General features: G+C 62.6%; 59 protein-coding genes and 1 tRNA gene (2 of these 60 cut by a window edge). 27 read left to right on the forward strand and 33 right to left on the reverse strand.

The features are described from left to right. Together glnA and ACPPVP_RS25740 are read left to right on the forward strand one after the other, a co-directional pair. On the forward strand, positions 1–1,252 hold the 3' portion of the coding sequence (glnA, locus tag ACPPVP_RS25735) for a type I glutamate--ammonia ligase (protein WP_426525680.1). Its footprint begins 158 nt before the window's first position; only the last 1,252 of its 1,410 coding nucleotides appear in the window; its start codon lies beyond the left edge, outside the window; it ends in the stop codon at positions 1,250–1,252. Positions 1,253–1,579: 327 nt separating this feature from the next. After that, positions 1,580–2,368, forward strand: coding sequence for a hypothetical protein (locus ACPPVP_RS25740; RefSeq protein ID WP_426525682.1), 789 nt, complete (start codon positions 1,580–1,582; stop codon positions 2,366–2,368). 74 nt (positions 2,369–2,442) lie between these two features. Here the strand turns inward: ACPPVP_RS25740 and ACPPVP_RS25745 are convergent, their stop codons facing one another. Together ACPPVP_RS25745 and ACPPVP_RS25750 are read right to left on the reverse strand one after the other, a co-directional pair. After that, positions 2,443–2,847 (reverse strand): RidA family protein, encoded by a 405-nt coding sequence (locus ACPPVP_RS25745; protein WP_426525684.1) that lies wholly within the window; start codon positions 2,845–2,847, stop codon positions 2,443–2,445. Positions 2,848–2,967: 120 nt separating this feature from the next. Further along, positions 2,968–3,225: a tautomerase family protein gene (locus tag ACPPVP_RS25750; RefSeq protein WP_426525686.1), complete on the reverse strand. Its 258-nt coding sequence runs from the start codon at positions 3,223–3,225 to the stop codon at positions 2,968–2,970. 136 nt (positions 3,226–3,361) lie between these two features. On the opposite strand from ACPPVP_RS25750, the gene ACPPVP_RS25755 reads away from it, so the two are divergent. Continuing rightward, positions 3,362–4,339, forward strand: a complete 978-nt coding sequence (locus ACPPVP_RS25755) for a GlxA family transcriptional regulator (RefSeq protein ID WP_426525688.1) — start codon at positions 3,362–3,364, stop codon at positions 4,337–4,339. Between the two features lie 27 nt (positions 4,340–4,366). Here the strand turns inward: ACPPVP_RS25755 and ACPPVP_RS25760 are convergent, their stop codons facing one another. From ACPPVP_RS25760 to ACPPVP_RS25775, 4 genes are all read right to left on the reverse strand, one after another. Then, positions 4,367–6,274 carry an ATP-binding protein gene (locus ACPPVP_RS25760; protein ID WP_426525690.1) on the reverse strand — a complete coding sequence of 636 codons (1,908 nt, stop codon included), beginning with the start codon at positions 6,272–6,274 and terminating at the stop codon, positions 4,367–4,369. A 267-nt stretch (positions 6,275–6,541) separates the two neighbouring features. Next, positions 6,542–7,609, reverse strand: a complete 1,068-nt coding sequence (locus ACPPVP_RS25765) for an extracellular solute-binding protein (protein ID WP_426525692.1) — start codon at positions 7,607–7,609, stop codon at positions 6,542–6,544. 40 nt (positions 7,610–7,649) lie between these two features. After that, complete coding sequence (locus ACPPVP_RS25770; RefSeq protein WP_426525694.1) at positions 7,650–8,420, reverse strand: gamma-glutamyl-gamma-aminobutyrate hydrolase family protein; 771 nt, start codon at positions 8,418–8,420, stop codon at positions 7,650–7,652. Positions 8,421–8,543: 123 nt separating this feature from the next. Beyond that, complete coding sequence (locus ACPPVP_RS25775) at positions 8,544–9,245, reverse strand: hypothetical protein (RefSeq protein ID WP_426525696.1); 702 nt, start codon at positions 9,243–9,245, stop codon at positions 8,544–8,546. Between the two features lie 146 nt (positions 9,246–9,391). Between ACPPVP_RS25775 and ACPPVP_RS25780 the strand changes: the two genes are divergently transcribed. After that, the gene (locus ACPPVP_RS25780; protein ID WP_426525698.1) at positions 9,392–10,513 is read left to right on the forward strand and encodes an AI-2E family transporter; all 1,122 of its coding nucleotides are present in this window, start codon (positions 9,392–9,394) and stop codon (positions 10,511–10,513) included. A 7-nt stretch (positions 10,514–10,520) separates the two neighbouring features. Here ACPPVP_RS25780 and ACPPVP_RS25785 read toward each other — a convergent pair whose 3' ends face one another. Next, on the reverse strand, positions 10,521–10,823 hold the full coding sequence (locus ACPPVP_RS25785) for an antibiotic biosynthesis monooxygenase family protein (protein ID WP_426525700.1): 303 nt from the start codon (positions 10,821–10,823) through the stop codon (positions 10,521–10,523). Positions 10,824–11,031: 208 nt separating this feature from the next. On the opposite strand from ACPPVP_RS25785, the gene ACPPVP_RS25790 reads away from it, so the two are divergent. Next, the gene (locus ACPPVP_RS25790) at positions 11,032–13,182 is read left to right on the forward strand and encodes a carboxypeptidase-like regulatory domain-containing protein (protein ID WP_426525702.1); all 2,151 of its coding nucleotides are present in this window, start codon (positions 11,032–11,034) and stop codon (positions 13,180–13,182) included. Positions 13,183–13,189: 7 nt separating this feature from the next. Here the strand turns inward: ACPPVP_RS25790 and ACPPVP_RS25795 are convergent, their stop codons facing one another. From ACPPVP_RS25795 to ACPPVP_RS25820, 6 genes are all read right to left on the reverse strand, one after another. Further along, the gene (locus tag ACPPVP_RS25795) at positions 13,190–13,426 is read right to left on the reverse strand and encodes a hypothetical protein (RefSeq protein WP_426525704.1); all 237 of its coding nucleotides are present in this window, start codon (positions 13,424–13,426) and stop codon (positions 13,190–13,192) included. A 115-nt stretch (positions 13,427–13,541) separates the two neighbouring features. After that, positions 13,542–14,756, reverse strand: a complete 1,215-nt coding sequence (locus tag ACPPVP_RS25800) for a diguanylate cyclase (protein ID WP_426525705.1) — start codon at positions 14,754–14,756, stop codon at positions 13,542–13,544. Positions 14,757–14,991: 235 nt separating this feature from the next. Then, positions 14,992–15,468 carry a 30S ribosomal protein S9 gene (gene rpsI, locus ACPPVP_RS25805; RefSeq protein WP_108513524.1) on the reverse strand — a complete coding sequence of 159 codons (477 nt, stop codon included), beginning with the start codon at positions 15,466–15,468 and terminating at the stop codon, positions 14,992–14,994. 1 nt (position 15,469) lies between these two features. Beyond that, positions 15,470–15,934 (reverse strand): 50S ribosomal protein L13, encoded by a 465-nt coding sequence (rplM, locus tag ACPPVP_RS25810; RefSeq protein ID WP_426525708.1) that lies wholly within the window; start codon positions 15,932–15,934, stop codon positions 15,470–15,472. A gap of 155 nt (positions 15,935–16,089) precedes the next feature. Continuing rightward, positions 16,090–16,518 (reverse strand): PaaI family thioesterase, encoded by a 429-nt coding sequence (locus ACPPVP_RS25815; protein ID WP_426525710.1) that lies wholly within the window; start codon positions 16,516–16,518, stop codon positions 16,090–16,092. Positions 16,519–16,554: 36 nt separating this feature from the next. Next, a complete protein-coding gene (locus ACPPVP_RS25820; RefSeq protein ID WP_426525712.1) occupies positions 16,555–17,367 on the reverse strand; it encodes a crotonase/enoyl-CoA hydratase family protein in 813 nt (270 codons plus the stop codon). Between the two features lie 106 nt (positions 17,368–17,473). Here ACPPVP_RS25820 and ACPPVP_RS25825 point away from each other — a divergent pair, with 106 nt between their 5' ends. The 9 genes from ACPPVP_RS25825 to nadC all read left to right on the forward strand — a co-directional run bounded on the left by ACPPVP_RS25825 (position 17,474) and on the right by nadC (position 26,427). Next, entirely contained in the window at positions 17,474–18,094 is a 621-nt protein-coding gene (locus tag ACPPVP_RS25825; protein WP_426525714.1) for a TetR/AcrR family transcriptional regulator, read from the forward strand. Positions 18,095–18,205: 111 nt separating this feature from the next. After that, positions 18,206–19,030 carry an enoyl-CoA hydratase gene (locus tag ACPPVP_RS25830; RefSeq protein WP_426525716.1) on the forward strand — a complete coding sequence of 275 codons (825 nt, stop codon included), beginning with the start codon at positions 18,206–18,208 and terminating at the stop codon, positions 19,028–19,030. A 93-nt stretch (positions 19,031–19,123) separates the two neighbouring features. Then, entirely contained in the window at positions 19,124–19,708 is a 585-nt protein-coding gene (locus ACPPVP_RS25835) for a CoA-binding protein (protein ID WP_426525718.1), read from the forward strand. Between the two features lie 152 nt (positions 19,709–19,860). Then, the gene (locus tag ACPPVP_RS25840) at positions 19,861–21,141 is read left to right on the forward strand and encodes an O-acetylhomoserine aminocarboxypropyltransferase (RefSeq protein ID WP_426525720.1); all 1,281 of its coding nucleotides are present in this window, start codon (positions 19,861–19,863) and stop codon (positions 21,139–21,141) included. 259 nt (positions 21,142–21,400) lie between these two features. Beyond that, positions 21,401–21,976, forward strand: a complete 576-nt coding sequence (locus ACPPVP_RS25845; RefSeq protein ID WP_426525721.1) for a hypothetical protein — start codon at positions 21,401–21,403, stop codon at positions 21,974–21,976. Between the two features lie 37 nt (positions 21,977–22,013). Next, positions 22,014–22,970, forward strand: a complete 957-nt coding sequence (locus ACPPVP_RS25850) for an NUDIX hydrolase (RefSeq protein WP_426525723.1) — start codon at positions 22,014–22,016, stop codon at positions 22,968–22,970. A 54-nt stretch (positions 22,971–23,024) separates the two neighbouring features. After that, positions 23,025–24,011 carry a quinolinate synthase NadA gene (gene nadA / locus ACPPVP_RS25855; protein WP_426525725.1) on the forward strand — a complete coding sequence of 329 codons (987 nt, stop codon included), beginning with the start codon at positions 23,025–23,027 and terminating at the stop codon, positions 24,009–24,011. Next, positions 24,008–25,561, forward strand: coding sequence for an L-aspartate oxidase (locus ACPPVP_RS25860; protein WP_426525727.1), 1,554 nt, complete (start codon positions 24,008–24,010; stop codon positions 25,559–25,561). The genes nadA and ACPPVP_RS25860 overlap by 4 nt, the downstream gene beginning before the upstream one ends. After that, a complete protein-coding gene (nadC, locus tag ACPPVP_RS25865; RefSeq protein WP_426525729.1) occupies positions 25,558–26,427 on the forward strand; it encodes a carboxylating nicotinate-nucleotide diphosphorylase in 870 nt (289 codons plus the stop codon). Before ACPPVP_RS25860 ends, nadC begins: the two co-directional genes overlap by 4 nt. Before the next feature lie 9 nt (positions 26,428–26,436). Here the strand turns inward: nadC and ACPPVP_RS25870 are convergent, their stop codons facing one another. Together ACPPVP_RS25870 and ACPPVP_RS25875 are read right to left on the reverse strand one after the other, a co-directional pair. Then, entirely contained in the window at positions 26,437–27,246 is an 810-nt protein-coding gene (locus ACPPVP_RS25870; protein WP_426525731.1) for an FTR1 family iron permease, read from the reverse strand. A gap of 150 nt (positions 27,247–27,396) precedes the next feature. After that, complete coding sequence (locus tag ACPPVP_RS25875; protein ID WP_426525733.1) at positions 27,397–28,488, reverse strand: COX15/CtaA family protein; 1,092 nt, start codon at positions 28,486–28,488, stop codon at positions 27,397–27,399. Between the two features lie 130 nt (positions 28,489–28,618). On the opposite strand from ACPPVP_RS25875, the gene ACPPVP_RS25880 reads away from it, so the two are divergent. Then, on the forward strand, positions 28,619–28,831 hold the full coding sequence (locus ACPPVP_RS25880; protein ID WP_334481234.1) for a DUF2842 domain-containing protein: 213 nt from the start codon (positions 28,619–28,621) through the stop codon (positions 28,829–28,831). Positions 28,832–29,052: 221 nt separating this feature from the next. Continuing rightward, positions 29,053–29,409: a hypothetical protein gene (locus tag ACPPVP_RS25885; RefSeq protein ID WP_426525735.1), complete on the forward strand. Its 357-nt coding sequence runs from the start codon at positions 29,053–29,055 to the stop codon at positions 29,407–29,409. Between the two features lie 141 nt (positions 29,410–29,550). Here the strand turns inward: ACPPVP_RS25885 and ACPPVP_RS25890 are convergent, their stop codons facing one another. Then, positions 29,551–30,603, reverse strand: a complete 1,053-nt coding sequence (locus ACPPVP_RS25890; RefSeq protein WP_426525737.1) for a polysaccharide deacetylase family protein — start codon at positions 30,601–30,603, stop codon at positions 29,551–29,553. 129 nt (positions 30,604–30,732) lie between these two features. Here ACPPVP_RS25890 and ACPPVP_RS25895 point away from each other — a divergent pair, with 129 nt between their 5' ends. Next, complete coding sequence (locus ACPPVP_RS25895) at positions 30,733–31,923, forward strand: GNAT family N-acetyltransferase (RefSeq protein WP_426525739.1); 1,191 nt, start codon at positions 30,733–30,735, stop codon at positions 31,921–31,923. 21 nt (positions 31,924–31,944) lie between these two features. Here ACPPVP_RS25895 and ACPPVP_RS25900 read toward each other — a convergent pair whose 3' ends face one another. After that, entirely contained in the window at positions 31,945–32,907 is a 963-nt protein-coding gene (locus ACPPVP_RS25900; protein WP_426525741.1) for a LysR family transcriptional regulator, read from the reverse strand. A 117-nt stretch (positions 32,908–33,024) separates the two neighbouring features. Between ACPPVP_RS25900 and ACPPVP_RS25905 the strand changes: the two genes are divergently transcribed. Beyond that, positions 33,025–34,005, forward strand: a complete 981-nt coding sequence (locus tag ACPPVP_RS25905; protein ID WP_426525743.1) for a Bug family tripartite tricarboxylate transporter substrate binding protein — start codon at positions 33,025–33,027, stop codon at positions 34,003–34,005. A gap of 30 nt (positions 34,006–34,035) precedes the next feature. Here ACPPVP_RS25905 and ACPPVP_RS25910 read toward each other — a convergent pair whose 3' ends face one another. Beyond that, on the reverse strand, positions 34,036–36,336 hold the full coding sequence (locus ACPPVP_RS25910; protein ID WP_426525745.1) for a GumC family protein: 2,301 nt from the start codon (positions 36,334–36,336) through the stop codon (positions 34,036–34,038). 255 nt (positions 36,337–36,591) lie between these two features. On the opposite strand from ACPPVP_RS25910, the gene ACPPVP_RS25915 reads away from it, so the two are divergent. From ACPPVP_RS25915 to ACPPVP_RS25925, 3 genes are all read left to right on the forward strand, one after another. Next, positions 36,592–37,725 (forward strand): glycosyltransferase family 4 protein, encoded by a 1,134-nt coding sequence (locus tag ACPPVP_RS25915; RefSeq protein ID WP_426525747.1) that lies wholly within the window; start codon positions 36,592–36,594, stop codon positions 37,723–37,725. 139 nt (positions 37,726–37,864) lie between these two features. Continuing rightward, positions 37,865–39,388, forward strand: a complete 1,524-nt coding sequence (locus ACPPVP_RS25920) for an undecaprenyl-phosphate glucose phosphotransferase (RefSeq protein WP_426538052.1) — start codon at positions 37,865–37,867, stop codon at positions 39,386–39,388. A gap of 131 nt (positions 39,389–39,519) precedes the next feature. Continuing rightward, positions 39,520–40,788, forward strand: a complete 1,269-nt coding sequence (locus ACPPVP_RS25925; protein WP_426525749.1) for an O-antigen ligase family protein — start codon at positions 39,520–39,522, stop codon at positions 40,786–40,788. On the opposite strand, the gene ACPPVP_RS25930 is transcribed toward ACPPVP_RS25925, so the two are convergent. Then, a complete protein-coding gene (locus tag ACPPVP_RS25930; protein WP_426538054.1) occupies positions 40,785–41,291 on the reverse strand; it encodes a MarR family winged helix-turn-helix transcriptional regulator in 507 nt (168 codons plus the stop codon). The two genes, ACPPVP_RS25925 and ACPPVP_RS25930, sit on opposite strands and share 4 nt — an antisense overlap. Before the next feature lie 124 nt (positions 41,292–41,415). Here ACPPVP_RS25930 and ACPPVP_RS25935 point away from each other — a divergent pair, with 124 nt between their 5' ends. After that, positions 41,416–42,609, forward strand: a complete 1,194-nt coding sequence (locus ACPPVP_RS25935; protein ID WP_426525751.1) for an FAD-dependent oxidoreductase — start codon at positions 41,416–41,418, stop codon at positions 42,607–42,609. Positions 42,610–42,749: 140 nt separating this feature from the next. Here ACPPVP_RS25935 and ACPPVP_RS25940 read toward each other — a convergent pair whose 3' ends face one another. From ACPPVP_RS25940 to ACPPVP_RS25950, 3 genes are all read right to left on the reverse strand, one after another. Next, entirely contained in the window at positions 42,750–43,928 is a 1,179-nt protein-coding gene (locus ACPPVP_RS25940; protein ID WP_426525753.1) for a saccharopine dehydrogenase family protein, read from the reverse strand. An 82-nt stretch (positions 43,929–44,010) separates the two neighbouring features. Next, complete coding sequence (locus ACPPVP_RS25945) at positions 44,011–44,796, reverse strand: DUF169 domain-containing protein (protein ID WP_426525755.1); 786 nt, start codon at positions 44,794–44,796, stop codon at positions 44,011–44,013. A 77-nt stretch (positions 44,797–44,873) separates the two neighbouring features. Next, positions 44,874–45,677 carry a YdcF family protein gene (locus tag ACPPVP_RS25950; RefSeq protein ID WP_426525757.1) on the reverse strand — a complete coding sequence of 268 codons (804 nt, stop codon included), beginning with the start codon at positions 45,675–45,677 and terminating at the stop codon, positions 44,874–44,876. Between the two features lie 153 nt (positions 45,678–45,830). On the opposite strand from ACPPVP_RS25950, the gene ACPPVP_RS25955 reads away from it, so the two are divergent. Further along, complete coding sequence (locus ACPPVP_RS25955; protein ID WP_426525759.1) at positions 45,831–46,772, forward strand: acetamidase/formamidase family protein; 942 nt, start codon at positions 45,831–45,833, stop codon at positions 46,770–46,772. A gap of 8 nt (positions 46,773–46,780) precedes the next feature. Here the strand turns inward: ACPPVP_RS25955 and ACPPVP_RS25960 are convergent, their stop codons facing one another. Then, complete coding sequence (locus ACPPVP_RS25960; RefSeq protein ID WP_426525761.1) at positions 46,781–47,158, reverse strand: GrlR family regulatory protein; 378 nt, start codon at positions 47,156–47,158, stop codon at positions 46,781–46,783. 260 nt (positions 47,159–47,418) lie between these two features. Between ACPPVP_RS25960 and ACPPVP_RS25965 the strand changes: the two genes are divergently transcribed. Together ACPPVP_RS25965 and ACPPVP_RS25970 are read left to right on the forward strand one after the other, a co-directional pair. Beyond that, positions 47,419–47,619, forward strand: coding sequence for a hypothetical protein (locus tag ACPPVP_RS25965; protein WP_057839093.1), 201 nt, complete (start codon positions 47,419–47,421; stop codon positions 47,617–47,619). Positions 47,620–47,669: 50 nt separating this feature from the next. Next, the gene (locus ACPPVP_RS25970; protein WP_426525763.1) at positions 47,670–48,158 is read left to right on the forward strand and encodes a GcrA family cell cycle regulator; all 489 of its coding nucleotides are present in this window, start codon (positions 47,670–47,672) and stop codon (positions 48,156–48,158) included. Positions 48,159–48,218: 60 nt separating this feature from the next. Here the strand turns inward: ACPPVP_RS25970 and ACPPVP_RS25975 are convergent, their stop codons facing one another. From ACPPVP_RS25975 to ACPPVP_RS25990, 4 genes are all read right to left on the reverse strand, one after another. Continuing rightward, complete coding sequence (locus ACPPVP_RS25975) at positions 48,219–49,187, reverse strand: SDR family oxidoreductase (protein WP_426525765.1); 969 nt, start codon at positions 49,185–49,187, stop codon at positions 48,219–48,221. A gap of 121 nt (positions 49,188–49,308) precedes the next feature. Continuing rightward, complete coding sequence (locus tag ACPPVP_RS25980; protein WP_426525767.1) at positions 49,309–50,214, reverse strand: dihydrodipicolinate synthase family protein; 906 nt, start codon at positions 50,212–50,214, stop codon at positions 49,309–49,311. Between the two features lie 210 nt (positions 50,215–50,424). Next, positions 50,425–51,090 (reverse strand): hypothetical protein, encoded by a 666-nt coding sequence (locus ACPPVP_RS25985; protein WP_426525769.1) that lies wholly within the window; start codon positions 51,088–51,090, stop codon positions 50,425–50,427. A 16-nt stretch (positions 51,091–51,106) separates the two neighbouring features. Next, on the reverse strand, positions 51,107–51,688 hold the full coding sequence (locus ACPPVP_RS25990) for a hypothetical protein (protein WP_426525771.1): 582 nt from the start codon (positions 51,686–51,688) through the stop codon (positions 51,107–51,109). Between the two features lie 226 nt (positions 51,689–51,914). Here ACPPVP_RS25990 and ACPPVP_RS25995 point away from each other — a divergent pair, with 226 nt between their 5' ends. Together ACPPVP_RS25995 and ACPPVP_RS26000 are read left to right on the forward strand one after the other, a co-directional pair. Then, entirely contained in the window at positions 51,915–52,043 is a 129-nt protein-coding gene (locus ACPPVP_RS25995) for a hypothetical protein (protein ID WP_426525773.1), read from the forward strand. Positions 52,044–52,133: 90 nt separating this feature from the next. Further along, positions 52,134–52,211: transfer RNA gene (locus ACPPVP_RS26000), tRNA-Pro, on the forward strand. Between the two features lie 27 nt (positions 52,212–52,238). Here the strand turns inward: ACPPVP_RS26000 and ACPPVP_RS26005 are convergent. From ACPPVP_RS26005 to ACPPVP_RS26030, 6 genes are all read right to left on the reverse strand, one after another. Beyond that, positions 52,239–52,655 carry a tyrosine-type recombinase/integrase gene (locus ACPPVP_RS26005; protein ID WP_426525775.1) on the reverse strand — a complete coding sequence of 139 codons (417 nt, stop codon included), beginning with the start codon at positions 52,653–52,655 and terminating at the stop codon, positions 52,239–52,241. A gap of 225 nt (positions 52,656–52,880) precedes the next feature. Then, the gene (locus ACPPVP_RS26010) at positions 52,881–53,177 is read right to left on the reverse strand and encodes a hypothetical protein (protein WP_426525777.1); all 297 of its coding nucleotides are present in this window, start codon (positions 53,175–53,177) and stop codon (positions 52,881–52,883) included. 164 nt (positions 53,178–53,341) lie between these two features. After that, a complete protein-coding gene (locus ACPPVP_RS26015; protein ID WP_426525779.1) occupies positions 53,342–53,593 on the reverse strand; it encodes a hypothetical protein in 252 nt (83 codons plus the stop codon). A gap of 548 nt (positions 53,594–54,141) precedes the next feature. After that, positions 54,142–54,708 carry a MerR family transcriptional regulator gene (locus tag ACPPVP_RS26020; protein ID WP_426525781.1) on the reverse strand — a complete coding sequence of 189 codons (567 nt, stop codon included), beginning with the start codon at positions 54,706–54,708 and terminating at the stop codon, positions 54,142–54,144. Positions 54,709–54,786: 78 nt separating this feature from the next. After that, positions 54,787–55,116, reverse strand: coding sequence for an integration host factor subunit alpha (locus tag ACPPVP_RS26025; RefSeq protein ID WP_426525783.1), 330 nt, complete (start codon positions 55,114–55,116; stop codon positions 54,787–54,789). Positions 55,117–55,246: 130 nt separating this feature from the next. Next, on the reverse strand, positions 55,247–55,828 hold the 3' portion of the coding sequence (locus ACPPVP_RS26030) for a beta-ketoacyl-ACP synthase III (protein WP_426525785.1). 396 nt of this gene lie beyond the right edge of the window; the window shows 582 of its 978 coding nt (coding positions 397–978); its start codon lies off the right edge, out of view; the stop codon is at positions 55,247–55,249.

Consider the following 55,828-nt stretch of genomic DNA (forward strand, 5'->3'; position numbering starts at 1 on the left):
TTCTTCGATTGCCGGCTGGAAGGCGATCAACGAATCCGACATGTGCCTGATGCCCGACCCGGTCACCGCGACGATCGACCCGTTCTTCGCCGAGACCACCATGGTCATCGTATGCGACGTGCTGGAGCCGACCACCGGCGAGTCCTACAACCGCGACCCCCGCGGCATCGCCAAGAAGGCCGAGGCGATGGTGAAATCGTCTGGCGTCGGCGACACTGTGTTCTTCGGCCCCGAAGCCGAGTTCTTCGTGTTCGACGACGTGCGCTACCAGACCACCCCCTACAACACCGGCTTCAAGCTCGACTCCTCGGAACTGCCGATCAATTCGGACACCGAGTATGAGGGCGGCAATCTCGGTCACCGCATCCGCACCAAGGCTGGCTACTTCCCCGTGCCGCCGCAGGACTCGGTGCAGGACATGCGCTCGGAAATGCTCGGCGCCATGGCCAAGATGGGCGTCAAGGTCGAGAAGCATCACCACGAAGTCGCTTCCGCCCAGCACGAACTCGGCATGAAGTTCGACACCATGACGCTGATGGCCGACCAGATGCAGATCTACAAATACTGCATCCACCAGGTCGCCCACATCTACGGCAAGACCGCCACCTTCATGCCGAAGCCGGTCTATGGCGACAACGGCTCGGGCATGCACTGCCATCAGTCGATCTGGAAGGACGGCAAGCCGGTGTTCGCCGGCAACAAGTACGCCGACCTCTCGGAGACCTGCCTCCACTACATCGGCGGCATCATCAAGCATGCGAAAGCGATCAACGCCTTCACCAACCCGTCGACCAACTCCTACAAGCGCCTGGTCCCGGGCTATGAAGCTCCGGTGCTGCTCGCCTACTCCGCGCGCAACCGCTCGGCCTCCTGCCGCATTCCCTATACGGCAAACCCGAAAGCCAAGCGCGTCGAAGTCCGCTTCCCCGACCCGATGGCCAATCCCTATCTCGGCTTTGCCGCGATGCTGATGGCCGGCCTCGACGGCGTCAAGAACAAGATCGATCCGGGCCCGGCGATGGACAAGGACCTCTACGATCTGCCGAAGGAAGAGCTGAAGCAGATCCCGACGGTGTGCGGCTCGCTTCGCGAGGCGCTGGAAAACCTCGACAAGGACCGCGGCTTCCTCAAGGCCGGCGGCGTGTTCGACGACGACTTCATCGACAGCTTCATCGAGCTCAAGATGACCGAAGTCGAGCGTTTTGAGATGACCCCGCACCCGGTCGAATTCGACATGTACTATTCGCAGTGATCCCGCGCGGCTTTCGCGCCGCCGGTATCATCGTCCAACGATGCGAAAGGCGCTCCGTTTTGGGGCGCCTTTTGTTTTTGGGGAGGCCGCTCGCCCTTAGGATGGGTGGAGCGCAGCGATACCCATCACCTTCGGGGTATATCGCAAGCATGATGGGTTTCGCTTCGCTCTACCCATCCTACAGTTGTGCGCTCCGCAGCGCGATCATGCGGTTCCCAAATCTCAGTGAAGTCAAAACTTCTCCCAAATCGTGGCGGCGATTGTCGCTTTTAGACCGCGCTGGCGGGGTATGGGTGGACGCGATCAATGAGAGGCGGCATCGACCAAATGACGACAGAAGATGGTTTTCAGCAGGATCGTCCTCCAATCTTTCTCTCCGGGTATCCGGAAGAAGCTGGGCAGCCGGATATCGGGAAGGGTTGGGACGTCGCGACGATCTCGTCGCGAATTCTCAAGACGAGTATTTTGGCTGTCGCAGTGACGGGGATCGGCATCGCGGTTCTATCGGTCGGAAATCCGGTCATGCTCGTTGCGAACGTGACGGATTGGTGGGTCGACAAAGCTGCGCTTCAGCCTGAAGCCGATCCGGCGACGTCAACAACTCAAACAATTGCCGGCACGCAGGATTCTCCGACGACAACGACGGGCGCGCCGCAGCGCGAGGAAATTGCTGCGGTTGTGGAACCTGCCGAGCCAAGCCAGGCCGAGGCTGCCGTTCAAAGGCAAGCCGAGGTCGGTCAGCGCCAGGCCGAGAATAGCCAGCCAATCACTGCCGACAACCTGCCGGTCACTGAAGAATTGTTCAAGCAATTCCAGGCCTGGGCAGCCGAAGAAGAGACGCGGAAACAGGCCGGGTCCGCGCAAGCTGCGCCTGTACGTGTGGCGCAAGATGGCCCGCCGCAGGCGCGGCCCGCGAAGAAGCACCGACGGGTCCACTCCGTGCAAAATGCACGCGCGGAGATCCGTCCGCAGCGACATCATCGTGCAAGGGTCCGGGAGCAACAACTAGATGCACGGGAACAGGTCCCGCCTGTGGCCGACCCCCGCGCACCGGATCCTTCGGTGCAAAATGCGCAACCACCGTCGTTCCTGCAAAGCCTGGGTATTCGCAACTAGCCAGGTCTGACCGGGAAATGCAAAAGGCGCTCATTCGGGCGCCTTTTATGTTTCGATCATCCGCTCTTGTCGGACTATCCGGATCGCTCCTTCGTCACCGCAGTAAGATTCATCGTCAACAATACGCCGGGCTTGGGCAGTTCCTGCACTGCGATGACCGTGCGCGCCGGCCTGCGATCTCCCATGATCTCGACATAGGCGGCGTTCATCGCCTCGAAGTCGGACATGTGCTGCAGGAAGATGTTGATGTGCGTGACATGGCTGAGGTCGGAGCCAACGGCTTCAAGCATCACGATGAACGATTTCAGGATTTGCCGTGTCTGGGCGCCGACCTCCGTCCCCGCCAACCGTCCTGTCGCCGGGTTGACGCCGGCAGTGCCCCCGATCCAGATGTGTTCGCCAACCTTGGCGATGTGACTATAAGGGCCGATCGGTGTCGGCGTGTTCGGCGGTGTGAGCGTCTCCACGCGTGATTTCATTTGCATGCTCCGCTTAGTGATATCCTGACCAAGCGTAGCCCGGATGAGCGAAAGCGACATCCGGGATTTCCGCTGGATCCCCGCATATCGCTGCGCTCATGCAGGCTACTTGCTCCCCGGCTACGCCTTTGCCATCCGCCTGCCGTCGTGGCCGATCGGTCCAAAAGTCGTCGCGATCATTTCCGCCGTCGGCTTCATGCCGCCGAGGCTCCAGTTCGCGGGTTCTCCCTCCTCGATCTTGACCCAGACCGACTTGCGGAATTCCGGATTGCCCTGCCCTTCGATCTCGACCATCAGATCGGTGATCCGCTCCAGCAGCGCTTGCTTCTGCCCGATGTCCAGAATGCCCCTGACGGTCGAAACGGTGATGTACGGCATGGTTGTTCTCCTGTGGCGCGAGTGCGCGTTGTGACGACGCCTCGGAGAATGGCGCCGGACCCCTGTGCGAAGGAGTGGCGGATAAGACAGAGATCAGGCAATATCCGCCATGCGTTCACGCCGCCTGGAGGCCCCTGTGAAGCTCTCGATTCTGGTGCTGGAAGGCTGCATGAACTCGGCCGTGGCCGGCGTAGCCGACCTCCTGACGCTGACCAACCATGTCATGCATCTCAGAGGCAACAAGGTCCGCTTCGGCTGGCAGACGCTGTCGCTCGATGGCAAACCGGTGCGGATGGGAGGCGGCCTGACCTTTCCGGTGGACGGCGCCCTCGGCAAGCGCGGCCCCTGCGACGCCATCCTGGTGCCCGGAAACCTCGTCGATCACACGACGATAGAACGACTGAAACCGCAATACGCGCAAGCGGGCGCATGGCTGCGCCGGCAATACGCCGCAGGGCGATTGATCGGCGCGTTTTGCAGCGGCGTGTTTCTGCTCGCGGAAGCCGGTCTGCTGGACGACCGCCGGGCTACCACCACATGGTGGCTGCAAAGCGAACTCAAACGGCGTTTTCCGAAAATAGATCTGGCGAGCGATGCCGTGGTGACCTGCGAGGATCGCATCGTTTGCGCGGCCGGACCGATGTCGTGGGTCGACCTGCTGCTACGGTTGATCGAAATGGTTGAAGGACACGAGACGGCAAGGCTATGCGCTGACTACGCGGTGATCGATACGGCACAACGGACCCAGGCGGACTTCATGCCGCTCGGTTACGTGCTCACGCGAGACCCGCTGCTGATCAAAGCCGACATGCTGGTCCGTCGCGCGGACAAGGCGCAGATGACCGTTCGTCGTCTGGCGGATGCACTGGGCCTGAGCGAACGCACCCTGAATCGCCGGTTCATCGAACTGACGCACGAACCGCCGCAGGCCTTCATCATGCGCCGGCGGATCGAACATGCCCGCACTTTGCTGGAAACGACGGCGCAATCGATCAAGACGATTGCGCACTCGATCGGTTACGAGGACGAAAGCAGTTTTCGCAAGGCGTTTCGCAAACTCGCGATGATGTCTCCGCAAGCCTATCGGGCGCGGCGAGCGATCCGTCCGGCATAGCAGTGCGGGACAGGCCGCAACCAAAAGCTATTTCTTCTCCGGTGGATATTCCTTCAGAAAACGCTCCAAATCTTCCTGCACCGAATAGGGCAGCGGGATCGGATCGCCCATGTGGTCGATCGCGCGGTCGAGGCAGAGGCGCACCATGCGCGCAAGCTCGGCCTTGCGGTACGGCTTGGTCAGCAGCAGCACGCCCTCGCCGCGACGGCCGCTCGAATCGAACGCGCCGAAGGTGTTGCCCGAGGTGTAGAGCACCCGGAGCGGCCGGCGCAGTTCGGCGACCTTTTGCGCAAGCTGCCGGCCGTTCATGGCGCCGGGCATGATGATGTCGGTGAACAGAAGATCGAACGCCACACCCGCATTCACCAGTATCAGCGCCTCTGCCGCATTGGACGCGGTGATGACAGCGTAGCCGAGACTTTCGAGACGGCCGGTGACATGCGCCCGCACGACGTCGTCATCCTCGACGCACAGGATGGTTTCCGAGCCGCCGCGCAGTTTATCATCTTCAGGCGGCGAGGCATCGCTTGCGGCAGACGCGTCCGCAGGCTCGACGTCGGCCTTCGGCAGATAGATGCGGAAACAGGCGCCCTTGCCCTCCTCGCCGTCGACCACGATGCCGCCGCCGGATTGCTTGGCAAATCCGAACACCATGCTCAGCCCAAGCCCCGTGCCGGTGCCGAACTGCTTGGTCGAAAAGAACGGCTCGAAAATCCTGTCCCGGATGGCAGGCGGAATGCCGGCGCCGCTATCGACGACCTCGATGACGACGTAGTCGCCCGCGCCGAGATCGTCTATTTCCGCGTCGCATGCATGGCGCGTGAAATTTCCCGTCCTGAACAGCAGCCTGCCCCCATCAGGCATGGCGTCGCGGGCGTTGATGGCGAGATTGACCAGCGCCGAAGTGAGCTGACTGCGATCGACCAGGGCCGGCCAGGCCTTATCGCTCAACGCCGTCTCGATCTCGATCTGCCTTCCGAGCGTCGGCTCCAGCAGTTTGACCACCTCCTCGATCAACGCGTTGACGTCGGTCTCGAGCGGCCGCAACGGCTGCTTTCTGGCAAAGGCCAACAGGTTCGCCGTAAGCTGCGACGCCCGGTCGGCGGCGTCGTTGATCATCTTGGCGATCGAGGCCAGCGCCGGATCATGCTTGACGCCGTCGGCCAGGATTTCGATCGTGCCCGTGATCACGGTGAGCATGTTGTTGAAGTCATGAGCGATGCCGCCGGTCAATTGCCCGACCGATTCCATCTTCTGCGCCTGGAACAATTGTTCTTCGGCGGCGCGCTTTGCGGTGATGTCCCTGACGAAGGCGTTGATGATGTAGCCGTCGGCGCTGCGCAGCGCCGTCAGCGACACCTCGGCGAAAAATTCGCGTCCGTCCTTGTGCAGCAGCGGCGTTTCGTATCGCCCGCCGGCGGCGTCACCCGATGCCTCGCTCAGAAAGCGGTCGACCCATTGCCGGTGCACGGGGCGTTGCACTACCGGAAAGACCAGTTGCTCCACGCTCCTGCCGAGCGCCTCGGCGCGCGCCCATCCCATCAACGCTTCGGCGTGCGGGCTCCAGTCGAGAATGATGCAGGATCCATCGGTCTGGACGAACGCATCGAGCGCATTTTCGACGATCGCTTGCGCCATTCGCTCGCGGTCGGCGAGCGCCTGATAGGCGCGCGCCTGCTCCGTCTCCGCGCCGGCCATCGCAGGCTTCGTGCCCGGAGGCGTCAGCTTGTGCAGAACATTGGCGATGCCGGCGGCAAGCACGATCGCGAGCACCGCCGCAATTCCACCACCGGCCAGCGCCGCGCTGATGATCGACGTCAACACCGCGCGCGGAGGCGCATCAGCAAGGAAGTAATAGGCGAATCCGCCGACCATGCTTGACGTCGCCACGACCAGCAAAACCATCGCGAGCGCAAGGCGGCCTGATATCTTCATAGCCTCCCCCGGTCGTGAAGTAATGGACAAGCGCCGGCTTTTTACAGGCCATATCGGCCGCAGCGGGCAATGCTGCAGCGCCTCCTCGTTGCTTACCCGACTTCAGGTTTGCGATCCCACACTTTCCGGCCCGTAGAAGTACGGAGGGCCCTTGGTACGGGTCACCGCGATGATTCGTCCAGCGCATCTCGGATTGTGCAACTGATAGATAGCTTCCTTAAGTTGCAATCGCTTGCGGCGTTTTTCCTGCCCTGGAGGATGGCGGCATCACACGCCGAAGATCCTGCTGTAGCGCGCCTTGATCTCCTCGCTTTGCGCCTGCACCTGCGCCGGATCGGCCTTGAGCAGTTTCAGGGTGGAAAGCGGGACGTGCTCGCCCTTCTCCTTGACCTGTCCGTGAAAGGAGCGATGCGCAAAGACGTCGACCAGCATTTGCTGGGTTTCCGCGCTGAACAGGAAGCTCTGGAACAACCTTGCCGCGTTCGGATTCGGCGCGCCGCGGAAAATGCCGGATGGAACGATGATCAGCGGCGATCCTTCCGTGGGATACACCACCTCCACCGGTTTGCCCCGATCCTTCAGCAGCACCAGATTGTAGTCATTGCCGTCGGCCATCACGGCACGCTCGCCGAGCAGGATCTTCTTCGGCGGATCGGCGGCCGATTGCACCTGCATGACCTTCTGCTGCGCGAGCTTTTCCAGATAAGGCCAGCCGAGATCGCGCGCCAGCACGAAGGTGGCAGTCAGGATGGCGCCGCTATAGCCCGGATGCCCCTTGACCATCTTGCCCTGCCATTTCGGATCGAGCAGATCGGCATAACTCTTCGGCGCATCCTCGCGCTTGACGAGATTGGTGTTGTAGCCGATCACCTCCATCCACGCGCAGGACGTCGCGTACATGCCGTCGGGATCGATCTGGTCCGCCGGAAAATGTCGGGCGACGTCGGCCGGAACGTACGGCGCCAGCCAATCGTTCTTCTTCCATTCGAGATAATGCGCAGGGTCCGTCGAGTTGGCGACGTCGACGGCCTTGATGCCGCTTCCCTGCTCCTGCGCGATGCGCTGGAAAATCCGCTCAGCGCCGGAACGCTCGACGAGCACGGCGATCCCGGGATATTTCGCCTCAAAGGTCCGCGCCAGGCGTTCGGCGGTGTTGAGTTCAAGCGCCGAATAGAACGACAGCTTGCCCTCTTTCCTGGCCGCCTCGATCAAGGCCGGCGTCACCTCCGCCGCCGGCGGCGGCGCTGCCCGCAGCGGGTTGGCAAACAAAAGACCTGCGGCGGAAACCGTCGACGCCCTGAGAAGGTCGCGCCTCGTCCATTTGCGGTTCCGCATCGCAATCCTCCTTCGTGACGCGACCGTTCTTTGCGGCCGCCTAGCTGGTTCGCTGGTGCGTCTTCAGTGCTTCGCCGAACGCTTCGAACAGCTTTCGGTTGATCGGGTTGCGCTGCGGATCGTACTCGGCGTGCCACTGGACACCGAGGGCGAAGCTCGCGGCGTCCGCGATCCGGATCGCCTCGATGGTGCCGTCTTCGGCGATGCCTTCGATGACGACGCGCTTGCCGGGTTCGAGGATGCCCTGCCCATGCAGCGAGTTCACCCGGATGGTCTCGCAGCCGAGCAGGCTTGCAAACGCGCCGCCGGGCGTGAGGTGGACATCGTGCCGGTCGGCAAACACCACCGTCGGGTCGGGATGGATTTCTCCGTTCTCCAGCCGCGGCATGCGGTGGTTCATGCGGCCGGGGATCTCGCGGATCTCGGGATGCAGCGAACCGCCAAAGGCGACGTTCATCTCCTGCAGGCCGCGGCAGATGCCGAAGATCGGCACGCCGCGGGCGACGCAGGCTTCCGTCAGCGCCAGCGCGACGTCGTCGCGGTGGATGTCGTAGGGCTCGTGCTTCTCATGCGGCTCGGTCTTGAAGCGCGTCGGATGGACATTGGCCCGCGCCCCGGTCAGAATCACCCCGTCGACGACGTCGAGCAGTGCGCCGATGTCGGTTATCTCGGGCGAGCCTGCAAACATCAGCGGCAACGCCCCGGTCACGTCGGTAACCGCGCGCAAATTGCGCTCACCGACCATCTGCGTCTGGAACCGGTTTTCGACGCGATGGGCGTTCGCGATCACACCAACCACGGGCCGCCTCATCGCAAAAATTCCGCTGACATTGTCCTGTGCAAGGATCTTCCGGGCTGAGCCATGATTGGAGAAGATAATGCCTGCGAGGGGGCGGCGGATCAATATCCGACGAGCGTGCGCGGGCCTGCCCTGCTATTTCCGCGTAAACGCCTCCCTGGCGTCGATCCCGTCAACTCCGGGCAACCCGGCTGCCCGGAGCGCGGTGGCAGCGGTACTATCGGCGCCGTTGAGCCACGGCAATTTCGCCACTATGCCGCGCGTGACGGGCTCGCCCAGCATGCCGCCGAAGTCGATCGGCCAAAATCCGTTCGGCACCACCTCGGTGGTGATTCCCTGGAGGCGATGGCCCTTCCCGAGCACGGCTTCAGCGTCGTCCGGCGCCACGGCCCGCGCCGAGGCGGGATCGGCCGGATCGGCGAAGGTCACGAGCACCGGAACAAGCTCTGCCTTTACCGGCACGATGCCGGTCTGCGCGCTCATCGCGTTGAATGATATCCGCTTGCCGCCGGAGGCGGCCGTATAGGCGCGCAAGGCGACGTAGTTGATGCCGTCGAGTTCGAGCTTGTTATTGTCGATATGCGCCAGCAGCGCGACGAGGTTCTTGCCCTGCCCGAGATCGACGAAAACGGCATCACCCAAAGTGCGGGTCTGGCCACGGCGGGTGTAGCTGCGATCGGGATGGACGGCCACCACGCCAGAGGCTGATTTACGCCCCTCCGGCGTCTCGACCTCAACCGTCAGGCGATATTTGTGCGCAGGCCGGTTGATTCTGATCTGGTCGCCGATCACGAGCGCCGCCAAGAGCGCAAGCGGGCCGAACCATTTGAAATTCATCTCGTCCTCACCGACCCGCCCCATCACGCTGATGTACCGCTTGGCACACCGGCTGTGGCAGCGTCAAACCAGCGCGTGCTCGCCCGCTTGATCCCAGCAGCGTTTTGGCGAAAGACTGGCTGGATATTCTGCGAGAAGGAATCAACGTGACAGATCCGGCTGACAATCGCCTTCAGGCCCGCAACGATCTGGCGTGGGCGATATCGGTCGGCGGCATCGGCGTCGTGCTGTTCGCCGCCCTGCTCGCATTCACCTGGCAGTTCGCCGCGACGCTGTTTTTGATATTTTCCGGTGTCCTGCTCGGCGTCGCCCTCAACGCCATGAGCAACCTGCTTGGGCGCGTGGTGCGGCTGCCGCATGCGCTGCGGCTGACGGTGGTCTGCCTGTTGGTCGCGGGCATGTTGTCGGGCATTGTCTTTCTCGGCGGCACCACGATCGCCCAGCAGACCACGGCATTGAGTAACACGCTCAAGTCGCAGCTCGTCAGTGTCAAAGGCTTTCTGGAAAGGAACGGCATCGACACCAGCTTCTTCGACTTCGGCAGCCTCTCGTCTCCGTCGGATGATGCCGCACCGGCGCCCAACGCGACGCCGCACTCGCTTCCCAGCGCCGGCACGATCGCAGCCAGCGGCGGCGCCATCTTCAGCCAGAGCCTGAAACTGATTCTCGGCACCGCAAGCGCAGTCGGAAACTTCTTCATCGTGCTGTTTCTCGGAATAGCCTTTGCGACCCAGCCCGGCGTCTATCGCGACGGACTGCTGTTCATGGCGCCGGCCAAGCACCGCGCGCGCGCCACAGTAATCGTCGACCGGATCGGCGAGACGCTGGATCGCTGGCTGATCGCGCAAATCATCACCATGGTCGCGGTGTTTCTGGTCACCTGGATCGGGTTGTCGATCATCGGCATCCAGAGTTCGTTCATCCTGGGCATCCAGGCAGGACTGCTCGCCTTCATCCCCACCGTCGGTGCGATCCTCGGCGGGCTGATCGTGGTGCTGGCGAGCCTCGCCTCGGGATGGGTCGCCGCGCTCTCGGCCTTCATCCTGTTCCTCGGCGTGCACGCGCTGGAAAGCTACGTGCTGACGCCGATCATTCAGCGCCAGGCGCTGGATATCCCACCGGCCACACTGTTTGCGTTCCAGATCCTGCTCGGCGTCGTGTTCGGCATCTGGGGGCTGGCACTCGCGCTGCCGCTGATGGCGATCGCCAAGGTGATGATCGACCATTTCAAGGCGGAAGACGCGACTGCCGCCATCACGACGGCCTGAACGGGTGTCAGCCGGCCGTGGTCAGCACCGTCTCGGTGTGCTCGACCTCAGGAGGCGCAGCAAAATACTGCCCGACCAGCGCGCGCCATGCCGCAAAATCTTCCGAGCCGCGAAAATCCACGGTGTGGTTTTCCAGGGTCTCCCACTGCGCCATCAGCCGGTAACGCTGCGGCTTCTCGATCGATTTGTGCAGTTCAAACCCCTTGCCGCCCTTGGCCCGCAGAAACAGCGGACGCGCCTTGGCAACGGCCGCCTCAAAATCCTTCTCGGTGCCCGGCTTGACGTCGATTTGTGCGATTTCAGTGATCATCGGAGTTATGCCTTCTCATGAGAATTGGCGTGTCTAACCCAGCCGCCCAAAAAGCAAAAGGCAGATGCAACGTACATCCGTTGCTGCGACGCACGCGCATCACGTGTGACGAAGTCGCGCGAACGACATGCTCTCGCCTCAACCCTGGTTTGGTGTAGGATCGCGCCAAATAGCGAGCGACAAGCTCACGGTCACGGGGAGAGAAACGATGAATCTCGGTCGGACCCTATTGTCTTTCACGCTGGCTACGGCGGGCGTACTCAGCGTAGCGGCGGGACCGTTGCATGCGCAGCAGCCTCCGGCGGTCGCCATCGACAATGACGACATCGGCGGCGTGGTAGCCGGACCCAACGGCCCGGAAGCCGGCGTCTGGGTGATCGCGGAGACCACCGAGTTGCCGACGAAATTCGCCAAGATCGTCGTCACCGACGATCAGGGCCGCTACGTAATCCCGGACCTGCCAACGAATGTGAACTATTCGATCTGGGTCCGCGGCTACGGGCTCGTGGATTCGCCCAAGCGCCGGGCCAAACCGGGCCAGCAGGTCAATCTCACGGCAGTGCCGGCCCCGAACGATGCGGCGGCGGCTCATTACTATTCGGCGATCTATTGGTACACGCTGATGAAGATCCCGCCGGCGAAGGATTTCGGCGGCTCAACCGACATCCCGAAGGAGATCACGCAAGACATCTGGCGCCAGCGGATGAACAATGTCGACTGCATCGGCTGCCATCAGCTTGGCCAGGAATCCACGCGCACGATCCCGGGCGCGTTCGGCGAATTTAAATCGGGCGAGGAAGCCTGGATGCGCCGCGTCTCCTCGGGCCAGACCGGGGAATGGATGACAAATCGGCTCGCGGGCCAGCTTGGCGGCGTACCGTTCAAATATTTCGGCGACTGGACCGACCGGGTCGCCAAGGGCGAGTTGCCGAAATCCAAGCCGCCGCGGCCGGCAGGTATCGAGCGCAACGTCGTCATCTCGTCGTGGGAATGGGCGACGGAAAAGCATTTCGTCCACGATCTGATTTCCTCGGACCGACGTAATCCGACGGTCAACGCCTACGGCCCGCTGTACGGCGCCAACGAATACTCGTCCGACGACATGCCGATCCTCGATCCGAAGACCCACAAGGTGACGTTTTCAAAAATGCCGGTCGCAGATCCCAATGCGCCGGAGTCTTTCGGACCCCCGCTCCATGGCACGGCCGTGCTCAATCCGGTCAGCCCCTCGGCCTATTGGGGTGAAGAGAAGATCTGGAGCCAGCGGGCCAATAATCACAACAGCATGTTCGACAAGAAGGGCCGCGTGTGGCTGGCGGCGGCGGTGCGTGGCATCGAAAATCCGGCCTATTGCCGGAAAGGGTCGGATCATCCGTCGGCCAAGGCTTTCCCGCTCGAACGCTCCGGCCGACAAGTGACGGTGTACGATCCCAAGACACAGAAATACAGCTTCATCGATACCTGCTTTGGCACCCATCACCCGCAGTTCGGCTACGATGCCGATGATACGCTCTGGCTCTCTGGCACTGGCCCTGTTGCCGGCTGGGTCAACACCAGGCTATGGGACGAGACCGGCGATGCCGTCAAAGCGCAAGGCTGGGCGCCGTTCGTTCTCGATACCAACGGCAACGGCAAGGTCGACGAATATACCGAGCCGGGCGCTCCGGCGCAGGCGGACAAGGACATGCGGGTCGCAGGCTCCGGCCCTTACGCCGTGATGCCGCATCCGACCGACGGCTCGGTCTGGTACACCGTCAACACGTTCGTTGGTCAACCCGGCTTCATGCGCTTCGATCCGAAGACCAAACTGTCGGAATTCTATGCCATTCCGAAGGAAGGCATCGGCGTTCGCGGCGGCGACATCGACAAGAACGGCGTGCTCTGGGGCTCGGGCTCGAACGGCAGCCTGATCCGCTTCGATCGCAGCAAATGCAAGAACCCGCTGAACGGGCCGAATGCAACCGGCAATCACTGCCCGGAGGGTTTCTCCTACTTCAAATATCCGGGCCCCGGCTTCGAAGGGTTCGAGAACTCGAGCGCCGAGGCGAGCTACTACACCTGGGTCGATCACCACAACACGGTCGGTCTCGGCGAGAACATTCCGATCTCCACCGCCAACCTCAACGACGGCTTCGTTGCTCTCAAGGACGGGCAGATGGTGATGCTACGCATTCCCTATCCGCTCGGCTTTTTTGCCAAGGGCCTCGACGGGCGCATTGACGATCCGGGCGCGGGCTGGAAAGGCCGAGGCTTGTGGAGTTCGAGCGGCGATCGCACACCCTGGTTGATGGAGGGCGGCAAGGGCTCAAAGCCGCGGGCGGTGCATATTCAGGTACGCCCGGACCCGTTGGCGAAGTAACCAGCGGCTAGCCGAACAGCAGCGCCGTGCCGGCAACCATCAGCGCACAGCCGACGAACAGGATGACTGGCCAGCGCATTCTGCGCTGAACGTAACGCCCCTGCGCACGACGCTCCGTAATCAGCGCCATCTCGAATTCTTCCGAGGTCGAGAACATGCAGCCGAAACCGCCGCGGGCCGACGCTTCTGCCGCTTCGAGCGACGTCAGGGCGGCTTGCGAATTTCGTCTGCGAGGTGACTCCATGCGCAGATGATATGAACGGAATGGTAAACGCGCGGTTACCGCGCGCCGCCTCCTCCGCGATCGACCCGAAAGCGTCGGATTAATCGACGGAGGTATCGCCCTGTTCAAGCGAAGTTTAGGTCGCTACAGACGCCTGACGTTGCGGAGCGGCGCCGCCGGCGGTCTTGCGGCGCCAGTTCTCCAGCGAGAGCGGCAGCTCTTCGGCAGCCTCGACCCGGTTGCGGCCAGAGCGCTTGGCCTGATAGAGCGCGGTATCGGCAGCCGCCAGCAACACTTCGAGCTCGGTGCCCGCCGGCCCGCCGGCGACGCCGATGCTGACGGTGGTGTCGACCGGGCCGTCCTCGCAGGCGATGTTGGACCCCTCGAATGCCTCGCGCACGCGCTCGGCCACGATCACGCCCTCCGCCAGCGAACACGCCAGCAACGCTGCGAACTCCTCGCCGCCGATCCGCCCCGAGAGATCGCGGATGCGCAAATTGCTGACCACAACGGTGGAGAACAGTTTGAGAATCTCGTCACCCGCCGGATGGCCGAAGCGGTCGTTGATGCCCTTGAAATGGTCGATGTCGAAAATCATCACGGTCACCGGCCGTCCCGCGGCGGCCTCGCGTTCGATCAGAAGGTTGCTGGCTTCCGTGAAACCGCGGCGGTTCAGCATTCCGCTTAGCGGATCGACCGAAGCAGCGGTCTTGTGCACCGTCACGGCACGGTCCGATACCAGCATGAAGATGACGAACACGGTGCCGATCGCATACAGCACCAGTTCAATCGAGAACGCCGTCACCCAGATGCTGCTGGTGAAGGTTTCGTCATGCGGGCGCAGCAGACTGCCGAGCACAATCGGCAGCGCCAGCACGCAACCATGCATCACCGGCACGGCAATCGTCGGCCAGCGCTTCTGCATCGTCCGCCGCCGCTCGTTCCACAATTCGGAAGCCGTCAGCCCCGCATAGATCGCGACGATCGCCGCACCGACGATCAGCCGCGTGGCCGGATTCAACGGCACAGCCAGCGCCGCGCCGACCCAGACGGCCGCGCCGAACAACAGCCCCAGCAGATTGGGCTTGCGGCCGAGGAACACGCGCGAGGCGTTCCAGACCATGCCGCAGGCCACGAAACCAAGCGCATGCAGCGCCAGCAACAGCGGCTCGCCGAGTGTGGCGCCGCCGATGGTCCAGATCGCTACCGACGAAGCGCCAAGCAGATAGGCCGTCCCCCACCACTTCAAGGCCGGGATGTTTTCCTGCCTCCCGAACAGCAGCAGCATGGCCCCGAGCATGCCCGCGACCATCGTGGCAAACAGATATAGCGTGGAGGTATCAAACGACATGGGCTCACCCGAACGCGCGTGATGCAACTTGTTCGGCGCACACTGAGATGCAATTTCGCGCCGGAGCATTGGCGACACTAGGAGCGCCGTATTCCATTTTCGTTCGTGCGGGTAAGCAAGTTTTCACGAAAATCCGTGGTAACCGGTCACTAAATGGTAAGCAAAAAGGGCGCCCGATTGGGCGCCCTTTTCGTCTCGGGAATGCAGCAATACGCTGCAAATTTTAGCGAAGCAATTAGCGCTTCGAGAACTGGAACGACTTGCGCGCTTTCGCCCGGCCGTACTTCTTGCGCTCCACGGTACGGGAGTCGCGGGTCAGGAAGCCGCCCTTCTTCAGGACGCCACGCAGATCGGGCTCGAAGTTCGTGAGTGCCTTCGAGATGCCGTGACGCACGGCACCCGCCTGGCCCGACAGACCGCCACCGGCGACCGTGCAGATGACGTCGTACTGGCCGGCGCGCGCGGCGGCGACCAGCGGCTGCTGGATCAGCATCCGCAGCACCGGACGGGCGAAATAAACCTCGACCTCACGGGTGTTGACCACGATCTTGCCGGCGCCCGGCTTGATCCAGACGCGGGCGACCGCGTCCTTGCGCTTGCCGGTGGCATAGGCGCGGCCGTATTTGTCGACCTTCTTGACGTATTTCGGCGCTTCCGGAGCGGCCGTCTTCAATGACGCCAACTGGTCGAGCGACTGCATGGTATCCGACATCTTATGCGGCCCTCATGTTCTTGCGGTTCATCGAAGCGATATCAACCGTCTCGGGCTGCTGGGCTTCATGCGGATGTTCGGCGCCGGGGTAAACGCGCAGATTGCCCATCTGAACGCGGCCGAGCGGGCCGCGCGGGATCATGCGCTCGATGGCCTTCTCGACCACGCGCTCGGGGAAACGACCCTCGAGGATCGACTTCGCGGTGCGCTCCTTGATGCCGCCGATGAAGCCGGTGTGCTTGTAGTAGACCTTGTTGTCGCGCTTGCGACCGGTCAGCACGACATGCGCCGCGTTGATGATGACGACGTTGTCGCCGCAATCGACATGGGGCGTGTAGGTCGGGAGGTGTTTGCCGCGCAGGCGCATGGCGACCAGGGTGGCGAGCCGACCGACCACCAAACCCTTGGCGTCGATCAAGACCCACTTCTTCGTCACCTCGGCGGGCTTTGCCGAATAGGTTTTCATGTGAGGAAATCCGTGAAAATGGAAATCGGCGCCAGATGCGCCGAACTGGGCGGGTTTCTAGAGAACGACGCGCTTTCCGTCAACGCCAATTCGCACAAATTACCCTAGCAAAAACAATCATTTATAAATATGGTGTAATATTACCGTTCAAAACCCTATGTGTTTGGAATGGAGTAGGTCGCCGTCACATGGGCGATCGGATCGGGCGACGAACCCGACAGCAGGTTGACCTCGCCAACCGCCAGCCGCTTGCCGAGCTTCAACAGCTTCGCAACCGCCAGCACGTCCTGACCGGCCAGGCCTTTGCGCAAGAAATTGATGTTGAGATTAGTCGTCACTGCAAGCCCAACCGGGCCGATCGCCGACAGCAGCAGCACATACATCGCGCAATCCGCCAGCACCATCAGTGTCGCCCCGGAGACAGTTCGGCCGGGGCGAAGCATGGACTCGCGGAAGCGTTGCCTTATCCGACAGGTGCGACCGTCGGCATGCTCGATCGTAAGATCGTCATAGTCAAACATTTGCGGAAGCTCGGTGCGCAGGAAGACATCGAGTTCAGCCGCAGTCATTCGCGCTGCTGTCATCATCGCGGCTCCAGGAACCGGCAAGACGAACCATTATCAAATTTTCACGAAATCCCCATGCCGGCCGAGTCCCCCGCTGAAGCGGCCTGCCCCAGCCACGCCGTCTTCGATCAACGCCTCGCGTCCGTTGTACCATTCCTGAATCAGCGCCTCGCGGATAGTAAGGCCATGGCTCTTGATGGCCGACCGTCGGTCGGCGCGGGCACATACCTGCGGAAACCGCGCGATCTCCCGCGCGAGTTCCTCCGCCTTCGCCCGCGCGTCCCCCTTCGGGACGACATATTCGCACAAGCCGATGTTCAGACATTCCTCCGCCGGAACCTTTCGTCCCGTGAGAATGATCTCAAGTGCGCGGCCCTGGCCAACAATACGCGGGAGCCGCACGGTTCCGCCGTCGATCAGCGGAACGCCCCAGCGACGGCAATAGACGCCGAAATAGGACTCCTCAGCCATCACGCGGAAGTCGCACCACAGTCCTAATTCCATTCCACCGGCAACGGCAGGCCCCTCGATCGCGGCAATGACCGGCTTGTCCAATTCGAGACGGGAGGGTCCCAGCGGTCCACGCGGGATTTCGCCGCCATTGCCGCGCGGCCGAGCCGTCGGAATGTCGAGTTCGGCGAGCGGGTAAGCTGCATTTAGCGTGCTGACATATTTCAGATCCCACCCGGCGCAGAACGCGCCACCCGCGCCATGGAACACCGCAACGGCGGCACCCTTGTCCGCATCGAATTCAAGAAAGGCTGCGGTCAGGTCATCCGCGCTTTTCGGATCCATGGCGTTGCGGGCCTCGGGCCGATCGTGAACGATTGTCCATACCGACCCATCCTTTTCGATCCTGACTGCCATCGCGAGCCTCCCGTATACCGTTCATTAAATTTAACATCGTTAGAAATTCTAACACCGTTAAATAAACCGTCAAGTGTGCTATTGAAACCGGATGGCGAAAGAACGGATGACGGGCCGCAGGAAGGCCGTGAGCGACCACAAGCGCGAGCTGATCCTCGATGCCGCCCGCAAGGTATTCGAAGCCGACGGGCTGGAGGGGGCGTCGCTGCGGGCGATAGCCGGCGCAGCGGGCTACACCCCGGCCGCGCTCTATTTCCATTTCGAGTCCAAGGAAGCGATCTACGCGGAGGTTTTGAGAGACTCGCTCGCCGATCTCGAACAGGCCGTCAATCGTTCAGTCGCTCGCACCAAGACACCCGTCGATCGGCTTCGGGCTGCGGCGATGGCATTCTTCCGCTACTACTCCGACAATCCGAGAGACCTTGATCTCGGTTTCTACCTGTTTCGTGGTGGCATGAAACCGCACGGCCTCGGCAAAGAGCGCGACGACATGCTCAATGCCGCGCTGGAATCCGCGCTGCGGCCAATCGCCGAGGCCGCGCTGGCGCTGGGCGCCCGCCGCGAGGAGGCGCGAGCGTCGATGGCGGATATTTTCGCGCACGCGGCAGGGCTGCTGTTGTTGGCCCATACCGGCCGCATTCGCATGTTCGGGGCTTCGGCCCTCAATCTGATGGAACGCTTTGTCGAGGGCGCAATCCTGACGCTGACCGCGAAGCAACGGGGGTGAGAACCCTGGGCTACGACTATCCGGCGCGCTCAACCATGTGGGGACTCGCATCCATCGGCCGATGGCATACAATGTCGGTATGACGCATCTCGCCAAAGACCGGATATTTTGATGACAAGCCAGCCCGCCCGCGCCGCAGCGCCGCAACCGCCGATCCTGCTGCAGGAAAACGTCGGCAGCATCCGCCTGCTCACCCTGAACCGGCCGGCGGCGCGCAACAGCCTGTCGGAGGGCCTGATCGCCGAGCTGCATGGCGCGCTGAAAGAAATCCATGACGACAACAGCGTCCGCGCCGTCGTCATCGCGGCCAATGGTCCGGCCTTCTCCGCGGGCCACGACATGAAGGAACTGACCGCGCGCCGCAGCGATGCCGATCGCGGCCGCGCCTATTTCGCGCAGATCATGGACGCCTGCAGCGCGATGATGCAGGCGGTCGTGCATTTGCCGAAGCCCGTGGTCGCCGCCGTGCAGGGCATCGCCACCGCCGCCGGCTGCCAGCTGGTGGCAAGTTGCGATCTCGCGGTCGCCTCCGAGGCTGCAGGCTTCGCTACCCCCGGCGTCGATATCGGGCTGTTCTGTTCGACGCCGATGGTGGCGCTGTCGCGCAACATTCCGCGCAAGCAGGCGATGGAGATGCTGCTCACGGGGGAACCGATTTCGGCGGCAACGGCAAAGAATATCGGCCTCGTCAACCGCGTCGTCGCCGCCGGCACCGAGCGCGATGCGGCGATCGCGCTGGCACAGAAGGTCGCGCTCAAATCCGCCTACACCGTCAAGCTCGGTAAGGAGGCGTTCTATCGCCAGGCCGAAATGAGCCTCGCCGACGCCTATCGCTATACCGCGGAAGTGATGACCGAGAACATGATGGCGCGCGACGCCGAGGAAGGCATCGGCGCCTTCATCGAGAAGCGCGAGCCGAAATGGCAGGATAAGTGACCCGTCATTGCGAGCGCAGCGAAGCAATCCATAGCGCGGCATAACGGACAGATGGATTGCTTCGCTGCGCTCGCAATGACGCAAGAGGATAGAATGAACCACGACAATTACAACGACGATTACATCCGCAGCATCCTCAACGGCGTGAAGTCGATCGCGATGGTCGGCGCCTCGCCGGCCAATGTGCGACCGAGCTATTTCGCCTTCAAATACCTCGCGCAGCGCGGCTACGACATGATTCCGGTCAATCCCGGCCATGTCGGCAAAAGCCTGCTCGGAAAACCCTTCGTCGCCTCGCTGTCGGACATCGGCCGCCCCATCGACATGATCGACATCTTTCGCAATTCCAGCCACATCATGCCGGTCGTCGACGAAGCTCTTGCATTGTCGTCACCACCGAAAGTGATCTGGATGCAGCTCGGCGCGCGCGATGACGCGGCCGCCGAGAAGGCCGAAGCCGCCGGCCTCAAGGTCGTGATGAACCGATGCCCGAAGATCGAGTATGGGCGGTTGTCGTCGGAAATTTCATGGATGGGCGTCAATTCGCGCACGCTGAGTTCGAAGCGCGCGCCGATTCCGACGCAGGGCATGCGGCTGTCGCTGAACCGGACCAGCGTTGGCGGCGGTGCGACCGCGGCATCGGACCGTGCCGCGAAGAACAAGAACGAATTGACGTGACCTGAATGTGAAATAAACGTTTCGACAAGGTGGCGCGAAGAAGTACGCCCGTTTCTAATCCAATTTGTCATCCACCGAACTTGACGGCGCACGCGGCTGCGATCAGCATGCCGCGCATTTTTGAAACAAGCCAAAACAACAGGACGCATAGAATGACCGACCGTCTCCCGGGATTTTCGACCCTTGCTGTGCATGCCGGCGCGCAGCCCGATCCCACCACCGGCGCACGGGTGACGCCGATCTATCAAACCACGTCCTTTGTGTTCAACGACGCCGACCACGCCGCCTCGCTGTTCGGGCTGCAGGCGTTTGGCAACATCTATACCCGCATCGGCAATCCCACGACCGCCGTGCTGGAAGAGCGCATTGCGGCGCTGGAGGGCGGCACCGCGGCGCTGGCGGTCGCCTCGGGACACGCGGCGCAGGTCGTGGTGCTGCAGCAACTGCTGATGCCGGGCGACGAATTCATTGCGGCGCGAAAACTCTACGGCGGCTCGATCAACCAGTTCACCCATGCGTTCAAGAGCTTTGGCTGGAACGTGGCGTGGGCCGACCCCGACGATATCGCAAGCTTCGAGCGCGCGGTGACGCCGCGCACCAAGGCGATCTTCATCGAATCGATCGCCAACCCGGCCGGCAGCATCACCGATATCGAGGCGATCGCGGAAGTGGCCCGCAAGGCCGGCGTGCCGCTGATCGTCGACAACACGCTGGCGACGCCGTATCTGATCCGTCCGATCGATCACGGCGCCGATATCGTCGTGCACTCGCTGACCAAATTTCTCGGCGGCCACGGCAATTCGCTCGGCGGCATCATCGTCGACGGCGGCACCTTCGACTGGTCGAAGGACAACAAATATCCGATGCTCAACGAGCCGCGGCCGGAATATCACGGCATCCGGATCCAGGAGACGTTTGGCAATTTCGCCTTCGCGATCGCCTGCCGCGTGCTCGGATTGCGCGACTTAGGTCCAGCGATTTCGCCGTTCAACGCCTTCATGATTCTGACCGGCATCGAGACGCTGCCGCTGCGCATGCAGAAGCATTGCGAGAATGCCAAGGCGATCGCGGAATTTTTGGCCGGCCATTCCGCGGTGGCCTCGGTGAACTATGCCGGCCTCGCCAGCGACAAGTACAACAAGCTCGCGCGCAAATACGCGCCGAAGGGCGCAGGCGCCGTATTCACCTTCAGCCTGCGGGGCGGCTACGACGCCGGCGTCAACCTGGTGTCGAACCTGAAACTGTTCTCGCATCTGGCCAATGTCGGCGACACCCGCTCGCTGGTGATTCACCCGGCCTCGACCACCCACAGCCAGCTCGACGACGCGGCCAAGGTGAAATCCGGCGCCGCACCCGACGTCGTGCGCCTGTCGATCGGCATCGAGGACAAGGAAGACCTGATCGCGGATCTGGAGCAGGCGCTGAGCGCGTAAGACCGCTCGTCGTTGCAGGGCATTAGTGCTGCCCCACAAAGACTGTCATCCCCGCCAAGGCGGGGATCCAGTACGCTGCGGCCTATCGGTTCAATCGCTGACGCCTCTGGAATACTGGATCCCCCGCCTTCGCGGGGGATGACGAGCGAGGGTGAGGTTGGTCACCGCCCCACTAACCACCTAAAATCACACCCCTCTCGTTAATGCGCATTCCGGCATAAAGTGGCGCTGAGCCGCCCTTGATGATTCGGAGACGACGATGCTGCGCTGGATGACGCCATTCCTGGCCGCGATGTTCGCGGCTGGAACCGTTGCGGCTCAGGATTCCGGTGCCGCCAAGCCGGCCGACGCCCCCGCAGCGGCGACCACGGCCGACAGTCCTGCAGCCAAGTCCGCCGAACCTCCGGCAACCGCCAAGCCGGAAGCGCCCCCGGCCGCCACGGCACCCGCTCCCAGCCCGGCCGCAGCAAAGCGGATCGAGAGGCAAGCCGCCGCCCGGCGCGCGACGGTTCGCGCCGCCGGCCAATTGCCGCCGGGCCTGCCCCGCACGCACTACAAATACCGCACCACCGTTGCCCCCGGCGCCGCGCCGCTTTACGTGCGCCGCGGCCGCACGGTGGTGGTCGAAGAAGAAAGCCTCGATCTGCCGCTGATATCGGGCGGCATCAAACCCTATGCGCCGCGCATCTTCGGCGCGCCGCTGCTGCCGGGCTCTTCCACGCTGCCCGGCTATTACGGCACCAGCCATTCCTACAGCTATGACGGGCCCTATTACGGCAGTCCGTCGTACTGGAACCGGCTGCCATATGCTTGCGGCGTCTACGGCTATTGCTAAACACACACTGACCAAACAACGGAGACGGAAAACCGACGTGGCAGGGGCACCGCGGAAAGCAAGCAGAACGGGCGCTGCCAATGCGACCACGGCGGATCTCGTCGCCGTTCTCGTCGCCGTGACCGACGGCGAGCCCAAGATCATGACCATCGCCAACGACGGCGCGCTGCCGAGCGGCCCGTTCGAATTTGCGCACCGCTCGCTGCAGACGGGATTGCGGGCATGGGTCGAGGCGCAGACCGGCCATCCGCTCGGCTATGTCGAACAGCTCTACACCTTTGCGGATCGCGGGCGCGGCGGAGACGCCAAGTTGCCACATTCGATCTCGATCAGCTATCTCGGCCTCACCCGCGAAGACCAGGTCGGGGCGGGCTTTGAGGCGCATTGGTCCGGCTGGTACGACTACTTCCCCTGGGAGGATCAACGGGCCGGTCTCCCCGCGGCGCTGGCGAAGACATTGGCGTCGCGGCTGCGGGCGTGGTCGAAATCCGCAGCTACTGCCGGCCTGCAGCGCGAACGCTGGCAGCGCGTCGCCATTACGTTCGGCCTCGACGAGCGCGAATGGAATGAGGAACTGGTCCTGCAGCGCTACGAACTGCTCTACGAGGCCGGCTTGATTCCGGAAGCGGTGCGTGACGGGGCAGGTGCCACTGCCGTCATTCCCGGCCGGCCGATGAGTGGAGATCACCGCCGCATTCTCGCCACCGGCATCGCGAGGTTGCGCGCCAAGATCAAATACCGTCCGGTGGTATTCGAACTGATGCCGGCGGAATTCACCCTGCTGCAACTGCAACGCAGTGTTGAGGCGCTTGCAGGCCGGCTGGTCCACAAGCAGAACTTTCGCCGCCTGATCGAGCAGCAGCAACTCGTTGAGGAAACTGGCGCAATCGCCGCTGACACCGTCGGCCGCCCCGCCAAGCTGTTCCGGTTCCGCCATGGCGTGCTGGCGGAACGGGCGATCGCTGGAACCAAGCTCCCGCTTTCCCGCACTTGACATCCATTATACTCAGGATAAGTATAAGCCAATATATACTCAAGGAGAGTATAAATGGCGAACCTCAGCTCCACTGCACGCGCACGTTCCGCAGAGCTTTACGATCGGGTCAAACGGGTCATCCCGCCGCCCGAATGGGCCACCTTCGCCGAGGACGTCGACGCCATCCTCGAACTCAAGCGAAGCCGCAACGCCGTCGTCCTCGCGCACAACTACCAGACGCCTGAAATTTTCCACGGCGTCGCCGATATCGTCGGCGACAGCCTGCTGCTGGCGCGCGAAGCCACCAAGGTCGATGCCGACATCATCGTGCTGGCCGGCGTCCACTTCATGGCCGAGACGGCCAAGCTGTTGAACCCGGAAAAGACCGTGCTGATCCCGGATCTCGCGGCGGGCTGTTCGCTGGCCGACTCCATCACCGCGCAGGACGTGCGGCTGATGCGGCAGCGTTATCCCGGCGTCCCCGTCGTCACCTATGTCAACACCTCGTCGGCGGTGAAAGCTGAATCCGATATCTGCTGCACCTCGGGTAATGCGCTCAAGGTCGTGGAGTCGCTCGGTGTCGAGCGCGTGATCATGCTGCCCGATGAATATCTCGCGCAGAACATCGCCGCGCAGACCAACGTCAAGATCATCGCATGGAAGGGCCATTGCGAGGTGCACGAGCTGTTCACGGCGTCGGACGTCCGGCAACTGCGCGAAAATCACCCCGACGTGACCATCCTGGCGCATCCGGAGTGCCCGCCCGAAGTAGTCGCGGAAGCCGATTTCTCCGGCTCCACGGCAGCGATGTCGGACTTCGTCGGCAAGCAGCGACCGCCCCGGGTCGTGCTACTGACGGAATGCTCGATGAGCGACAACGTTTCGGTGCTCCACCCCGACGTGGAGTTCATCCGGCCCTGCAATCTGTGCCCGCACATGAAGCGGATCACGCTGAAGAACATCCGCCATGCGCTGGAAACCGGCCGGCACGAGGTGACGATCGATCCCGCGATCGCGGGCCCGGCCCGGCGCGCGGTGGAAAGGATGCTGGCGATATGAGCACGGAGATTTCAGCGCTCAACAACCGTCCCGTCATCATCGGCGGCGGCGCCGCCGGATTGATGACGGCGCTGCAGATGGCGCCGGAGCCGGTGCTGCTGCTGTCGAAGGCGCCGCTTGGTGCGGAAGCGTCGAGCCTGTGGGCGCAGGGCGGGCTTGCCGCGGCGATGGGCGGGGACGACGCCCCTGCCCTGCACCTGGCCGACACGCTCGCCGCAGGCGCGGGCCTTTGCGATGAAGCCGTTGCGAGCCGGATCGTCCACGCGGCTCCCGCGGCGGTCGAGCATCTTGCCAGACTTGGCGTCGCTTTCGACCGCCGGCCGGATGGCGGCTGGCGGCTCGGCCTGGAAGCCGCGCACGGCCGCAACCGGATCGTGCACGCCACCGGCGACGGCACCGGTCGGGAAATCATGCGCGCCCTGATCGCAGCGGTGCGCCGCTGCCCGACCATCACGCTGCTGGAAGGCGTCGAGGCACGCAGCCTGATCGTCGAGGACAATGCCATCAAGGGCGTACTCGCGGTGAATGCGCAGGGTCCGCTGGTGATCGATACCGGCCGCGTCGTGATCGCGACCGGCGGGATCGGCGGCCTGTTTTTGGACAGCACCAATCCTGCCGGCTGCTTCGGCCAGGGGCTTGCCTTGGCTGCACGCGCGGGCGCAAAACTTTCCGATCTCGAGTTCATCCAGTTTCACCCGACCGCCTTCGACGGGCCGTCGCGCCCGATGCCGCTGGTGACCGAAGCCGTGCGCGGCGACGGCGCCATCCTGATCGACGACACCGGGCAGCGCTTCATGGCGGACCAGCCCGGCGCCGAGCTTGCGCCCCGCGATATCGTCGCGCGCGCCGTCTGGCGTCGCCGTGCCGAAGGCCATCGCGTCTTCCTCGATGCGCGGAAACATCCGGGAGCGGAATTTGCAAAACGCTATCCTGTCATTTCCGCCTTCTGCAAAATGGCCGGGATCGATCCCGCCACCGATCCGATTCCGGTGAGGCCGGCGGTGCACTACCACATGGGCGGGATAGCCGTGGATATCGAGGGACGCAGCACCGTGAATGGCCTGTGGGCCTGCGGCGAAGTCAGCCGCACCGGGCTGCACGGCGCCAACCGGCTCGCCAGCAATTCGCTGATGGAAGCCATCGTCTGCGCACAATGGGTCGCGGAAAGCGTCCAGGGCGCGAGCCGCGGCGCGCTGAAAACACGCACGGCCAATGCACCTCCCCCCGCATCCGACCCTTCCGCCGTGCGGCCGATCCTGTCGCAAGGCCTCGGCGTGCTCCGCGAGCGCCACGGTATCGAACGCGCGATCCGCGGCCTCTATCCGCTCGCCAGCGGCCACAGCGCCGCAGCCGATCCCGCGCTGGTTGGATTAATGATCGCAGTTACAGCGTACCGGCGCGAGGAAAGCCGCGGCGGACATTATCGGACTGACTTCCCCGACGCTCTACGCACCGCCCTGCCATCATCCATCTCGCTTGCGGACGCGCTCGACACCGCCCGCGACATCGCTGAATCCGGATCTCTGTCTGTTAGGAGTGCCCAGCCGTGACGCTTACGCCGCTTCTGCCTCTCATGTACGAGCCGTTGGTTCGAACCGCCCTGCTCGAAGACCTCGGCCGCGCCGGCGACATCACGGCCGATGCGATCGTGCCGGCCGACAGAAACGCCTCGCTGGTGCTGCGCGCGCGCCAGCCCGGCGTGGTGGCCGGCTTAGACATCGCGCGCTGTGCATTTCAGCTCGTCAGTCCCGCCATTCGGCTTACCGCCGAGCGGCCCGACGGCACCGTGGTGGCGCCGGGCGATGTGATCGCGGCGATCGAAGGGCCGGCGCGCGGGCTGTTGACCGGCGAACGGACGGCGCTGAACTTCCTCTGCCATCTCAGCGGCGTCGCCACCGCGACGGCCTCGCTGGTCTCGGCGGCGCAAGGCACCAAGGCGCGCATCGTCTGTACCCGCAAGACCACGCCCGGATTGCGCACGCTCGAAAAATATGCGGTCCGCGCCGGCGGCGGCAGTAATCACCGTTTTGGCCTCGACGACGCCGTCCTGATCAAGGACAACCACGTTGCGCTAGCCGGCGACGTCAGAACCGCGATCGAGCGTGCAAAGGCGCATGCCGGCCACCTCGTCAAGATCGAGGTCGAGGTCGATACGCTGCCGCAGCTCGAACAGGCCCTTGCGATCGGCGTCGATGCCGTGCTGCTCGACAACATGACGGTTGAGCAACTGCGGCAGGCAGTGGCGATGATCGGCGGCCGGGCGATCGCGGAAGCCTCCGGCCGCATCACGGCAGAGACCGCCAAGGCGATCGCCTCGACCGGTGTTGACCTGATTTCGGCCGGCTGCCTGACGCACAGTTCCGCCGCGCTCGATATCGGGCTGGATTATCTCGGACTCAATCGGCAGGCAGCGTAGCGCGGCAAGCTACTCGGCCGCGCGCATCGCCTTGTCCTCGCGCATCAGGCGGTTGTTGCGCTGGAACACCGAATAGGTCGCCAGCGCAAACAGGATCACCAAGCCCTGGATCGACAGCGCTTCCATGGACGGATTGAGGCCGATCGCGGTCAGGAACGCCGAGCCCTTGACCTCGGTGACGGTGATGATCGCCTGTTCCTGGAACTCCTGCACGGCCTCGCCGATGAACTTGATTGCCATGGCAAACAGGAACGCCGAGGTGATGATGAACAACGGCCGCAGCGGCAGCTTCCGCGCAATCAGGTTGATGAAATAGAACAGCACGGCAAGACCCGCGGTGGCAGCCGCCAGGCCGGCGAACAGGCCGGCGCTCCAGCCGCCTTCGGCCGTCGCCAGCGCGTTGATGAACAGCACGGTTTCGGCGCCCTCACGGAACACCGCCAGAAACGCCAGCGCGCCGACCGCCCACACCGTATCCTGCGACAGAGCGGTATCGGCCTTGTGCGCGAGATATCCCTGCCAGCCGCGCGGATCCTGCTTCACCATCAGCCAGCCGCTGACATAGAGCATCAGCGCGGCGGCGACGAGGATGATGACACCTTCAAGAACATCGCTGTGCTCGCCCGAATTGAGCACCGCAAACAGCCAGGCGGCGATAATGCTGGCGCCGACGGCCGCGAGTGCGCCGCCATACAGCGCCTGAATGCGGTGACCGGCGCCGGCCTTGGTCAGATAGCCCGCCAGCGCTGCGATCACGAGCATGGCTTCGAGCCCCTCGCGGAGCAGGATGACGGCGGCCTGGATGAATGCTGAGGACATGAAACGAACCTATTTTCGTTTCGTTTTATCGCCCAAACCATCCAAGTAAAGCGGCGCGGCCCGCACAAACGCGTCAATAACGTCGTACAGCAAGAAACCTCCGCAAATCGGGCACTTCCCGGAATGCCGGCAGATTAGAATTGCTCAATTTCAGCCGGGCTGCCCGATCGGCAGAACCAGCTTCTGCCGGTCGTGCGCGACGCGGCGTGCTGCCAGCCGCTCGGTGTGCGAGACCGCCAGCGTCAGCACCACGATTGCAGTAGCCTGATGCGCCAGCGCCAGATCGATGGGCACCTGATGCAGCAGCGTGAGGATACCGAGCACAGCCTGCAGCATGATCGCCGCGACCAGCGACCACGCACCGCCGATGACGGCCGCGCCACCCCGCGACCGCATGGCGTCGATGGCGTGAAGCACCGCCAGAACCAGGAGCGCATAGGCGGTCATCCGGTGCTCGAACTGCACGGTGAGCGTATTGTCGAACAGATTGCGCCACCACGGCTCCTCGAACCACAGCCGCGCCGCCGACGGAATGAAGGCGCCGTCGATCTCGGGCCAGGTGTTGTACACCCTGCCCGCGCGCAGCCCCGCGACCAGCGCGCCGAAATAAAGCTGGACGAAAGTCAGGGCGAGCAAGGCCACGGCGGAGAGCTTCAGCCGCCGGGGGACCACGGGCTGCGGACGCGCGCCCATCCGCCGTAGCGTCCAGACGATCGAGGCAAAAATGATCAGCGCCAGCACCAGATGCGTTGCCAGCCGATACTGGGACACCTCGGTCCGCTGGGTGAGGCCCGATGCAACCATCCACCAGCCGACCGCGCCCTGCAGCGCACCGAGGGCAAAAATCATCCACAACCGCCGTTTCAGCTCACGGCTCATCGCGCCGCGCCACAGGAAGTACAGGAACGGCAGCAAATAGACCGCGCCGATCACGCGCCCGAGCAGGCGGTGGCTCCATTCCCACCAGAAGATGGCCTTGAACTCAGCAAGACTCATGCCCGCGTTGAGCTCGCGGTATTGCGGGATCGCCTTGTAGCCCTCGAACGCCTGCGCCCATTGCGCCTCATTGAGCGGCGGCAGCGTGCCGGTAACCGGCTTCCATTCCACGATCGACAATCCGGATTCCGTCAGCCGCGTGGCGCCGCCGACCAGCACCATGACCGCGATCAGCGCAGCGACCGCGATCAGCCACCACCGGACGGCGCCGGGATGCGGGGCCTCTTGTACGGAACTACCGGTCATAAAACCCGTCTTGTAAGCTGGTCTTGGCTTGCCTTAAGGCGCGCTTGATTGAATTGGCGCGCCCCTTATAGTCCGCCCCTTCCCGCGCGCAACCCGCCAAGAACCCAACAAAGAGCCTCACATAACCGCCATGACGATACGCACCCGCAAATTCTTCGGAACCATCGCCCTGCTGGTGCTGGTCGTGGTGTGGTCGCTGCTGGGAATGACCATCGCCCAGACACCGTGGCTGGCCAACTCCGGCCTGCTGCAGGCGATCTTCTATGTCGTGGCCGGGCTCGGATGGGTGCTGCCGGCGATGCCGATCATCAGCTGGATGTCGCGGCCGGACCGCGCCGCCTAGATTAGAGCGTTTACGCATAGAACGAGAGACGTCCGCTTTGAGCGGCTAAGGCAGACATGCGCTCGTCGCTCCGAAATTTCGCCTCGTAATCCCATAACCGCCGTCGCATTCGCCCTAACCGCTACAACGCGAGCTTTTCTGAAGGCACCAATTGTTTAACTAGCTGAATTAGCAATTAACAACCTTGAGTTACTGTCGGTCGTCTCTGTGGAGTTTTGAGAATGCCGGTCCTCGGGTGGGCTTTTGTTGCTGTATTCGTCGCCATTGCTACGCCGGGGGTCGGCGAGATTGCGGCCGTGCTCGCGTTGTTCCTGCTGGGCCTTCCGGCGAGTGCAGTCTTCTTGCCGATCAATTTGGGCGTATCGGCAATGGGCTTTGATGGCCGGACTACGCAGACAGTGAGTCTTGCAGTGGCTGTCGCCCTGGCAGTCGTCATCGCAGGCGTTCTGCTTTTCCTGCTCAATCGACTTGAAATGTCAGATCATAGACGAGACGCACTTGCCAACGCTTTGGTTTTTGTCATCGGCGTTCCAGTTTGTATGGGAGCCGCGTACTATCGGGCCAGAGGCATGTTTTAGTTATTCCAAGCTGCTGTTCATTGTCGTTTCCAACGGGTCGCCCCAATCGAGACCTACCGAAAGCAGTTCGGGATCGCCGCTTCCGAGGACATTTTGGACATCGCCACGCCGATAGGCGTTGCGGAATTATGAACTCACGCCCTAAACCCAGTTATCCCTGCTCGGCCTGACCTGCGGAAACATGATGCCGGACAGCATCACGCGCATCATGCGCAGCGAACCCTGCCGCCCATCCCAGGCGATCCGCGGCAGCGCGTGCAGATTGGTATATCCTCTGGCCTCGACGACGCCCGGGATCGTCGATACCGCACTGGCGAAGCCTGCCTCCTGCCCCATCACGACATGCTCGCGGCGCCAGGATTTTGGGTCGCCGAACGGATAGGCGAAATGGCTGACGGGACGGCGCAAGGCCGTCTCCACGACGGCCTTGCCCATGGTCATTTCACGTTGCGCATCGGCCGCTTTCAGATTGGACAGCGCGGGATAGTTCACCGTGGCGCTGCCGATCGTCGCAAGCGGATCGGCCGCGAGTTTCGCCAGATCGTCCCAATCCATCGACGCGTTGCGCGACAGCGCCGCGAGATCGACGGAGTAGCGCGTGCAGAGGTCGTGGACCGCAAACGAAAGATCTAGCGGCGGCAACGTCCGCATCCAGCTCGCCAGAAATTCGAACGTGTCATGTTTCTCCGGCACGCTGCCAGTCGCGAAACGGCGTTCCTTGCGGTCGATCATCAGGCTGATGCGATCCTCGCGCCTGATCATTTCTTCCAGCACGAGCCACCAGGCTTCGCCGATCCCGTCCGGAAACGCAGTCGGCAGGTAGATGGTGAAGGGCACGCCGTGCTTCGACAGCACCGGATAGGCCTGCGTAATGACATCCTTGCAGCCGCCGTCGAAAGTCAGGCAGGCAAAGCGGTTGGCCTTTGGCAGCGTCACCGCCCGCCGGCACACTTCGTCCATCGTGACCAGATCGAAGTTCCAGCGCTTGAGCGCACGAATCGTCCGGTCGAGAAATTGCGGCGTGATTTCGCGCCACTGGTTCGGCTGAAACGGGCGGGAATCGCGCGGACGCACGCGCTCGAATCGCAGAATGACGCCGGCGCCGCCGGTCTGCCGCTGCTTCAGCCGGAAGTAGCCGCTGAAATAGGCGAGCTCCATCCCGGCACGCCGCAAAATTCCGATATCCGACGTCAACGTCCCGCCCTTAACCAGTCGCGCTGCCCCCCGCCGCGGCCGGATTGTATTACCCTTTGTTGACATTTCCCTGCGAAGGTCGGCCCAAGCCGAAAATTGTAAACAATTTCATATAGCACGGGCTTTGCGATGACCATGGCTGCCGCGATTGAAGACCGGACGGCGGATGCAAGTGGATGGTCGAAGGAGAGCCGCGTCGCCGCCATCGACATCGTTCACGACCTCGCCGCTGCGGAAACCATCTGGCGCAAGCTGGAAGACGCACAGGCCTCCTTCACGCCATATCAACGGTTCGACTTCCTCAGCCCGTGGCAGCGGCAGGTCGGCGAGCGCGAGGGCCTCGCCCCCTTTATCGTGATCGCGTACGATTCGGAGCGCCGTCCGCTGTTGCTGCTTCCGCTCGCGCTCAGGCAGGCCTACGGCGCCCGTTGCGCCAGCTTCATGGGCGGCAAGCATTCCACCTTCAACATGGCGCTGTTCGACCGCGATTTCGCCGCCAGCGCAACGCAGGCCGATCTCGAAGGCCTGATATTAGCGATCTCACAGCGGTCCGAAGCCGACGTCCTCACCCTGCATCAGCAAACACTTCGCTGGCGCGATCTGCCCAACCCGCTTGCCCTGCTGCCGCATCAGCCCTCCGCCAATGATTGCCCGGTATTGGTGATGGAGTCCGGCGCGGCGCCTGCGGCGCTGGTCAGCAATTCGTTCCGGCGCCGCCTCAAAGGCAAGGAGCGCAAGCTGCAGTCCCTGCCCGGCTATCGCAGTCACGTCGCGTCGTCGGAAGCCGACATCGCGCGGCTGCTCGATTGGTTCTTCCGCATCAAACCGCTGCGGATGGCCGAGCAGAAGCTGCCCAATGTGTTCGCCGATCCCGGCATCGAGGAGTTTGTCCGCGGCGCTTGTACCGCACCGCTCTCGGGCGGCAAGCACGCCATCGATATTCACGCGCTGGAATGCGACGAGGAAGTGATCGCGATCTTCGCCGGCGTCGCCGACGGCCATCGCTTCTCGATGATGTTCAATACCTACACGATGTCGGCTAATTCGAAATACAGCCCCGGCCTGATCCTGATGCGTGACATCATCGATCACTATGCCGGACAAGGTTACCGCGCCCTCGACCTCGGGATCGGATCGGACGATTACAAGCGGCTGTTCTGCAAGGACGACGAGCCGATCTTCGACAGCTTCATCCCGCTCAGCCAGCGCGGCAAGCTTGCCGCCAGCGTCATGTCCGGGCTCAACCGCACCAAGCGGATGGTGAAGCACAATCCGGCATTGCTGGATATGGCGCAGAAGCTGCGCAACGCGTTCAGCTAAGCGAAACGGCCGGCGCACAACTCATGACTTGCGGACCTGCGGCCCGCTTGCCATGGACTTCGCGAACTCGCGAACGTATTCGATAAAGATCCTGGCAGCCGGACTCAGCGTGCGGTTCTTCAGCGTTACGATTGCAACCGATACCGCCGATGTTCGTGGAAGCTTGACCGGAAGCACCTTCAATGACAGGTCGCGCCCGCCGAACTGCGCGACCGAACTTGGCAGCAGGGTGACAAAGCGCCCTGTCGCGGCCAGCCTGCTGCAGAGGTGAAGCGACAGCGTCATGAGAGGCGTGCGAGGCATGTTCAATCCGCTTTCGCGAAACAGATCGGCGGTGGCCAGACCTGGAAAAGTATCCGGCGGAGGCAAAATCCAGGCGTCATTGGCAAGATCAGCCAGGCTTAGTTTGGAAGACCGCGCCCATTTGCTTTTCGTGCCAGCAACGACCACCCGTGGATCGTTCAACACTGATTCCACGACCAGATCTTCCTCGGCGAACGAAGTCGGAATCCACCCCAACAACAGATCGACACTCCGTTCACGCAATTCCCGGTAATGCGTGGTGCTGAGCACGGTCTGCACCACATCCAGGCGAATACCTGGATGATGTCGCGTGAACCGGTCGATCACGGCCGGAAGCAGGCCAGCCGCAACGCTCTCGGAACACCCGATCCGGAGCTGTCCAATGGTCGGATCCACCAGAAACTCTAGCTCTTGCAGGCCCTGCGTCAATTCATCGAAAATTGCCACGGCCCGCTTGATCAGCACACGGCCGTACGGCGTGGGCTCGATGCCGTTGCGGCTGCGGTCCAGCAGTTGAAGGCCGAGCGCATGCTCCATATCGGCGATCGCCCGCGAAACGGCCGGTTGTGAAATTGCAAGCTCGGCCGCGGCCTTCGCCATACTGCCACGCAGCGCAACCACAAGCAGGATATGCAGATCACGCAGTTTCAGGCGGCGGCGTGCTCGCTCGATGTGTTGCATGGTGTGACCTATCAAAACAGTTATGAAACCCTCACATAGTAGTATTGGACGGGTATGCTCGCTTTCAAGCATCCTCGCCCAGGCTGCGTCTAATCGTTGCAGCCGCGGGGGCATTCCATGATCACGCGTCGCCATTTGTTGACGGGAGCAGCGGCCAGCGTCGTGTTTCCCGCAGTTGGTCTCCCACCGCAGGCCGCCGCACAATCGCGCTTGACGACCGCGCATATATTGACGGGGTACACGCCCGGACTGCCCGACGCGGTGGCAAGGCTGATTGCCGACCAGATGAAGGATTATGCGGCGTCGATTGTCATCGAAACCCGGCCCGGTGCGAGTGGCCGTGTCGCGGTGGAGGCGGTGAAAGCTGGCGAGGCCGACGGATCGATCATCCTGTTCGCGCCGCTCGGCTTCATCACGCTCTTTCCGCATGTCTACAAGACGCTCCGATACGAGCCGCGGGATTTTACTCCGGTGTCGACCGCCGTCTCATTCGCGACATCGCTGATTGTAGGGCCGAAGGTGCCAAGCGAGGCAAGGACGCTTGCGGACTTCGTCGAATGGTGCCGTGGCAACCCCAGGCACGCCACCTATGGCACGCCCGGTGTTGGGACCTCGCTGCATTTCATAGGCGCAATGCTGGGGCGCACCGCAGGCTTCGAATATCTTCACGTCCCCTATCAAGGCAGGGGCGCAATTCAGGACCTCTTGAAAGGCGAGATCGCATCGGCCATCTTGCCGATCGGCAGCTCGGTGGCCCTTGTTCAATCCGGAGAGCTACGCGCGCTGGCGACCACCGGTCCGCGCCGCAGCCCACTCCTTCCCGATGTACCTACAATGGCGGAGGCCGGCTATCCCGCGCTTGAGGATCTTACCTGGTATGGCTTTTTCGTACCGGCGAAGACTCCACCGGATAGAGTTGAAAGGCTGAATAGCGCCATTCAACGTGCTCTGCGCACCGAAGAGGTGAAATCCGGCATAGCGAAACTGAGCGTCGAGATTGACGCAATCGCCACGGACGAATTTGCTCGCCTTCTTGCATCTGAATCCCGGCGATGGAAAGCCATCGTGCAAACGACGGCATTCACCCCGACTGATTGAAAGCGTCGGCTCCCGAGAACGAGATACCGCTTAGGCCGCAAACACACGCTGATCCGGCTCGACTACATCGGACGGCTGGCACGGCTCGCTCAGCATCGTCACCTCAGAGAAGCCAACTGCCCTGAGTTGGTCGCACATCAGCGCGCGCGCGTCCTGCGTCATCGACTCGTCCGGCACCACGACGGCCTGCGCCTGTGACGTCAGCAATTCGGCCGGCAGATCGGAGGCCGCGCCGGCATCCAGCAGCACATGATCGTAGACCCGCAGCAACGCGTCGATCGCGAGCGTCAACCGCGGCGACTGAAGCTGCGCGCGGTCGAAGCCCGGACGTCCAGCGCTGACGAGATGAACGCGCGACAGCCGGTCCCTGGTGATGATTTGCGCAAACGACGCCTCGCCCTGCATCAGTTCGGCAAGCCCGGGCGCAACCGGATCGGCTGACGCCGCCGTCATTGTCGGCGAGGATGCCACGAGATCGACGACCACGATTTTTGCCTGCTGCGCCATCAGCCGCGCCAGTGTCAGCGCGGTCAGCGTGATGCTGTCGTTCGATGCCGTGCCGAGCACGGTCACCTTGCGCGCCGCGGCGTCAGCGCCAACCAGCATATCCGCCACCTGCTCGACTTCACTGGTTTCCAGCACGGAATCCATCCGAGGGGCATCTATCGCGGGCTCAATAAGCTCGAGATCAGGAATGTCGACTGGCTCGACGGTTGAGGCAGCGGGAAGTTCGGGCGCGATCGCCGGCGCTCGCACTGGCTTCGGCGGAGCAGTCAGGACGATTTCGGGTGCAATTTCGCGCTCAATGTCCGCCGAAACCGCACCGGGTCTCCGCGGCGCGGTCATGCGCAAGAGTTCGCCGGTCGCGATGGCGCCCGAAGTAAGCAGCAAGGTCGCCAGCGTCGCGATTAGCACGATCGGCAGCTTCTTCGGGTAGGCCGGGGTATTGGAAACGGAGGCGCGCGAGATGATGCGGCCATCGGCCGGCGCCGCCTCGATGCTCTCGCGGGCGCTCGCCTCGCGGTATTTCGCCAGATAGGATTCGAGCAGATCGCGTTGCGCCTTCGCTTCACGCTCGAGTGCGCGGAGCTGCACATCCTGGCCGTTGTTGGAGGAAGCCTGCTTCTTCAACTGGTCGAGGCTTGCCGCCAGGCCGTCGACCCGGCCGACGGCGAGGCGCGCGTCATTCTCGAGCGAGCGGGAGATCTTGCTCGCCTCCTCGCGCAACTGGCGATCAATATCGGCAAGCTGCGCCTTCAGCTCCTTGATGCGGGGATGGCCACCGAGCAGCGTCGACGACTGCTCGGCCAGCTGCGCGCGCAGGGTCACCCGCTGTTCGGACAACCGGCGGACCAGTTCCGAGTTGAGGACTTCGGACGCCTCGATCGGCTTGCCGCTCTGAAGCATATCCTTGATCAGCCGCGCCTTGGATTCGGCATCCGATTTCAGCGCGCGGGCATTGTTCAACTGCGTGTTGATTTCGCCCATCTGCTGGTTGGAGAGCGTGGTGTTGTTGGTACCGACAAACAGGCTCGACCTGGAGCGGAAATCCTCGACGCGGGACTCGTCTTCGGCCACCTTCTTGCGCAGTCTTTCGATTTCACCCGACAGCCACTGGCCCGCCGATTTTGCCTGTTGCTGCCGCGCATCCTGCTGCAGCACCAGATAGCCTTCCGCAATCGAGTTGGCGACGCGCGCGGCAAGCTCGGGATCGCGCGACTGGAATTCAATGACGATGACGCGGGACTTGTCGACGGCATAGGCCGTGAAGCGATCGTAATAGGCTTCCAGGACACGCTCTTCCGGCGTCAGCGAGAACGGGTCGCGGCCGATCCCGATCAGGGCCAGCAACGACTTCAGCGGCGAAAATCCCTGCAGCACCGGATCGAATTCGGGACGCTCGGCAAGCTTGTTCTTCTTGATGATCTCGCGGGCCAGGTCGCGCGACTGCACCAGTTGCACCTGACTGGTCACCGCTTCCGCATCGAACGCGCTGCGCTCCTCGTTGCGCTCGCCGGTCGGACGCAGGAACACGTTCTCGCGGCCGTCCACCAGGATGCGCGCTTCGGACTTGAACCGGGGGGTGATCATGTTGACCGCGGCGAGCGATGCCACCAGCGCCAGCAGCGTCGGAACGATGATCCAGCTTCGCTTGCGCATCAGCGCGTGGCCGAGCGCATGCAGATCGAGATCGCCGGATGCGGATGCGGATGCGGATGCGGATGCGGATGCGGATGCGGAGACGGGCTTCGTAGCGGCAGGCGCAGGCCTGGCCATCGCCCGCTGCACCACCGGCTTGTCGTTGCCTGCACGCCAGAACGCCAAACGCATCGCACACTCCCGCGGACGCAACTGCTGGTCCGCTCGAACCCGGCCGAGTACACTCCATTATGGTTGCCGCTGGGTTAATTCGCCCCATTACACCGGCCGCAAGGACAGGCTATTGGCATGCGGTCATTTTTGGTTAACCATCGAAGGCCTTAATCGGGCGGCAACTTTTTCAGGATTAGTAATGCGAGGCGTACCCGCTCCAATCCCATGTCCGGTTGCTGCGCTCGTGCTCGCCGGCGCGCACTGGTTCTGATCATGCCTCTCATTGACGGTGAGCCGCTTCGCATCCTGCACGCCACGCGCGCGCCTGTCGGCGGCATTTTCCGCCATATCCTCGATCTCGCCAACGGCCAGGCCGACCGCGGCCATCATGTCGGCATCATCGCCGACAGCCTCACCGGCGGTGAACGCGCCGAGCAGGCGCTGGCTGAAATCGCCCCACGCCTCAAGCTCGGTGTTCACCGCACCGCGATTCGCCGCGAGCCGCTGCCGAGTGATTTTTTGGTATGGGCCCGATTTCAGCGGATGATCCGCGAACTGAAGCCGGACGTGCTGCACGGCCACGGCGCCAAGGCCGGCACCTACATGCGTCTCAAGACCGCTTCCCGCGACAGGATCCGGGTCTACACGCCGCATGGCGGCTCGCTGCACTATCCGTTGTCCACGCTGAAGGGCAACGTCTACGCCCGTATCGAACGCGCGCTGATGAACCATACCGACCTGTTCCTGTTCGAAAGCGCATTTGCGCGCGACACCTATCAGCGCACCATCGGCACGCCGAAGGGGCTTGTGCGATGCGTGTTCAACGGCGTCACCGCCAGCGAGTTCGATCCAGTCGTGAAGGCCGAAGACGCCACCGACCTGATCTATGTCGGCGAGTTCCGGCAGATAAAGGGCGCGGACCTCCTGATCGACGCCGTGGCGAAGCTGCGCGCCGCCGGCCGTCCGGTGACGCTCACGCTGGCGGGCGACGGCGAGGAAAGCGCAAGCCTCAAGGCCCAGGTGGAACAGTTCGGCCTCGCCGAGGCCGTGCGGTTCATCGGCCATGTCAAGGCGCGCTATGGCTTCTCCAAAGGCTCGCTGCTGGTGGTTCCCTCCCGCGGCGATTCGATGCCCTATGTCGTTATCGAGGCGGCAGCGGCTGGCATTCCGATGATCGCCGCCAATATCGGCGGCATCCCCGAGATTTTCGGCAATCATGGCGATGCCTTGTTTGCGCCGAGCAATGCCGCCGCTATGGCCGACGCCATCGACGCCGCACTGAAAGACCCGACCGCAGCAAAGGAGCGGGCCAAATCGCTGCGCGAACGCATCTTCATGCATTTTTCGCAGAAGGCGATGGTCGAGGGCGTCTTTGCCGGCTACCGCGACGCGTTTGCCAATCGTTAACCGTACGTTACCAACGTAACCGTTTCTTCCGATTTGTCCCGTAAGCCGTTGGTGTGGGGAATTCCGCACCGGCAGGCACGTTCCTATGTGCATGCTCCAGAACGGACGTGGACCAGTGGAACCGATTAATGCACGCTCGATGCTTGATGCCGCGGCAACGTCCGCGATGACCGCGGCCGGCCGCCCGCCGGTCGAACGCCGCCGCAGGCTCAGCCCTGCCGCCATCGCCGTCAGCAACCAGAAAGTCAGCCGCGCCTATTCGCCGATCGTGATCGCAGGCGTTGTTCGCGCCATCGACTTCGTAGTCCTGAGCGCGATCGGCATCGCGCTCTATTTCGGATATGTCGCTCCGCTCGGAGGCTTCACCTGGGAATTCCTCGCGGCGATCTTCGGCGTGGCCGCGACGGCCGTGATCTGCTTCCAGGCCGCCGATATCTATCAGGTACAGCTGTTCCGTGGCCATTTGCGCCAGATGACCCGGATGATCTCTTCCTGGGCTTTCGTGTTCCTGCTGTTCATCGGCGCATCTTTCATCGTCAAGCTGGGCAGCGAAATTTCTCGGGTCTGGCTCACCGCGTTCTTCTTCTCAGGACTGGCGGCGCTGGTGATCGGGCGGCTGTTTTTGCGGTCGCTGGTGCGTAGCTGGGCCCGCCAGGGCCGGCTTGATCGCCGCACCATCATCGTTGGCGCGGACGAGAACGGCGAGCAGCTGGTCCGGGCGCTCAATATCCAGGATGATTCCGACATCAAGGTGCTCGGCGTGTTCGACGACCGCAACGACGATCGCGCGATGGATACCTGCGCCGGCAGTCCCAAGCTCGGCAAGGTCGACGACGTACTGGAACTGGCGCGCCGAACCCGCATCGACCTCGTGCTGTTCGCGCTGCCGATCTCGGCCGAGACGCGCATTCTCGAGATGCTGAAGAAACTCTGGGTGCTGCCCGTCGATATCCGGCTGTCGGCCCATACCAACAAGCTGCGGTTCCGTCCCCGCTCCTATTCCTATCTCGGCAAGGTGCCGACGCTGGACGTGTTCGAGGCGCCGATTACCGACTGGGACCTGGTGATGAAGTGGCTGTTCGACCACGTCGTCGGCTTCGCGATCCTGGTGCTGGCATTGCCGGTGATGGGCCTGGTCGCGCTCGCGGTCAAGCTCGACAGCGCGGGGCCGGTGCTGTTTCGCCAGAAAAGATTCGGCTTCAACAACGAGCGCATCGACGTCTTCAAGTTCCGGTCGATGTACCACCATCAGGCCGATCCGACCGCCTCCAAGGTGGTGACGAAGAACGATCCGCGCGTCACCCGCGTTGGACGTTTCATTCGAAAGACCAGCCTCGACGAATTGCCGCAACTCTTCAACGTCGTGTTCAAGAGCAACCTCTCGCTGGTCGGCCCCCGCCCGCACGCCGTGCAGGGCAAGTTGCAGAGCCGGCTGTTCGACGAGGCCGTCGACGGCTATTTCGCACGCCACCGCGTCAAGCCGGGGATCACCGGCTGGGCCCAGATCAACGGCTGGCGCGGCGAAGTCGATACCGACGAGAAGATCCAGAAGCGCGTCGAGTTCGACCTCTATTACATCGAGAATTGGTCGGTGCTGTTCGACCTCTACATTCTGCTCAAGACGCCGCTGGCGCTGATGACCAAGAGTGAGAACGCGTATTGAGGCCTCGCCGTCATTGCGAGCGCAGCGAAGCAATCCATAGCGCATCGCTGGGAAAGATGGATTGCTTCGCTGCGCTCGCAATGACGGGCGATAATGTAGCGTCTTAGTTAGTTACGTTGCGTGAGTGTGTAATGGCGTATGCCGCGACAGCCGGGGGATCGCTCCCATCGATGACGGCCGCGCCTGGCGTGCTCGCCTTGCAGCGCGCATTGGTCTGGCTGGCCGGCGCATCGATCGCCATCGTCTTCATCGAACCCTCGCCGTACGAGATCGTCACGTTGTTGGCCACCGTGATCTTTTTCGCAACCGGCCTGCGGATGCGGCTGGTATTCATTCCGCTGCTTTTGCTGCTGTTCTTGATCAATATCGGCTACACCATCAGTTCGGTCGCCGTGTTCGACCGGCCCAATGTGCCGAACTGGATCATGACTTCCTGGTACATGGCGATAACCGTCGTGTTGTTCGCCATGGTGATCTCGGAGGATACCACCGCCCGGCTCGACATGCTTCGGCGCGGTCTCGTCGTCGGCGCAGTGATTGCCTCGCTCGCGGGCATTGCCGGCTATTTCAACCTTGTTCCCGGTGGGCGCGATCTGCTGACGCTGTATGACCGCGCCCGCGGCACGTTCAAGGACCCGAACGTGCTCGGCGCGTTCCTGATCCTGCCGGCGGTGCTTGCGCTGCAAAGCGTCGTCACCGACCGGTTCGGCAAGTCGCTCCGCAGCGCGATCGCATTCGGCATCATCTCGCTGGCCATCCTGCTGTCGTTCTCGCGCGCGGCGTGGGGCCAATTGATCATCGTTTCCGGCCTCATGCTTGTGCTGATGGTGCTGACCAGCCGCTCACAGGCGCAGCGCTCACGCATCATCATGACTGCGCTCGTTGCCGTCGTGGTTGCGGGAGCGCTTGTCGCGGTACTTTTATCGCTGAGCTCGGTGGCAGACCTGTTCAAGCAGCGCGCCAGCTTCGACCAGAGTTATGACACCGGGCGCTTCGGCCGGTTCGGCCGACATGTTCTCGGCGCGGAAATGGCGCTCGGGCTGCCGCTCGGCATCGGGCCACTGCAGTTCAACCGCTTTTTCCCGGAAGATACCCACAATTCCTATTTGAACGCATTCATGTCGGGCGGCTGGCTCGCCGGCGTCTGCTATCCGGCGCTCGTCTTCGTCACCGTGCTGACGGGGTTCCGCTATATCTTCGTCCGCGTACCGTGGCAGCCGGCCTATATCGTGATCTTCACTGCCTTCGTCGGAACCGTCGGCGAAAGCTTCATCATCGATACCGATCATTGGCGGCACTTCTGGCTGATGCTGGGCACCATGTGGGGCATGTTTGTCGCCGCCGAACGCTGGAAGGCCCGCGCCAATCCAGCGCTCACGGTGCCCGCGACGGCTTCCTAGGTCCGCTTGCCTTTCCCGGCCGGCTTTTGCTCCGGCTTTCCCCTTTGCGTTTTCCTGGGCGCATCGACCATCGACTTGAGCTCCTCGGTCGCTGCCAGCATGGTCTCGTAACCCTTGGTGGCGAACTCCAGCAGCAGCCGCAACTCTGCGTCCGAGTAGGACTCCCATAGTTTGACCATGCCGCGCTGCATGTGTTCGTAGAAGCGGCCGACCTTGGCGATGTTCTCCGGGACGGTGGTGATGAACACCTTGCGGCGGTCGGCGGGATCGCGCTCGCGGCGAGCCAGACCGGCCTTTTCCAGCCGGTCGACGACGCCGGTGATGGCGCCCGTGGTCAGCCCCGTGACCTCCGCGAGCCGCCCGGCGGTCACCCGGCCTTCCAGACTGAGGAAGTCGAGGCATTCGAGGTCGGAGCCTGAAATCCCGACCGTGTTGGCCACCGTTTGCCCGAAAATGACGCCCTGCGCCGACGACCGACGCAGCGCGTTCTCGAGTTCCTGCATCAGCGCAGCCCGCGCCTTCGCTCTTGACAAAGCCAGCTCCACCTCTTAGTCGATATACATCTTAGCAACTAAGATAATTAGTTACTGTACGTTCCTATCACTTCCTGGACGCATGGAGCAAGGCATGAGCGGACGACCGAAAGCCCTGATCATCGGCGGCGGTATCGCCGGTCCCGTGACGGCGATTTTCCTCAAGAAGGCCGGCATCGACGCCGAACTGTTCGAGGCGTGGCCCTATTCCACCGGGATTGGTGGCGGCCTGCAGATCGCGCCGAACGGCATGCATGTGCTGGCCGAAATCGGTTTGGCCTCCGAAATGATCCGCCGTGGATCGGTCGCCGAATCCTTCGATTTCCATTCCCAATCAGGCGTCCCGCTTGGATCCATCAACCAGAACATGAGGCAGCGTTTCGGCCAGCCCGCGGTGAACATGTGCCGCGCCATGCTGAACGAAGCGCTCATCAACAAGGCCTGGTGCGAGAATGTCGAGTTGCGGTTCGAGAAGCGGCTGGTCGCCATCGAGGATCGCGCCGACAAGCCCGTCGTCGTACATTTCTCCGACGGCTCCTTTGCCGAGGGCGATTTCGTGATCGGCGCCGACGGCGTGCATTCCGCGGTACGCGCGCACGTGATCCCCGATGGTCCAAAGCCGTTCGACACGGGCCTGATCGGCTTCGGCGGCTTCGTGCCGAGATCGCTGCTCGACGATGCGCCGATCGGCCAACGCATGGTGACGACGTTCGGGCAAAGCGGCTTTTTCGGTTATGGCTTCTGCAGTTCCGATCCCGCCGACGGCGTGATGTGGTGGAGCACGCAGCCGTCGCATGGCATCGCTGCGGAAGAATTCTGCGCCATGAGCCAGGACGCGATCAAGCGGCATTTGCTCGATTTCCATGCCGGCTGGCACGAACCGATCCCGCGCATTCTGGACGCGGCCGAAAATATCGTGGTGACCGCGACGCTCGATGTTGCGACCCTGCCGACCTGGTCGCGCCAGCGCACGCTGTTGATCGGCGACGCCGCGCACGCCACCAGCCCGCATGCCGGCCAGGGCGCCTCGCTCGCGCTCGAAGACGCCATGCGGCTCGGCCGGCTGATGCAGGATCGGCAGGAACTTGGACTGACCTTCCAGAATTTCGAGGCCGAACGCCGTCCCCGCGCAGAGAAGATCGTCGCGCTCGCCCGCCGCAACGGCAACAGCAAGCGCGAATTCGGCGCCACCGGCGCCTGGATCCGCGACCGCATGCTGAAACTGCTGCTGCCGGTCACGGCAAAGGGAATGGACTGGATGTACGCCTATGATCCCCGCGCGGCGTGAGCCATCGCGCCGCGCGGCTGCGTAGCTGCGTAGGGTGGGCAAAGGCGCGCTTTGCGCCGTGCCCACCATCTGTCCACGACCGTTAGAGCGAATGGTGGGCACGCTGCGCTTTGCCCACCCTACGGGATCACGATCCGCGACTACTTCTCCACCGTGAACGTCAATCCGGCATGATCCACCAGCCGCTTGATCAACTTGTGCTGCATCGCTGCGCCAGGCGTCCAGATTCCCGCCGGCACGTCGGGCGTATCGCGCAGCAAGCAGATCGCGCATTCCGAAATCATCTTCGAGGTCGACCCATAGCCGGGATCGCGGTCGCCCTTCACCGCCGCGCGGACTTGCCGGCCATCGGGAGCAATCGCGACATACAGGAGATCGTAGAGCCCGTTCTCGCGCTCTTCCTTTGACGGTCCCTCGCCCGGCTTCGGCGCATTCGGACCGGTCTTTTCGGTGTTTGCGGCCGTCACCAATTTGGCGTTGGCCTCGCCCTTCTCGCCGGCCCCCGTCAAAACCATCTCGTCGTAGACGAACTCCTTCCCGTACGGAAAGCCCATCAGCAGGTTCGAGCGGTGGACGTTGCGGGTGTTGATGAGCGCCATCATGAACGGTGCGGCCCAGGACTTCAGGTCTTCCTCATACACCGTCTTGCTGCCCGACGGCTGCTTGGGTCCCTTGAACCCAGGCGTCAGCGCAAACGCATCCTTGAGGATCGCAACCAGACTGAGATCCTTGGCGACCGCATCGAACGTCGCCTTGGCGCTCGCGGCGGTGCCGCCGGACAGGGTGCCGCGCATATCGCGCACGCGGCCCTTGACGCGCAAAGCCGGCGCGCCGAATACACGCTTGGCTTCCTCCTGCACGAAGAAGGCGCCAAGTTCGAACGGCACCGAGTCGAACCCACACGAAAACACGATGCGTGCGCCGCTCGCCTTCGCCGCGGCTTCATGCTTGTCGATCATCTCCCGCATCCACAACGGTTCACCGCAAAGATCGAAATAGTCGGTACCCGAGGCTACGCAGGCAGCAAGCAGCTCGTTGCCATAAAACTGATACGGGCCGACCGTGCTGATCACGGATTTCGTCTGATCCACCATCGCTTTCAACGATGCGGGATCGCTGGCATCGGCCACGATCAGCGACGTATCGGCCGGCGCTCCGATGGCGTCGCGGACGGAGGCGAGCTTGTCCTTGCTGCGCCCGGCCATCGCCCATTTCAAATTCGCGTCGCCCTTGTAATGCGCGGCGAGATATTCGGCGATGAGCTGCCCGGTGAAGCCGGTAGCGCCGTAGACGGCGATGTCGAATTTCGACGATGACATATTAGATTCCTATTTCTCGTCATTGCCTCAAACGCGAAGCGTTTGTCGCTGGCAATGACGGCTTCGGCCACATTTCGCAAGCCTATTTCTTGGCGTAAGACACGCCCATCCCGGCGCGCACATCGGCCTGAATCCCGTAGGGCGCGATTGGATAGCGCAGGCCGTTCTTGGCCAATTGCTTCATGCCAACGATGGCCTTGGCGAGATGTTCTGGCTTGAGCGCCATCAGCATCTCCTCATCAGGCACGCCGCCATAGCGTCGCTCCGCAAAGCACGGCAGCGAGAGCGACGGCTCACCGGTCTTCAGCGCCCTGCCCCAGGAATCCGCGCACGCGGTCTCGCCGACCACGCCCCATTCGAATTTCTTGTAGCCGGTATATTGCAGGCCGTTGATCAGAATGATCATCTGCCCGGGCGTGGCGTAGACCAGGCAAATATCCGGCGGGTTGAGCCGGCCGCTGGTGAGCGGGCTCACCGCCATCGCTTGATACTGGCCGTAAGGCACGACATCGAGTGCTTCCTGGCGCTTGCGTGCATCCTCGGCCGTGCCGTGCCAGACGCCGACATAGTTTTCGCCGGCGAGAAACTTTTCGTCCTGCGGCGCCAGCCCGATCACCGCGCGGCATTGGGCGCCGACGAGGTCGTCACCGGTGATGCCGACGGTCCAGCCGAGCCGCGAGGCCATGCTGACGATCTGGTCGGTGGTATGCACCGCCGAGGGTCGCCGGATCTTTGGGATCGCGGCCATCTCCTCGACGCGGGCGAACATCTTGATGCCGATCACCGTCGTCTTCAGGCGAAGCAGGCTGTTGAGATCGGCCACCATGCCGGCCAAATCGAACGCTTCCGGCGGTGTCTGCTGCTGCATGGCGTAAAACTCCCGATCGGCGCGCTGAACAAGCGCCTTGCCCGATTGTAGCCCGGCTGGAGCGGGCTTGCGACCTCTTACTTCGGCGCCGGCCCCGGCAACAATTCATCGATCTTGCCGGTGAGCCGGTATGCGACGAGACCCATCCATTCACGTACCGCGAGGTCGGTCCGTCCGAGCCCTTCGACGGCGACGTTTGAAAGCGCCATCAGATCATCGCGTCCGCCGACCCGCCAATCAACGGGATAGGGCTCGATCGCAAATCCCGCCTTTCGAAACAAACCCACCGACCGAGGCATATGAAAGGCCGAGGTCACCAGCACCCATCGTTCGCCGTCCTTCGGCTTGACCAGCGCCTTGGAGAATTCGGCATTCTCCTGGGTGTTGCGCGATGCCCGTTCCATGATCAGCCGCGATTTATCGACGCCGAGGCTTTCGAAGATGGCGCCGGCGAAATCGGCTTCCCTGGCATCGTTCGAAATGAGGTTCGCGCTGCCGCCGGAAAAAACCACACGCGCGTTCGGATATCGCCTCGCCAACGCCGCGGCGGCAATGATCCGGTCCGGCGCTCCACGCACCACCGGTGTTCGATACGCCGCGGAAAGATCGGCATCGATCGATCCCCCCAGAATGATGATGCCATCGGGCGCGCCGCGCGTCGCGTCCCATTGCGGGAAGCGCTGTTCCAGCGGATAGAGCAACACGTTTCCGAGCGGTGACAGCCCGCAGATCACGAGAAGCAGCACGGCCGCTATCACCAGCTTGCGGCCGAGCGATGCGAAGCGCGTCACCATCAGAATAGCGCCGACGAACCCGATAGCGATCAGGAAATTCGTCGGCAACAGCAAATAGCCGAGCGTTTTGGACAGGACAAAAAACAAGGGAAGCCTCACGGATGGGTAAACCCGTCATACGCGGGCTTGACCCGCGTATCCATCCCTCTTCGCAGAGGCCTTTTCGAAAAGAATGGATTGCCGGATCAAGTCAGACAATGACAAATTGAGCACCACTTCCCCACCAAGAAAGCCCTCTTCATGCCGCATCATCACCTGCATTCCAGCCCGGAAACTTGCCATTGGGGCTACTTCGACGCGCAATTGAAGCCGGTGCTGACCATCGCCAGCGGCGACGAAGTCACCATCGAGACCGTCAGCGGCGGCCCCGAGGCCGTGCCGGACAAAAGCAGGTTTCACATCCCGCCCGAACTCACGGAGATTCATACGAAATGCGAGCGGCAACTGCAGGGCCATATCCTCACCGGCCCGGTTGCGGTGGCCGGGGCCGAACCGGGTGACGTGCTGGAAGTCGACATCCTCGACGTCCAGCTCAGGCAGGATTGGGGCTGGAATCTGATCCGACCGCTGGCGGGCACCCTGCCGGACGATTTTCACGAAACGCGGATCCTGAACATTCCGCTTGACCGTGAACGCATGGTGGGCCGGATGCCATGGGGCCTCGACCTGCCGCTGAAACCATTCTTCGGCGTGATGGGCGTGGCACCGCCACCCGCCTGGGGCCGCATCACGTCGCTGATCCCGCGCGCGATGGGCGGCAATCTCGACAACAAGGAATTGGGCACCGGCGGCAAACTGTATCTGCCGGTATTCGTACCGGGCGCGCTGTTCTCCTGCGGCGACGGCCACGGCGTTCAGGGCGACGGCGAGGTCTGCGTCACCGCGATCGAGACCGCGCTGCAGGGCCGCTTCCGCCTGACGCTGCGCAAGGACCTGCGGCTCGATTATCCCCGTGCGGAAACGGCCGATCACTACATGACGATGGCGATGGACCCCGACCTCGATCAATGCGTGGTGCGCGCGCTCCGCGACATGATCGTGCTGCTCGGCGAGAAGCGCAATCTGTCACGCGAGGATGCTTACACGCTGTGCAGCCTCGCCGCCGATTTACGCGTGACGCAGACCGTCAACGGCTCCAAGGGCATTCACTGCATGATCGCGAAGGCAGTCGTGCACGGCTGAGACCGGCTTCAGAACTCGGAACGCAGTTGCAGCCTGGCGTGGAACACGACGCTGGTTTTTCCGACCAGCGCCGTGCCGTTCACTTCCGCCGCGTCGGCTGAATAGACGCCGGTAAAGCCGCAGGTGACCTCGCGCCCGCCGAACAGCGGCCGGGTGCCCGCAGACTTCGAATGCTCATTGGTGATCAATTCGCCGCGCCATTTGCCGTGATCGCCGCGGTAGGAGCCGGTGTAATAGAAATAGGAATCGCCGCCGGCGATATTGCCGTCGTGTAACACGATCACGCCGTTGGCGCGGCCGTGCCCGCCGTCCGTCATCTCGATCTGAATGGTGTAGAGACCGTTCGCTACCGTCATTGCGCCCTTGCCGTCGTCCTCGGACATCATCGGCATTACCGGCTGTGCGACGCAATCAAGAAATGGGCGCGCGGCTGGAGCGTTTCGCCGCGGCGGTGAACGCTGCCCAAGGCCTTCCGGGAGCTCAGTTCACAAGGCGCGCAGCCCGTCCACAGACCCGACCCTGGATTTTTAACCGCTTTTTCAAATGGATAGAACGCTATCCACAAGGCGTTTGACTCATGTGTGCAAAACTAAATAGAGTCGAAATAGTAACTTTTCAGTACATCGTTTAAAAGTTAGCGTTCTCCATGGCTACAGAAAAAGCCGAAACCGACCGCGTTCCCGTTACGTTGGCGCTCTCGACCATCAACTATCTCGAAAGACTGGTGAGACAGGGCACCCACGGCACCAGCGTTCCCGGCGTCGCAAGAACTTTGATCGAGGAAGGCATTCGGCTCGCCATCAAGGACGGGCTGCTTGCCATCCGCGACAACGGAAAGGCGTCCTAACGGGAATTTTCGGAACGCGGCGGTTCACACAGGATGTGGAACCGAGAAACATGCTTACGAATGTACCGACCTGGACGACCGATCGCGTCGAATTGCTGAAGAGTCATTTTGAAGCCGGCCTCACCTGCCGCGAGATCGCAGCCAGCATCGGCGTTAGCCGCAACGCCGTCATCGGCAAGCTCGCTCGCCTGGAATTGACGCGCGGACCCCCAAGGGCCAAACCGCGCCCGGACAAGACCGCCAGAGATCGCTCCAGGAAATCCATCCCCAGACTGCAGTATCAAATCCTGCAGGCCGTCTACGAAAACGCGCAGCCGCTCGAGGAGGAACCGATCGCAAGCGAGCGCCGCTGCTCGCTGTTCGAACTCAGCAACGAACGGTGCCGCTGGCCGATCAGCACGCCCGGCGCCGAGGATTTCTGCTTTTGCGGCAATACGCCGGTGGAAGGCATGCCCTATTGCTCGGGCCACCACCGCCTCGCCTACCGTCCGGGCTCGCGCCAGCGCGTCGTGAGGGGATCAGGCAATCGATTCGCGTAAAGAAAACGCGTCGACACAACGAGAAGCATCGGTTCCGATTCTATCAGAACCGATGCTGCCCTAACCGAGCCGCCAGCCGACTTCTTCCGCAAGACTCTTGTAGAACTCCGGCGTGTACGCCTTTTCCGGGGCCTGCCGCACCCGCTCGTCGAGCTTGTGGGCATCGTCGCCGACGAGAATGCGCCAGCGCTCGGCCTTGACGCCGTCGAGGATGATTTTTGCCGCGGCCGCCGCCGTGGTCGGCGCCTGTTCGAGAAAGTTGCGGGCACGGTCGAGCGCGACTTTCTGGATGTCGTCGTCCGACATCGCCGCGACGTCGACGCCTGTGCCCTTCAGCCTCTGGCGCGTCGCCAGGATTTCATTCGGGGTTAGTGCGGTAGATTCCGATCCGCTCTGGATCTTGCGCGAATTGGAAACGATCGAGGTACCGATATGCCCGGGCATCACGACAGAGCATTTGATGTGAGGGGCGTTGAGCTGCAGGTCCGTCATCAGCGCTTCGGTAAAGCCTTTCACCGCGAATTTGGCGGAGCAGTAGGCGGTGTGCGAAGCGCCGGGACCGACCGACGCCCAAAACCCGTTGACGCTCGATGTGTTGACGATGTGCGCCTCGTCCGCCTTTAGCATCAGCGGCAGGAAGGTGCGAACGCCGAGATAGACGCCGCCCCAGCAGATGTTGAAGGTGCGCTCCCACTGCTCGCGTGTGTTGGTGAACAGGCTGCCGCCGCCGCCGATGCCGGCATTGTTGAACAAGAGATGGATCTTGTCGGTCGCCTGCTGCTCGATCAGCTCATCGCGAAAACGCTGGAGATGAGCCTCGATCGAGACGTCGGCGACATGGGTGGTGACGCGCAGACCCTGCGGCAGCTTTTCCGCCTCACACAGCCGCTTGGTCTCGGCCATCGCCTCGACCGAAACGTCGCACATCGCGACATTGCAGCCTTCGGCGACGAGCTGGCGCGCGAGTTCGCGGCCCATGCCTGTGCCGCCTCCGGTGATCACGGCGAACTTTCCGGCAAAATCCTTCATTGAGATCGTTACCTCGGTTTTCGTTTTTGAATTGGAGCTCAGGCCAACGGAGCCCGTGCGCAACAGGACAGTAGCAGGTGCAAACCGCGGGTAAAGCGCAGCGACGTTTCGTCAGGCGGAATTACTCTGCCGCCTCGCGAGAGCCGCCAAGCGCACCCAATCCATCCAGCGCTTGCCGGATCGCGGCCTGTTGCGCGGGTGAAGCCTCCGGCATCGGCGCACGGGAGAACGTTGGCGACAATCCCTGCAGCGACTGTGCGTAGCGCGTGCACGCCGGCAGATTGTCCGAGACGATCGCGTTCCACAACGTCAACAGTTTCTGGTGCAACTCCAGCGCACGAACATGATTGCCCGCCTTGACCGCATTCCAGAGCTCGACGGAAGCATGCGGCGCGGCGCTCAGGATCGCCGCGATCGATCCGTGCGCGCCAAGCGTGTAGGACGGATACATCAACGCGTCGACGGCGCTGTAGATCAGTTTGTCCGGCGCCATCATCATGAGATCGGCGAACAGTTTCAGATCGCCTGCGCTCTGCTTGACGCCGACGACCAGCGGCACCTCGTTCATGATCCGCGTCAAAAGCGCCGGCGAGAGGTAGGACCACGGCACCACGTTGTAGATGATGATCGGCATGCCGGTTTCATCGGCCATGCGGCGGAAGTGATCGACCATCGCCTGCTCGTCAGGCTTGAACAGGTAATGCACCGGCGTCACTTGCAGTGCCGCGACATTCATGTCGCGCACCAGCCTGCCGCGCCGGATCGCATCGCGGGTGGAATCGACGATGATGCCGGCGATCACGGGGGCGCGCGCCTTCGCGGCTTCCACCGTCGCCGCCATTAGGTCGCGATATTCCTCGTGGTCGAGCGTATGCCCCTCGCCGGTCGACCCGCCGGCCGCCATGCCGTGGCTGCCGGCGCCGATCAGCCAGTCGACCTGGGGAGCTACCTGTTTGAAGTCGATCTCGCCGTCTTTGCGGAACGGCGTTGTCATCGGCGGTATCACGCCTGTGGGACGTGCTTTCATCGGCCTGCCCTCGCGTTTCCATCCGTTGTGTGCGGGTGTGTACCCCGCTTTGCCGGCGATATCAGCCGGTTGCGGCAAGCCTATGGGATGTCTGGACAGCTTTCCAGTTGCGGAATTGGCACGACAGGGTATCGGAAACGCCGCGTGAGCTGGATGTCGATTAAAGCGGAGCCCCGCGCTCGCAGCTCGCAATATTTCACCGCAGGCAGGTCAACGCTTGCAGATATCGCGGGTCTCTTTGTCTTCACGCATGATCTGCATGATCTCGGGCGCGGCGAAGCTACCGAAATCAGCAGCAACAAGCGTGCCGTAGCGCCGGTGGTTCTTGAGTGCGTTCAACAATTTATCGCTTATATTTCTGATGGCGCTTGCCTCATCGGCTGGCATCGGCGGCTTGGACGCTTCCGCCTGTTTTGCAAATGCAAAGAACTTCGTGGTGGCCTCAACCATCGCCGCGCGGTTATCGGGATCACAGAGTTGGCGATCGTCCTGCGCATAAATGCAGCCCGCCAGCTCTCCCCATTTGGCGGCTAATTCAACCGTCCGGAAGTCAGATCTCGGATCTTCTGGTTTACCCGCCAGGCTGGCAATGTTCGCCTGCATGGTGCCGGCCTTCAGGATGAAGTATCCAGCACTTGGCTCGATCTTCGCGTCTGGACCGACGTCCACTACGCGGAAAATGCAGCCCCGCACGACCGGCGCGACCTCCGGCCGGCCGAGGCGATTGGCATCGGCGAACAACGAGACGCTGGGCCCGACCGAGACGAAACTCGACATCGCACTCGATATATTCGGGGCCCAGATCCACCCGCCGACCACGAGGAATCCTCCGGCGAAAGCCAGGATGAGGGTGAGAAATTGACGGATCAAATTCAAAGGTCCCACTCCACTGCTAAGCCCTGGGGCAGTTGTCGGTCGCGCCGTTGTACCGATCGAGCATCGGCTTCACGGCCGCTGGGACGGACCAACCGAAATCCGCCTTGATCAGGCGGCCATTGCTGGTGTCCTGCATCAAGGCCGCGTTGATCGCGCGGTTGCGAGGGCTGTCCCAGAGATTCCTGACCGTGGATATTTCGGATTCGCCATATCGCTTGGCGGTGTCGAGCATTTCATCGAACTTCGCGAAATAGCGGTTGATGTAATCGACGATGTAGGCGCGATTATTCCGCTCGCAGATCGCGTTCGGATTGGTGACGAGATAACAGTTCAGCGCGGCCGTCATCTCTTTCGCCCGGTTGAGATCCCGCCAGTCGACGCGATGCTCGTTGGTCGAAAGCTTTGGCAGCAAGGAATCGCGCTCGGGGGCTTCAAGCGCGGGATAGCAGGCCTCCCGTATCTTGGCCTCTTTCCATTCGCCCATACGTTCCCCGCCCGGCAGGTAATCCCCGCTGTTGCCCAGGACGAAGTAGTTGATCAGATTGATGCCCAGAAAAATGCCACCCAAAACAAAGGCCGCACGCTTCAAGAAATTCATGGTTCAACCCCGAAACGGTTGTATCGGGATATCCATAACACCCAGAGTATGCCGGGAATCTTAATCACGGATCGATGCCTGGAGTGGGGTTAAGGCAAACTTACCGGGGCGGCGGGGCGCATCGGAAGCCCGGGAATTAGGTCGCAGGGGCGCCCCAGGGCTCGTTGAACCTTCGCCCTCGGCCAGCGACCTACATACCAGAGGGAGTATCCATAGGAGGCCCCCAATGACCCATTGGCACGATACCATGGTCGATCGACCGGAATCGGATGGTGCGGCTTATGTCACGGGCTGGACCGTCAGCGGACTAGTTGTGCTCGGTGCCATTGTCGGCGTCTGGCTTCTCGGCATCTAGGACTGGGTCGGGAACTGACCAGCGGCTGCCACAATGAGGCCCGTTCGCGCGCCTTGCGCCGGGCGCTGATCGCAGCTAATGGAACGGCATCGGAGCGTGGCGCAGCCCGGTTAGCGCACTAGTCTGGGAGACTAGGGGTCGGAGGTTCAAATCCTCTCGCTCCGACCAAATTCCTCAATAATAGCAAGCCCATATTTAAGCCCTCAGCATGTGGGGGTGAGCTTTGAAGCAAAGCTCAGCAGCCGCGCCAGCGCGCTCGACAAGCCGCGCAAAGCCTGCCGTGGTGAACGGGGCGCCGCGCTCAGAGGTAAACACGAACGGCGACTTCGGGTTCTGATCCCGCTGCAGCTTGCGGATGGTGTGCGTGCTGGGCGAGCCCTTCTTGGCCCTGCGCACGGCCAGGGTCACGTTATGAGTCCACCTGGTCCACCGCTGGTCGACCAATTCGGAAACCCTCAGGCCGTGCTGATACGCGACCAGGATCATCGTAGCGTCCCGCTGGCCGCGGCGATTGGCCTTGGCTGCACTGGTCAGCTTCTCTACCTCGGCGTCGGTCAGGTACTCACGCGATCGAAGCTCGGCGTTCGGCGTTCGGCCGGCGCACCGGGACAACTGTTCGTTTTTCGGTGGTTGGTGCAACCAGTTTTAGGTGCGAATTTGCCATGACCCGCCATGGGGTATCGGCCTCCGTCGGTGATGGGAGATCGCCGTCGACGGGGCAATGACCGCAAACTTGCGGAGACCTTGCCGGGTGGCCAGAGAGGTCCCCGTCGGGGCGGATGATCGCAGCAAGAAAAAATCTCGGGACGGGTGCGCGCGATTCGTGGCCGTACCCGCTTACTTGGGCGGCGTCTCGTTGTTCGATGGCTCACCATTCGGGCCGGTTGTCGCCGTCGGCGCAGCTGTCGGCGAGCCGTTGGGACTGCCGCGCTCGGGCCCGCTGCTCATGCCCGTGGTGCTGTCGCGCATTCCGGAACTTGTCATGCTGCCGCTGTTGCCGCTGGTCATGCCGCTGGTGAAGGTGCTGCCACGGACGCCGACCTGTGAAGTGGGTCGACTTTGCGTCGTTTGTTGTGCGATGGCGGCGGTACCCAACAGGGCGAGCAGACCGACGGCGATGGAGAGTTTGTTCATACCTTCCTCCACAAAGAAGCCCGCCCACCGGAACAATATGCACCCGGAGTTGATGGTATGCCCCTCACTTCCCGGTGAAATGAATTCACTTCATCTGGGCCCACCCGGGGACGGCCGCCTGCCGGGCGGCCCTTAGCGCGATGCTCATCGTGTTGGAGTTTCTGTTATCGGTCCCACCAGCGGTCGTTCGGATCGCGGTCAGTTTCTGATGGTGGCTTATCATCCGGCCGCCATTTGCGATTTTCCTGAAGGATGGTGCCGATCTTTTCAGGTATGGCCCTGCAAGGCGGTTCGATCTCCCGCTGCTCGACATTGTCGACAGCTTCATCAAGAGGAGTGTCACTGGTGATTTCCACATAGTTCTGCATGGTCAAGGGCGTGTCGAGATCATCGTCGTCGAATGCTGGCGTCGTCATGTCACGCTCCTTATGGCTACTGAGGAAATCTGATCGATCGGCGGAGGCGGCGCAGCCATAACGGAGCCGCCGGTCTCCGGCGGCGACACCTTCCCTTCGATCAAGATCGGCCGGTGACCTGCGCCGTCGCGCTTGATGCGCTCGGCGGACTTCGAGCGGAGCTGGAACATGGATGGGGATTTGGGAGGCGTCACGCTTAAATGCGTCACCGTCCCTATATCTATTATATCGCGTGACGGATTTTTGCGTGACTCGCAGCGACGTCGCCGGCGTTCGGCATTTTGTTCCCGGATGCGGGCTGCGGGTCTGCCGCGCGGCCGTCCGGTGCTACGACCAGCCCGAGACTTGCGCTTCCGTGCGGCGTCCTTCGCACACTTCAGCTCCTGACAGCGCTCATAGTCCGGATCCGTCGTTGGCGCCGCAGAACCGGAGGCTGAGATCCTCGCGGTCGCCGACGCTAATCTCGAGGACGGTGGCGGACTGGTCGTGTGTCCATCGCCTGTCCCGTTGTTCGGTTTCAAAGGCGATCTGGTCCAGCTCCTCGCCGCTCAGCCGTCCTTCATGGCGTTGTCCAGCAACTGGCGGCAGGTGACGAGATCCTGCAGCACCCGTTCGAGGCGTTCGCGGTCGGCGTCCGAGGGGCCTGGTTTGCTTTTCACAAACGGCAGCAGAATGCCTTCGTCGTCGGTATCGACAAAGCGGTAGTCGATTTCCTTCTCTTCGGATCCGTCGTCCTCATCCTCGTCCTCGGCACCTTCGACGATCGGCGTTTCGCCATCGTCCTCCGGCTCCTGCAGGCTGAGACCGATCGCCTCCTCGACCGCGCCGAACGAGACGGCTGAAGTCTGGTCGGCGAGGCCCTGCACCGATTTGATGCCGTGCTCTTTGAGAATCCGCTGCACGCCGCGGATGGTGTAGCCCTCGCCGTAGAGCAGCCGGCGGATGCCCTTGAGCAGGTCGACGTCGTCGGGGCGATAGTAACGCCGCCCGCCGCTTCGCTTCATCGGCTTGATCTGGGCGAATCGCGTCTCCCAGAACCGCAGCACGTGCTGGGGTATATCGAGTTCTTCAGCGACTTCGCTGATGGTGCGGAACGCATCCGGCGCTTTGTCCAAATGCCAGCTCCTCTCAACTCATCTCGTTGGTGAAGACGCGGTACCCGCCTTGTTACGCGGCCGTATTACTCGGTCGCGCTAATCGACCTTGCCTTCGCCGTTGCCGACCGCATGACCGTTGATCCGCTGCTTCAGGATGGCTGACGGCTTGAACACCATCACACGCCGCGGCGAGATCGGCACTTCGGTACCGGTCTTCGGGTTACGTCCGATCCGCTGACCCTTCTTGCGCACCATGAAGGAGCCGAATGACGACAGCTTCACCGTCTCGCCCTTCTCCAGGCAATCGGTGATCTCTTTCAAAACAAGCTCGACAAACGCGGACGATTCCGTTCGCGACAGGCCCACCTTCTGGTAGACCGCCTCGCACAAATCGACACGTGTGACTGTTTTTCCGGTCCCGGTCATCGCCTGCCCCGCGCTCTCGGCGAACAATTTATTCCCTGAAATTATGAGGTTAGCTCGCAATGGTCAACAGCGACCATCATGCAGACGCATGGAACAGCACAACAAATTTGACAAGTATTTTACCCAAGGCTCACCAGCGCACGAGCGCGGAGCCCCAGGTGAAGCCTCCGCCCATGGCTTCGAACAGCACCAGATCGCCTTTCTTCACGCGCCCGTCCTTGACGGCCACCGCGAGCGCCAGCGGGATCGATGCCGCCGACGTGTTGCCGTGCAGATCGACGGTCAGCACCACTTTTTGCGGCGCAATATGAAGCTTGTGCGCTGAAGCATCGATGATTCGCTTGTTGGCCTGATGCGGGATGAACCAGTCGATGTCCTCCGCCGTCAGACCGGTGGCGTTGAAGGCATCGACGATCACATCGGTGATCATGCCGACCGCATGCTTGAACACCTCGCGGCCTTCCATACGCAAAAGACCAACGGTCTGGGTTGAGGACGGACCGCCGTCGACATAGAGCTTCGACTTATGGCGGCCGTCGGAACGCAAATGCGTCGTCAGCACGCCGCGGTCACTCGTTTTGCCCTGCTCCGTCTGCGCCTCCAGCACGACCGCGCCGGCGCCATCGCCGAACAGCACGCAGGTGCCGCGGTCGTCCCAGTCCAGAATCCGCGAAAAGGTCTCAGCGCCGATCACCAACGCGCGCTTGTAGGC

The organism is Bradyrhizobium sp. McL0615, from assembly GCF_049993905.1.
Taxonomy (GTDB): domain Bacteria; phylum Pseudomonadota; class Alphaproteobacteria; order Rhizobiales; family Xanthobacteraceae; genus Bradyrhizobium.

Coding starts and splice junctions, on each gene's coding strand:
- ACPPVP_RS25740 (WP_426525682.1), top strand. CDS start 1,580: ATGACGACAGAAGATGGTTTTCAGCAGGATCGTCCTCCAATCTTTCTC.
- ACPPVP_RS25745 (WP_426525684.1), bottom strand. CDS start 2,847: ATGAAATCACGCGTGGAGACGCTCACACCGCCGAACACGCCGACACCG.
- ACPPVP_RS25750 (WP_426525686.1), bottom strand. CDS start 3,225: ATGCCGTACATCACCGTTTCGACCGTCAGGGGCATTCTGGACATCGGG.
- ACPPVP_RS25760 (WP_426525690.1), bottom strand. CDS start 6,274: ATGAAGATATCAGGCCGCCTTGCGCTCGCGATGGTTTTGCTGGTCGTG.
- ACPPVP_RS25765 (WP_426525692.1), bottom strand. CDS start 7,609: ATGCGGAACCGCAAATGGACGAGGCGCGACCTTCTCAGGGCGTCGACG.
- ACPPVP_RS25770 (WP_426525694.1), bottom strand. CDS start 8,420: ATGAGGCGGCCCGTGGTTGGTGTGATCGCGAACGCCCATCGCGTCGAA.
- ACPPVP_RS25775 (WP_426525696.1), bottom strand. CDS start 9,245: ATGAATTTCAAATGGTTCGGCCCGCTTGCGCTCTTGGCGGCGCTCGTG.
- ACPPVP_RS25785 (WP_426525700.1), bottom strand. CDS start 10,823: ATGATCACTGAAATCGCACAAATCGACGTCAAGCCGGGCACCGAGAAG.
- ACPPVP_RS25790 (WP_426525702.1), top strand. CDS start 11,032: ATGAATCTCGGTCGGACCCTATTGTCTTTCACGCTGGCTACGGCGGGC.
- ACPPVP_RS25795 (WP_426525704.1), bottom strand. CDS start 13,426: ATGGAGTCACCTCGCAGACGAAATTCGCAAGCCGCCCTGACGTCGCTC.
- ACPPVP_RS25800 (WP_426525705.1), bottom strand. CDS start 14,756: ATGTCGTTTGATACCTCCACGCTATATCTGTTTGCCACGATGGTCGCG.
- rpsI (WP_108513524.1), bottom strand. CDS start 15,468: ATGTCGGATACCATGCAGTCGCTCGACCAGTTGGCGTCATTGAAGACG.
- rplM (WP_426525708.1), bottom strand. CDS start 15,934: ATGAAAACCTATTCGGCAAAGCCCGCCGAGGTGACGAAGAAGTGGGTC.
- ACPPVP_RS25815 (WP_426525710.1), bottom strand. CDS start 16,518: ATGACAGCAGCGCGAATGACTGCGGCTGAACTCGATGTCTTCCTGCGC.
- ACPPVP_RS25820 (WP_426525712.1), bottom strand. CDS start 17,367: ATGGCAGTCAGGATCGAAAAGGATGGGTCGGTATGGACAATCGTTCAC.
- ACPPVP_RS25825 (WP_426525714.1), top strand. CDS start 17,474: ATGACGGGCCGCAGGAAGGCCGTGAGCGACCACAAGCGCGAGCTGATC.
- ACPPVP_RS25830 (WP_426525716.1), top strand. CDS start 18,206: ATGACAAGCCAGCCCGCCCGCGCCGCAGCGCCGCAACCGCCGATCCTG.
- ACPPVP_RS25835 (WP_426525718.1), top strand. CDS start 19,124: ATGAACCACGACAATTACAACGACGATTACATCCGCAGCATCCTCAAC.
- ACPPVP_RS25840 (WP_426525720.1), top strand. CDS start 19,861: ATGACCGACCGTCTCCCGGGATTTTCGACCCTTGCTGTGCATGCCGGC.
- ACPPVP_RS25845 (WP_426525721.1), top strand. CDS start 21,401: ATGCTGCGCTGGATGACGCCATTCCTGGCCGCGATGTTCGCGGCTGGA.
- nadA (WP_426525725.1), top strand. CDS start 23,025: ATGGCGAACCTCAGCTCCACTGCACGCGCACGTTCCGCAGAGCTTTAC.
- ACPPVP_RS25860 (WP_426525727.1), top strand. CDS start 24,008: ATGAGCACGGAGATTTCAGCGCTCAACAACCGTCCCGTCATCATCGGC.
- ACPPVP_RS25870 (WP_426525731.1), bottom strand. CDS start 27,246: ATGTCCTCAGCATTCATCCAGGCCGCCGTCATCCTGCTCCGCGAGGGG.
- ACPPVP_RS25875 (WP_426525733.1), bottom strand. CDS start 28,488: ATGACCGGTAGTTCCGTACAAGAGGCCCCGCATCCCGGCGCCGTCCGG.
- ACPPVP_RS25880 (WP_334481234.1), top strand. CDS start 28,619: ATGACGATACGCACCCGCAAATTCTTCGGAACCATCGCCCTGCTGGTG.
- ACPPVP_RS25885 (WP_426525735.1), top strand. CDS start 29,053: ATGCCGGTCCTCGGGTGGGCTTTTGTTGCTGTATTCGTCGCCATTGCT.
- ACPPVP_RS25895 (WP_426525739.1), top strand. CDS start 30,733: ATGACCATGGCTGCCGCGATTGAAGACCGGACGGCGGATGCAAGTGGA.
- ACPPVP_RS25900 (WP_426525741.1), bottom strand. CDS start 32,907: ATGCAACACATCGAGCGAGCACGCCGCCGCCTGAAACTGCGTGATCTG.
- ACPPVP_RS25905 (WP_426525743.1), top strand. CDS start 33,025: ATGATCACGCGTCGCCATTTGTTGACGGGAGCAGCGGCCAGCGTCGTG.
- ACPPVP_RS25910 (WP_426525745.1), bottom strand. CDS start 36,336: ATGCGTTTGGCGTTCTGGCGTGCAGGCAACGACAAGCCGGTGGTGCAG.
- ACPPVP_RS25915 (WP_426525747.1), top strand. CDS start 36,592: ATGCCTCTCATTGACGGTGAGCCGCTTCGCATCCTGCACGCCACGCGC.
- ACPPVP_RS25920 (WP_426538052.1), top strand. CDS start 37,865: ATGCTTGATGCCGCGGCAACGTCCGCGATGACCGCGGCCGGCCGCCCG.
- ACPPVP_RS25925 (WP_426525749.1), top strand. CDS start 39,520: ATGGCGTATGCCGCGACAGCCGGGGGATCGCTCCCATCGATGACGGCC.
- ACPPVP_RS25930 (WP_426538054.1), bottom strand. CDS start 41,291: ATGCAGGAACTCGAGAACGCGCTGCGTCGGTCGTCGGCGCAGGGCGTC.
- ACPPVP_RS25935 (WP_426525751.1), top strand. CDS start 41,416: ATGAGCGGACGACCGAAAGCCCTGATCATCGGCGGCGGTATCGCCGGT.
- ACPPVP_RS25940 (WP_426525753.1), bottom strand. CDS start 43,928: ATGTCATCGTCGAAATTCGACATCGCCGTCTACGGCGCTACCGGCTTC.
- ACPPVP_RS25945 (WP_426525755.1), bottom strand. CDS start 44,796: ATGCAGCAGCAGACACCGCCGGAAGCGTTCGATTTGGCCGGCATGGTG.
- ACPPVP_RS25955 (WP_426525759.1), top strand. CDS start 45,831: ATGCCGCATCATCACCTGCATTCCAGCCCGGAAACTTGCCATTGGGGC.
- ACPPVP_RS25960 (WP_426525761.1), bottom strand. CDS start 47,158: ATGATGTCCGAGGACGACGGCAAGGGCGCAATGACGGTAGCGAACGGT.
- ACPPVP_RS25965 (WP_057839093.1), top strand. CDS start 47,419: ATGGCTACAGAAAAAGCCGAAACCGACCGCGTTCCCGTTACGTTGGCG.
- ACPPVP_RS25970 (WP_426525763.1), top strand. CDS start 47,670: ATGCTTACGAATGTACCGACCTGGACGACCGATCGCGTCGAATTGCTG.
- ACPPVP_RS25975 (WP_426525765.1), bottom strand. CDS start 49,187: ATGAAGGATTTTGCCGGAAAGTTCGCCGTGATCACCGGAGGCGGCACA.
- ACPPVP_RS25980 (WP_426525767.1), bottom strand. CDS start 50,214: ATGAAAGCACGTCCCACAGGCGTGATACCGCCGATGACAACGCCGTTC.
- ACPPVP_RS25990 (WP_426525771.1), bottom strand. CDS start 51,688: ATGAATTTCTTGAAGCGTGCGGCCTTTGTTTTGGGTGGCATTTTTCTG.
- ACPPVP_RS25995 (WP_426525773.1), top strand. CDS start 51,915: ATGACCCATTGGCACGATACCATGGTCGATCGACCGGAATCGGATGGT.
- ACPPVP_RS26010 (WP_426525777.1), bottom strand. CDS start 53,177: ATGAACAAACTCTCCATCGCCGTCGGTCTGCTCGCCCTGTTGGGTACC.
- ACPPVP_RS26015 (WP_426525779.1), bottom strand. CDS start 53,593: ATGACGACGCCAGCATTCGACGACGATGATCTCGACACGCCCTTGACC.
- ACPPVP_RS26025 (WP_426525783.1), bottom strand. CDS start 55,116: ATGACCGGGACCGGAAAAACAGTCACACGTGTCGATTTGTGCGAGGCG.